This window comes from Pseudoalteromonas sp. AS84, assembly GCF_038900255.1.
Taxonomy (GTDB): Bacteria; Pseudomonadota; Gammaproteobacteria; order Enterobacterales; family Alteromonadaceae; genus Pseudoalteromonas.
The window spans coordinates 1-57,671 of the sequence record NZ_JBBMQY010000004.1; the positions used below are offsets into that span (position 1 = coordinate 1).

Below are 57,671 nucleotides of genomic sequence, written 5' to 3' on the forward strand. Positions count from 1 at the left end.
TAGCTCAGTTGGGAGAGCATCGCCCTTACAAGGCGAGGGTCACTGGTTCAAGTCCAGTATCACCCACCACATATAAATACCATCAGACAACTCTTTATATGATAACTTCTCTAGTAATAAATCCTCTTTCCTATGTTAAAAGTATTTAATAACTTTATAAAAACTCAATATATAAATCGTATGTAATTAACTTAGCCTTAAGAAAAAGAGCATCGCCACCCTTTACAAGTAATGACGAGGGTCACTGGTATCAAGCCAAGTAATCACCCACCACATATAAGCACCATCAGATAATTTATCTAATAACTCCTTTAATGATAACTTCTCTAGTAATAACTCTTTCTTCCCATATTAAATACATTTCATATTTTTATTAAAATCTAAGTTTCTATATCAAAGCACTCATCAAATATGTTATTCGGCTCAGTACTTTCGTAGTTAGATAAACGTATTAGGCAAAGTTAAGTACCTAATAAATACAGCTATCATTTAAATTCCCTTGTAAGCAGTTAAACTGTTGATTATAGTCTGTGTTAAATACAATTACGCTTAAGCCAATGCCAACTAAGATTTATTCAAAAGCCAAAATACTTATAGTCGAGGAGCAACCACTTGCCCAAAGCTACATGAAACAATCGTTAGAAAGGCTTGGCTTTCGGCAGTTGCGCTTTGCCGATCATGCAAACTCTGCAAAAGATCAGTGTTTAAGTGAAGAATTTGATCTAATAGTTTGCTCATTTAACTTAAATAAACACCAAGATGGCTACCAACTTTATGAAGAGCTACGTGTAAAACATCTTATAAAAAGCTCGACTGGCTTTATCTTCATCTCAGCAGAAACAAGTGGTTCACTAGTTCATAGTGTTCTTGAACTCCAACCTGATGACTTTTTAGTTAAACCTTTTACAGTGCAAGAGCTCAAAACACGCATTGAACGAATTTTAAAGCGTAAGCACGACTTACAAACAATGTATTCATTAATTGATGATGGTAACGATTCAAAAGCTATTAAGTTTATTGATACCGCTCTGGATAAAAAAAATAATAATTACAGTCCTATCCTACTTCGCCTAAAAGGCGATGCCCTACTTCGTTTAAAACGAGCTCAGGATGCAAAAGACTTTTTTAAGTCTGTTCTCGACATTCAAAAATTTGCTTGGGCAAAAGTAGGCTTAGTAGAGGCACTTATAGCGAATAACGAACATATTTTGGCGCAGCGAATGCTCAAAACAATGTTAGAGCGCCAAGAAACTCGTTTAGTAGCCTTGGATTTGTTGGGCCGATTAGAAATAAAGCTAAATCAGTTTGAGCTAGCACAAGAGTTTTTGAGCCAAGCCGCGGAAATTGCACCGCGAAATATCACACGTCAAAAATCGCTAAGTAATGTCTCGCTAATTAATCACGACTATGAAAAAAGCTATTTAACTCAAAAAGATATTGCCACCTTCGCAAAGCACTCCATACACGACCACCCCGATGTATATTTAAATGCAGCACGTGCAGGTATCGACTTTGCGCTAACGACTGATCAAACCGATCAAATTCAACGAATTTCTAGGCAAACTAATCAATACATTAATGATTTAAAAAAACAGTTTCCTAATAATACAAACCAAGCTCAAATTGATGTACTTAATGCACGGCTTCATTATTTAAAAGATGAGCACCAAAAAGCGAAAAAGCTAATTGAACAGCTTGATGATGACGATACTCATATCCGATCGGTTGATGGCGCACTTGATAAGGCAAAAGCATTTCATGAACTGGGGTTTCATCAAAAGGCGCAAACCTTATTTACACAAATAATTACCCACTGTGAAAGACACCCTGCAGTTAGCGACACAACCTACTTGCGTTATATTCAGCAGCAACAAAGTGAGCGACGCGATATTAAAATGGGGCCGAAAGAGCTTAATAACCATGCAGTTAATCAATTTAATAAAGGCCAATTAAATACTGCGCTAGAGGCTTTCACACAAGCGTTTAGAGTCATGCCTCGTAATCAAAGTATCGCACTTAATTTATTACAGTGCCTATTTGATTCAACCAAGCAATCAGGTAGTTCATTTAATATGGAACTTGCTAAAAGATGCTACGTCCTTCTTGATAAAGCTAAATTACAAGCAGATCAGACGCAGCGTTTAGATAAGATTTTGCACATAGCAAAAGAAATGAATTTAGATATTCAAAGCGCTAGTAAATAAAATATCAGAGCTTTTTCATTGATGCGGCATTAACGCAATAACGTAAACCCGTTGGTAATGGACCATCTGGAAAAATATGGCCTAAGTGCGAATCGCACACGTTACAAACCACCTCTATGCGCTCCATACCATGGCTTGTATCGCTTACATAGCCAATCGCTTCAATTGTCGCAGGTTGCGTAAATGACGGCCAACCAGTACCGCTATCAAACTTCTCATCAGCATCAAACAATAGATTATCACAGCAAATACACACATACTTACCAGGCTCAAGTAATGTACAACTACCCGAGCTATCTGGGCGCTCTGTTCCCTTTTTACGTGTTACGTAATATTCATCTTCTGATAATTGCATCCGCCACTGCTCGTCAGTTTTGACTACTTTTTTACTTGGGGTAGGATTGCCGTTGGTGGCAAAGTTAATAACATCATTCCACTTCAACATAATAGCCTCATTGAATAGTTGATTAACCATACTTAATAAATTTATAAAAAGTACGGTTAATTATTACGTTATTGAATACTCTAAAGATCAGCTAAAGAGTGTTGACCGTTTAAGGCTGAAATTGCCCAGCCGCAAAGCTAAATCGCCTTAGCTAAAGGTAATATTTTGCTTTTCTGAGTCGGTAAGTATTCGTTTAATAAAACTATCTAGTTCTGCTTTTTTTGCAGGTAAACTAACACTTATTTGGCGCTCGTTATTACTGTAAATTATTAGCTCGTCATCCTTTGTCGTTATGCGTTCAATACTCTCAATAAATAACCAATCTGGACCGTGCTTTTTATCAAAAAACCCCATCAAACTAAAAAGTAATAGGTGTTGGGCGTCTCGCTGAATAAAATCCTCTAACCTGTTCCTTGATTTAAATAAAGGCGTTAGCCTATAAACGCTTGAGCAAAAAACAAATACCCACAACCCAGATAGCGCTTTAAACCACATAAACTCTAAAAAATCAGTGCTAATCATTAAAATAATAAGCACTAAGCCTATTAGCGATATAGCTATCGCTATTTTTTTATTTACAGCGTCCACAACTAATCCTTTTTAAGTCGCTTTTTTTCTTCTGATGCTTTTTCTGTCGGCTCAGGCCAATCATTAAAGAAAACAGTTAAATAGCGGCTTTTCATCAAATACCACAGCACCCATAAAACAATCATCATTTGTACTGCTAAAAAAGATGAAAACCGATAATGACTATGTGCAGCTTGAATACTTAACCATGTTAAATCAACAACGGCACATAAAATAAGGGGCCAACGCATATGTCGCCATATTTTTGCTAACCTGTCGCTCGCACTGTGTGAATCTCGTGGCCTGCGTAAGCAAAATAAAATAGTCGGTATTATCGCAACGCTTCCAATTGCTATTGCGATAAAGAAATCATTTTTATTTTTAAAAAATAAAGACATTAAATCCAGTTCAGGTCTGCGGCTTAAAGCCGCTATAACCCAAATAAAATAGCCACGTAAAAGCACAATCACACTTAAATGAAATGCAATAGGCGTACGGTAACTTCCGTACTTATCCCAGTATTCTGGCCCATATCGGCTCATTATCGTTTTCCTAACCGTTATGCTTTATAAGCAACTCAATTAATTCATCTTCAGTTAGTATGTCTATGCCTAGGTCTTGTGCTTTTGTGAGTTTTGAACCTGCTTTTTCACCCGCCACTAACGCATCTGTTTTAGCCGATACGCTACCAGACACCTTAGCGCCCAATTGTTGTAATCGTGCTTTTGCATCATTGCGATTAAGTGTATTAAGCGTACCTGTAAGTACATATGTAAGCCCAGCGAGCGGTTGTTCTTCCTCAGAAGGTGCGCTCAACGCTGGCCAGTTTACGCCTTGATCTATCAGCGCATTAACAACCGCTAAATTATGCTCCTCATCGAAAAAACCACGAACATGAGCAGCTACTATTTCGCCCACGTCACTTACTTGCGTTAAACTATCAATGCTGGCATTTATTACATTTTCAAGGGTTAGAAAGTGATTAGCTAAATTTTGTGCCGTCGCTTCGCCCGCCTCACGAATACCCAGTGAATATAAAAACTTAGCAAGCGTAGTGCCTTTAGCCTCTTCAAGTGCTGTTACTAAGTTTTTAGCTGACTTAGGTCCCATACGTTCAAGCGACTCAAAATGTCCTTGCTTTAAAATAAACAAATCCGCAGGTGTTTTTATAAGTTCTCTATCTACTAGCTGATCAACAATTTTATCGCCAAGACCGTCTATATCAAGCGCTTTGCGCGAAGCAAAGTGCTTAATAGCTTGCTTTCGCTGTGCAGGACATACAAGCCCACCCGTACACCGGGCTACAGCTTCGCCTTCAACCTTTTCAACATGAGAATCACAGATTGGGCAAGTCGTCGGGAATTCAATGTCTCTGGCGTCATCAGGGCGACGCTCAAGTACAACTTGTGTTATTTGCGGGATCACGTCCCCAGCGCGGCGAATAATAACTGTATCACCTACTTTGACGCCCAAACGTGCAACTTCATCACTGTTATGAAGCGTTGCATTTGATACGGTAACGCCACCCACAAAAACAGGCTTCAAACGTGCAACCGGTGTAATGGCGCCAGTACGACCGACTTGAAAATCAACATCAAGTAATTGGGTTATTTCCTCTTGCGCCGGGAACTTATATGCAATGGCCCAACGAGGAGCACGTGCTACAAAGCCTAAACGCTCTTGTAAGGTCTTTTGATTGATTTTTATTACTACACCATCAATTTCATATTTAAGCTCACTGCGACGCGTTAAAATATCGCTGTAGTACGCAAGCGCGGCTTTTGGACCTTCAACTAATTTTGTTTCTGGGCACAAAGGTAGCCCCCAATCAGTCAGTTTTTCTAATTGCTGATAATGATCCTCAGGAATATTGCCATCAGCCACAAGCCCGGTACTGTAGGCATAAAACATGAGTGGGCGTTTAGCGGTAATTTTAGAGTCGAGTTGGCGTAAACTACCTGCCGCTGCGTTACGCGGATTAACAAATACTTTTTCACCGCGTTTTTCTGCTTCAGTATTTAGTTTGTCAAAGCCAGCGCTGTCCATAAATACTTCACCGCGCACTTCTAGCTCTTTCGGGTAATCGCCACGCAGTTTAAGTGGTACATTACGAATTGTTTTTACATTTTGAGTAATGTTTTCACCAGTAAAACCATCACCTCGTGTCGCTGCTTGTACAAGCACACCATCGCGATAAATAATTGAGACTGCCAAACCATCAAGTTTTGGCTCACAACAAAAAGTAAGCTCATCGGTACTCATTAAGCGCTCTTTAATACGGCGATTAAACGCAGTAAATTCTTCTTCACTAAAGGCGTTATCAAGTGAGAGCATGGGTACTTGGTGAGCTACTTGCTCAAACTTACTAAGTGCTGCACCACCTACTTTTTGTGTCGGTGAGTCGGCGGTTAAAAATTCAGGGTGCTCGGTTTCTAGTGCGCTTAGTTCGCGTAATAACCTATCGTATTCAGAATCAGGAATGCTGGGGGTGTCGAGCACATAATAGTTATAGTTGTGTTGCTCTAATATAGTACGAAGATGATTAACTTGCTCACTAATGCTGCTAGACATTTAAACCTCAATAAACATAAAAAAAGCCACTTTGACGATTCACCGTCCAGTGGCTTATAAAAATATAATGTGTGCGTTATTTACGCTGAAAAAGAACGGACCTGCTCAACATATTGTCTTACGCGATCTACGGTCATTTCATTTCGCTCAGCATCTAAAATTTGTGCACCAAATTCATCCGCTAACTTTTTAGCTGCGCTGTGCAACATATTAAATGCAGCTAGGCCATCGCCGTCGCACGGTAACGTCATAAATAAGCTTACCCCAGCGGTACTAAATTGTTCCATATTATCAATATCAAACGTACCTGGGTTGTACATATTTACTAATCTAAATAAAACAGGGCCTTGACCAGCAGGATCTAAGTGGCGATTAAAAAAACCTTCCTCAGAATATTTAAAACCTAAAGTATTAACTGCTGGCAATAATTTACTACCCTGCATGCTAAGCTCTTCTGGCATTTGAATATGTACGATAACAAAGTCAGACATTTGAGCTGGTGCATCTTCAGCGCTTTGCTCTTTTTCTTCTTGGTCATCCACTATTTCTAGGTCATCTTCAATCGGCACTTCTGGCACGCTTGTATCAATTTGCGGCTCATTTGCATCAAAGTTAAGCTCACCAAATTGTGGCTCATCTCGTTCGTTTTGCATTGGCTCTGTTGGCTCAGCCTCAGTACGAAACGGTTTAGATGAAGCTGATGCGCTTTCTTGTAATGGCTCAACCCGTTCGTTATCAGATACTTCTGGGCGGTCTTTTTTTCTAACAGACCACAATCCATGTATTAATAAACCACCAATGACAACTACACTGATAATGATTAAAACCCATCTTAATTGTTCGGCCATCCCCTCACCTTTTATTATTTGATATGCCTAAAACCTGTATATTAATCAAAAACTAATATACTTGTTATAAAAATTTATGCATGTGCAAGTTGCACAGCTTGCTCTATATCTACAGCAACCATTCGCGATACGCCAGGTTCTGCCATAGTAACACCTGTTAATCTACCTGCCATTTCCATCGCAATTTTATTATGACTAATATAAATAAACTGCACTGATTGTGACATTTCTTCAACCAAACGGCAAAAACGCACAACGTTGGCATCATCCAATGGTGCATCTACTTCGTCCAGCATACAGAAAGGAGCTGGATTGAGCCTGAATATAGAAAACACTAATGATAATGCGGTCAGCGCTTTTTCTCCACCACTTAACAAATGAATTGTTGAATTTTTCTTACCAGGTGGTCGTGCCATTATACTAACACCACTTTCGAGTAAATCGTCACTGGTTAATTCTAAATACGCACTACCACCACCAAAAACTTTAGGAAATAGTTCAGCGAAGTCTTCGTTAACTTGATCGAACGTCGCTTTAAAGCGTGTTTTGGTTTCAATATCAATTTTACGAATTGCACCTTCAAGGGTACTTAACGCTTTTGTTAAATCATCTAATTGATTATCAAGATAATCACTACGAGCTTTGGCTAAATCAAACTCTTCTATTGCCGCTAAGTTTACTGCACCTAATTTATTTAACTGATTAGTAAATCCGGTTAACTGATTTTGCGCCGCACTTAAATTCAATGAATCTGGTAATTCATCAAGTATTGCTTTTAAGCTTTGTTTCAATTCTTCTAATGGCTCGAGCGCAACTTGCGCTTTTATTAATAAGCTTTGCTCTTCAATTGTTAACTTTTGATGCTGCTCTTGCAAGCCCGCCAGCTCGCTTTGCGAACTTTTAAGGCTTGCCTGTTTGGTATTTAAGCTTTCTTTAGCCTGAGCTAATTCTTTTTGTAGTAATATCAGCGCCTGCTCACCTTTTTGATGTTGCGCTAAAAGCTGCGTTATTTTATCGCCCAGTTCTTGCTCTGGTATAAGCAGCTCTTCTATTTCATTAAGTAGTTCTTGCGCACCTTCAGATGCACTAATGTGCTCCTGCTCTGCATGGCTCAATTTGGTTTGGCTTAACTGCCATTCACTGCGTGCCTTTTGCTCTGAGAGCGTTGCCTTATGCGCTTGCGTTTTATATTGCTCAAGCATGCTTAATGCTTCGCTATAACTTTTATCACTTTGTGAGCGCAGGCTATTTGCAGCGTCTACCTCATCCGTTAAGTTGAGTTGCTGCTCATTTAACACTTCAAATTGCTCTGTTTGCTCATCAAGCACGGTATTTAATTGCAAAAGCACAGTAGTTAATTGCTGTTTTTGTTGCTGTAGCTTTTCTAGTTGCAGCTTAAAGTGCGCTACTTGCTGTTTAAGCATATCACTGCGAGTACCGGCTACTGCTATATTTTGCGCAAGCTCATGTATGGCTTCTTTAAGCTCGTTTTGGTCGTTAATTAACTTTACTTGCTCGGCTGTATGTTCATCACGAGTACGCGTTACTTGTTTTAGCTCATCCTCGGTATTGGTTAACTGCTGAGCTTTATCCTGCAATTGCTTATGTTTTAAAAGCAATGAGTTTTCTGCATTTCGATCAGCACTTACATGCCAGTTACGACCATATAAAGCACCGTTTTTATCCATAATGGCTGTATAAAAAGCATCGTTTAAGAGCGTTAAATCACCGCTCTCGCTATAAGCAATACGCGTTAAATGTTCTGGATAAACACCGCTTGTTATGAGTGCCGATAAGCTATTTTCAGCAATGTGCTTACCACTCATTGGCCACACACTATTATCAGCTTGCTGCTCACTTACATTTAAGTGCTCTAGCGATTTAAGTGCTTGCTCTATTAAGGGCTCAAAGCCTTCTTTAACACTTAGCTGATTAAACAAACCATGAGTACTTTCACTTTCTTCATCAAGCCCTAATGTACTTTTAAGCCCCGTTATACTGGCTTTTAACTCGTTTATTGTTTGAGTAAGCGTCGAATATTGCTTCTGTGAGTTATTAACAAGCTCATTTTGTAATTCAAGCTTAGCACTGCACTGCGTGTGCGCTGTTTGTTTAGCGGCAAGTTCTTGAGTTAATGTTTGTGTTTGCTGTTTTTGCTCTGTTAATTGTTGCTCTACATCACTACTTTGTAGATCCGTAAGCTGCGCATTTGACAGATCAATTTGCTCGTTAACGTGGCTTATTTGCTGCTGAGTTTGTTTGATGTGACTGCTATGCAGTTGTGCATTATTCTTAAGTTGTTGCTGTTGCTCACACAAAGTTTGCCAGTGTGTATTGTGGCGCAGTTTCAGTGCTAATAATTCCTCAAGCTCATGTGTTAACGTCTTAACTTGCTCTTCGCACATTAAAGCGTTTTCACTTGCTTCTTGCAGGGTTTCATTTAGTTGTTCACACACAATCTGCTGCTGCGTTTTAATCTCCGTACTATGAGTTTGGCGCTGCTGTAATTTAATTAAATTTTGTTTAAGCGTTTGAGTTTGTTGCTTTACATTTATTTGTTGTTGCTCAGCGCGGGTAAGCTCGGTGTGTATTACATGTTGCTGGTGCTGTGCATAGCTTAATTTATCTTGCTGAGCTTGTACTTGACCTTCTAAGCTTGCAAGTACATCGTCATGCCCTGAGTTAGCGGTTTTAAAAAACGAAACTTGGTCGTTCAGTTTTTTAATTTGAGTACTTTTTTCTAATTGCTGCTGGTGTAACTTTTGCCATTTTAAAACCGCAATTTGCCCTTTTAGCATGCGTTCTTGCGCTTTTAGCTCCCGGTATTTTTTTGCATCAACCGACTGCACAGCTAATTTATCTAACTGGCTTTGCAGCTCTTTACGCACATCTAACAAACGTTCAAGGTTTTCGCGGGTGCTTTTAATACGTGTTTGGGTTTCGCGGCGGCGTTCTTTGTATTTAGAAACGCCGGCGGCTTCTTCTAAAAATACGCGTAATTCTTGTGGTTTACTTTCTATTAAGCGCGAGATCATGCCTTGTTCAATAATCGCGTAACTTCGCGGACCAAGACCGGTACCTAAAAATATATCGGTAATATCGCGCTTACGACATTTACTACCGTTTAAAAAATACAGTGACTGACCGTCACGCGTTACTAGACGCTTAATGGCAACTTGGTTTCTGTCGGCAAATGTATTTGAAGGGCTACCTTTATCGTTATCAAAAACAAGCTCTACAGAGGCTTGCGATATGGCTTTTCGATTAGTTGAACCATTAAAAATAACGTCGGTCATGGCATCGCCACGCAGATTTTTAGCAGAGCTTTCACCTAGCACCCATCGCACTGCATCAATAACGTTAGATTTGCCACAGCCATTAGGGCCTACAACACACGTCATTTGATCAGGAAATGGAATTTTAGTGGGCTCTACAAACGATTTAAAGCCCGCTAATTTAATAGTGCTTAAGCGCATCTGATTGTTATTACCAATTTATTATTGTTATTTGTCATAAACAATTTAACCCATAATTTACTAATAGATTAAGCTTGTCGTTTAAAGTTATCTAAAATGATACCGGTCGCCATTGCAACATTAAGCGACTCTGCACCACCAAAAGCAGGTATGGTTATTTTGTCGCTCACTAATTTTGCACACTGCTCGCGTATTCCATGCGATTCACTGCCCATTAGTAAAACGCCTGAGCCCGTAAATTGGGTTTTATGTACGCTTTGTCCATCTAAAAAAGCACCGTAAACAGGTAACTTTAAAGAGCGTAAGTAATCAGGTAAATCTACTTGGCTTACCGATACCCTTACAAATGAGCCCATTGTGGCGCTAATTGTTTTAGGGTTGTAAGCGTCTGCGCTGTCGGTGCTAGTTACTATATGTTTAATACCGTACCAATCAGCTACTCTAATTATTGTGCCTAAGTTACCAGGGTCTGATACGCCATCAAGCGCGAGTATTAAGCCACTTGCTTTAGGTAGCTCTGCATTTGGCATATCAACAATAGCAATGGCTGCATTATTGCTAACTAGCGTGCTGGCTTTGGTGAGGGTCTCTTCATCCGCTTCAATAAAATTAGCGTGCTGATACTCACCTTGGTACGCATTTATAAATTCGTTTGTAGCAAAAATATTAACCGCATTTAATGGGCTGTTTAATAACTCAAGTACGTTTTTTTCACCCTGTACAAGGTATTGATTATATTGCTTTCGGTACTTTTTTTGGCCAAGTTGGCGAATAAGTTTGAGTTGGTTTTTTGAAATCATAGCAGCCCCATAAAATTGTCCATTAAGTATAACAGATTTCGTTATAACATCTGAACTCGAAAAGCAGCGAATAGGGTTAATTAATCTTGCTGGCACTTCTTTCAAAGGTCAGGTTAATACGAATAAACATACCTTTAATTGCTTCTAATTGGTTTGAATCATCAACGGTTGCTGCTAATTCGTTATAAAGATTATCAGACGCTTGCTTAAAGTTTTCATCAAACTTGCCTTTGGTTGCCAACATAAATGCACTAGCCAACGTGCGTTGCCACTCATTTAAATATTTGAGTGTGGTACCACCAGCAAGGTTCTCGCAAATTGAGTTTAATCGTATTGAAGCATGCCCTAAGTTTAAACCTGTTAATGCAAGGTCAGTAATGGCCCGTGTGTGTGAGCCCTGATCATAATTAGTTAAGCGTATTAATCTATCTGCCATGCGGCGGTTATACCAAATAGTAGGGGTTTGATGAGTATTTATTTCGAGTAAATCTTTGTAAGTTGCTTTAAAAACACGATGAACAAGTAACTGAACACTGGGGCCGGTAAATAACTGAAAAATCCAAAATAAAATACTCACGCCAGCAAAAATAGCGATTGCAGAGCTCAATGTATAATCAATTGAAAACGCTAGGCTCATATCCGTGCTGGGTCTAACCAAAATAGTAAATGGAATACAAAACCCTAAGCCGTATGGCAATGTTTGTTGCTCAGCTAAAAGCAGTAAACCAAGAAAATACGGACCCGCTAATACAAGTAATAATATTTCTAGTTGCCCACCACTTTGCGACAGTAAATTTAGCGCATAAAAAACAGTCACAAAAGTAGCAACAATTATACCTGCCAATAAACGTTTTATTACCACCTGCAAAATAGCTAACGGTATTCGCGCTAACATTATCGAAAAAATCACCGGTAAAATCATTATTAATAATGCAGCTGAAGACCCTGTATTAACCCAAATAAATGCGCCGATAGAAAAGACCAAAGCAGTTCTAAACCCTACTATAATGCCAGCCAATGGGTCGCGATATGTAAGCATACTAGGTGCATTTAACAATGTTTTATCGCGTTGCTCTAAAGCTCTGTAAGCCCGCAGTAAAATTGTTAAATCGTTAGCCACTTCCATGCTCACATTGAGCATGTGAGATTCAAATGGCGAATCACACACCGTATTTGCTCTATAGTCGGTTAGCTCTTTACGCAGGGCTTTAATCTGCTCGGCGCAGTAATCAAAATCGTCAGATTCTTTAATTTGTGCGAATACGTTTTTAAGTTTACTTATTAATTTGTCTAATGTAGGAGTAATAAGGTCTGAGTGGTTTCGTTGTAGGCGACCAATTATTTGAATTGAAGCCAGTAAAGAAAGTACTTTTTGCGACAATTGATTTGCCGCACGCGAGCGTCCGGGGCCTTTCGGTCCTTCGTACCTCACTGCGCTAGAGTCTTCATTTATAGACCCTAACGTTGCCATAATGCCATCTATTTGGTGATGGCGATTTTCGTGCGATCCTTTAGAATCAAGTTCCGTTACTAAATAATCTAAAGTTTGATTTATAACCGACCGTGCTTGTGCTTGCAGTAAATGTTTAACTTTTACTGGCCAAAATAAATGGCTAACAATGCCCGCACAAATCGACCCAATCACTATTTCGCTTACTCGCGCCTGAGCAATATCAAATATACTTTGACTGCTCACCATTGCCGGTGTAACCATAACTAAAAGTACGATAATAGCGGCGGTAACCCCTGCCATAGCAAATGCATAAATAAAGTTTGCTTGGCGCACCATTGCCGATAACGCAGAGTTTACCCCTAACCATAAAGCAAGTGCACTTAACGCTAAATAAGGATAAAGAATTAACTGGGTTAAAAGCAGTATGCCAAATAAACCACCTATTATGGTGCCTATTATTTGGCATATTGCTTTTTCAATAACGAGTCCGCTTTGTGGGCGTAATTGCAAAAATATAGCTGATACTAGCGCCCAATAAGGTCTATCAAGATTAAGCGACATAGCAATAGTCAGCGCCATTACCATCGCAATAACGCCCTTAACAGCAAAAATAATTGCCTGTTTTTTAGGAAAAAACAAATTCCTCAATACATCACCCAAAGCATTCTCCCTATTGAGTATTTAGATGTATTGTGGCGGTCATTCCGGCGCTAAGTTGTACATCCTCTGGCACCGAATCTAGTTTTATATCAACAGGAATTCGCTGAGATAAACGCACCCAATTAAATGTTTGCTGCACCACGGGTAAAAGTTGTGTATTACTTTGTGTGTTTGTATTTGCAATAGCTTTACCCACACTAATCACATGGCCGGTTAAAGCCTTGCCACCGCTTAACAGTGATATTTTAGCTTTTTGATTATCATGTATTAAAGGGATTTTGGTTTCTTCAAAGTAACCCGTAACGTAAAACGAGCCTGATTTTATAATGGCAAATACTGATGTGCCTTGAGCTACGTAATTACCTTGGCGTAAGTTTAAATTAATAATTTGCCCACTAACGGGGGCATACACTTTTGTTCTATCAAAGTTAAGTTGAGCTATAGCTTGATCTGTTTTTGCAAGTTCATAATTGGCTTTTGCTATTTTTGAATTAATGCGTGTTGACTCAAGCCCTTCTTCACTAATTGCTTGCTGAGTGTTTAAACCTTTTCGGCGCTCTAGTTTATGTTTTGCCAACTCCCAGGTGTATAAAGCATTTTCAGTAGTCGCTTTACTCCTATCAAGTGCCGCTTGGTAGCGTTTGTTGTCAACACTAAAAAGTAAGTCACCTTTTTTTATATTTTGACCATCTTTAATGTTTAGCCCAGTTACCCATCCCGACACATCGGGCGAAACGGTGACTATTTCAGCTCGAATACGGCCGTCTCGAGTCCAAGGAGTATGCATGTAATCAGTCCATACCCATCGTCCAGCAAATACAGCGGCTATAACAACGATTATGGTTAAAAGTATACGTAGATATTTTGTCATCTAATTTATCTTCCACTGAGTAGGTAAACGGTTAAGGCCAAATAACAAATAAATAAAGACACCTCAAACCAAGCCACCTTCCAAATACGATCGTGCCAATCTAAACGATGTAATATAAAACGTGTAATGGCTGTTAAAATAAAAGCGATAGGAAAGTAAATAATCAAAGGGCTAAACTCTACCCCGCCTAAAACAACAGCTTGCAGCATAATAAAAGTCCATACGTGTTTAAAAACGGTTAAAAGTAGAGTGCGATAAAGCAGATAACTAATTATATTAATTTTGTGCTTAATTTAAAATTAATAGCCACACAGTTTTAAGCCTACTGGTATTACTTATAGTCTTTTAATCAGCCACTTGCAAAACTGTGGTGTAATTATAAACATTGAATTTTGCACCAAATTTAGGTAAATTAACAAAAAAACAACATGGATATAATTTTAATGGAATCAATACACCCTACTCCCCCTAAAACAAACCCTCCAGTAAATGAACCCGCTAAACCAATTTTTAGCGGTAAAGTGCAATTTAGCGGTAAAGGTGGTGAGTTTTTTGGCATTTGGATTGTAAATATATTACTTAGTGTTATTACTCTCGGCATATACTCAGCGTGGGCTAAAGTACGTACACACCGATACTTCTACGGCCATACTCGTATAGATGGACATAGCTTTGACTATCTAGCAACGCCAATACAAATTTTAAAAGGCCGGATTTTAGCGGTTATTGTGTTTTTTATTTACACATTCTCTATCAGCTTTATGCCTATACTAGGCCTGTTTATTGCGATTGGTTTTATCTTTTTAATGCCATGGATTATTAACCAAGGTTTACGTTTTAATCTACGTATGACGCGCCATCGTAATGTTCGCTTTGCTTTTAAAGGCAGTTATGGCGAAGCTTTTGTTAACTTTATACTTTTACCTATTGCCAGCGTATTTACACTTTATTTATTAATGCCTTATGTTATAAAACGTATTGATAGCTATATCCATAGCAACATTAGTTACGGTGACAAACCACTTACTGTAAATCTAAAAGGCGAAACCTATTACCTAACAGCGCTTATTTGCTTTGTAGTGAGCTCTATCACTATGGTGGTATTTATGGGGATTTTAGGATTATTTGGCCTCAATTTAATAGATATTGAAAATCAACAAAATTTAGAAAACTCTGCAGCTATGGTTATGCTTCCTATATTTATGACTATTGCCTACGTGCTGATGATTGCTATTGTTTCAGCTGTATGGCACGCCGCTATTCGTAATCACATTTTTGATAACAGCCATTTTGAAGGCGTTGCTACATTTAAATCAGAGCTAAAACCAATTCCTTTCGCAGTTTTATTACTCACTAATATGTTGGCTATTGTATTTTCTTTAGGGCTTGCATACCCATGGACAAAAGTACGCACATCAAAAATGCTTGCAGATGTAACTAACGTCACTATTTATCCTGGTGCATTGAATCTGATTGATACCGAGCAGGATCAGCAATCATCATTTGCTGAAGAAGCTGCAAACGTATTCGATATTGACCTTTCTTTAACTTAAGAGCTCACCATGCATGTAAAGGGACATTTTTTTCCCAAAGCATCGAGTAATTATCAGGTGTGTGTGGCAACTATTAGCGACACACACATTGAAATTATTGACGATGAATATGTTATTGCTCGCCACGCAATCACAAGTCTTAACTTAAGTTCGGGAATGGCTGGACTTGCTGACGAACTAGACTTCGAAGATGGCAGTCGTTTTATTCCACTTGATGTAAATTACAGATGGCCATTTAAAGAAAATAACCATCACGTAATGGAACGCCTCGAAAAAAGTAAATGGACCATTTTAGCCGCTGTCATATTTACACCATTGTTTATGTGGTTAGTGCTTTATAAAGCCGTACCGGCCATTGCTGTTTACAGTGTTGATACCCTGCCACGTAATGTTGTAGAGCAAATGGGTGAGCAGAGCTTTACATTAATTAAAAAGATTGCGCTTGACCCAAGTGAGCTGCCCGCAGAGCAGCAAGCTAAAGTACAAGCGCATTTCAAAAGTATGCTTAAGGCGTTATCGCTTGATCAATCGGTTTATAGATTATCATTTTATAAGTCAGACAGCTTTGGCGCTAATGCATTTGCACTGCCCCATGGTCGTATCGTGGTCACCGATGAGTTAGCTAATCTACTTGCCGATAAACCCAATGCGCTAAAAGCGGTATTGCTACACGAAATGGGCCATGTAGTGCATCAACATAGCGTACGTATTACAGCACAATCTGCCGCAAGTACGATTGTATTAGCGGTTGTATTTGGTGATTTAGAGGGTGTTGCAGAGGTTGCGCTAGGTACCGGTGCATCGTTTGCTCAGCAAGGGTTTTCACGTGATATGGAACGCGAAGCCGACAGCTTTGCACTTACCCAATTAGAATCATTGGGGTATTCGAGCAATGACTTTGCTGATGCAATAGAAGCCCTGCAAGAAAGCCATACCAGCGAAAACGAACACCTAGAAAAAGTGAATAACTTATTAGAATATTTATCTAGCCATCCAAGTGCACAAGAGCGTATTGACAATGCTAGGAAATAATCGTGGTTATATTCAACTTGCTCGCTACATAGTGAGTTTAAGTTGGATATACCACGGTTTTTTCCCAAAGCTTTATCACGTAGCGCCACTTGAAAAGTTAATGACGGGCAGTGCTGGTTTTTCAGCAGAAGTGTCTGACTTAATTACACGCTCGGCGGGTGTTGGCGAAATTATATTTGGACTGTGTTTATTTGTGTTTTATAAAAATAAACATCTAGTCACTTTAAATATATTAGCGCTTATTGGGCTTTTATTCGCTGTAGTTGTTATGCAGCCACAATTACTTATTGAAGCATTTAACCCTGTAACCACCAACTTGCCGCTTATTGGGCTAAGCTTTATTTGGTTAAAAGAGATTAAGCTGTTGAATAATCGATATCTCTAAATAAAAAAGGGTGTGCAAATGCATACCCTTTTTTGTAGTACTTAATTTGTAAAATTAGTACTTATTTTTATGCGTCCACAAATGCAATAATTCACTGGCAATTGTTGCTGCGGCAATGGCGGTAAGCTCGCTTTGGTCATACGAAGGTGATACCTCTACCACATCCATACCCACCATATTTATACCTTTTAGCGCACGCAGTACTTTAAGTACTTTATCTGATGTTAAACCACCACACACAGGAGTGCCTGTACCAGGCGCAAACGCAGGGTCTAAACAATCTATATCAAACGTTAAGTAAACAGGTAGGTCACCTACTCGTTCAAGTATTTGCGCTGCAATATCATTTGCATGTAAATCGTTGGCTTGCATTGCATCAATCACAGCAAATTCATGTTTGCTTTGATCAAAGTCGGTACGAATACCTATTTGGATACTGTGCTCAACATCTATAAGCCCTTCCATTGGTGCATGATAAAACATAGTGCCATGATCAAATCGCGATCCATTGCTGTAGGTATCGGTGTGCGCATCAAAATGCACTAACGCCATTTTGCCATGTATTTTTGCATGAGCACGTAATAGCGGAAGCGTCACAAAGTGATCCCCCCCTAAACCTAATAGCGTTTTACCTTGACGAAGTATTTGCTCAGCAGCCATTTCTAATTGCGCAGTAAAATACTCAGGGTCGCCAACAGGGTAAGTAAAGTCCCCTGCATCGGCCACTTTTAAGCGCTCAAACAACGGAAATGTCCACGGGTATTTAGTGTCTTCCCATGCTAAATGAACCGATGCACGACGAATTGCATCAGGACCTAAGCGCGCACCTGGACGGCCCGATGTCGCTAAATCAAATGGTAAGCCTAAAACCACTACGTCTGCATCAATTGCATTAATGTTTTGCACCATAGGACGACGTAAAAACGTCATCCCATTTGAGTACAATGAGTGATCTGCGTGACCAAACAAAGTTGACATTACTTATAACTCTTCTAAATAAGTGTAGCCGTCAAGGCCGCTTTGCAACTCGTCTAAAACGCTTTGCTGTTCGTGTTTTTCAATTTTAGTGCTTACTAACTGCTCGTATGATTGCTGAAAACTTTCAACATCTAAATGTACATAGCGCATCATATCGGCAACAGTGTCACCTTGGTTTATTTCGGTAATACTTGCAACGCCTTGCTCATCCATATTAACAATGGCGCTGTGCGTATCGCCAAACAAGTTATGCATATCACCTAAAATTTCTTGATAAGCACCCACCAAGAAAAAGCCCATTAAATAAGGCTTGTCAGCACTAAACTCTGGCACTGGTAGTGTGCTTTCAATACCTTGTCCATCTACGTAATGCTCAAGTGCACCGTCTGAGTCACAGGTTATATCAAGTAATACAGCACGTTTTTTTGGTGCTTCAGTTAAGCCACTTAATGGCAATACCGGAAACACTTGATCAATGCCCCATGCGTCTGGAAGCGATTGAAATAACGAGAAGTTTACAAAAAACTTATCGGCTAAACGTACGTTTAACTCGTCAATAATAGGACGATGAAAACGGTTTTTATTATCCATGTGCTTGTTAAGTTCATAACAAATACGAATATTAATTTGCTCAGCCCATGCACGTTGCGATAAATCAAGTAAACCTAGTGCAAATTGGTTATGCGCTTCAGCTAAATCACCTTGGCTGTCGTGATAAATCTCAATTAATGCACGGTCATCCGTTAAATCAGTTAACTGTACAAACGATGCCCACATGTTTTTTAATAACAGGGGTGCATCTGCTGCTGGCGCTACTAACTCTTCTGGCGTGTAACTTTCAGTACCAATAACATTAGAAATAAGCACAGCATGATGCGCCGTAAGCGCACGACCTGACTCAGAAATAATAGTCGGCATTGGTTGCTCATATTGCTTACATGTATCACCAATGGTGTACACAATGTTATTTGCGTACTCAGCTAAGCTGTAATTCATAGAGTTATGCGATTGGCTACGTGTGCCGTCGTAATCAACAGCTAAGCCACCACCTACATCAAGGCAATCAATTTCTGCGCCTAATTTGCGTAACTCACAGTAAAAACGCGCAGCTTCGCTTACACCTAAACGTACGTCACGAATGTTCGCCATTTGCGACCCTAAGTGAAAATGTACTAGCTGTAATAAATCAAGTTGGCCTGCGTCTTTTAAACGATTAACTACATGCAAAACTTGCGATGCAGATAAACCAAATTTTGATTTTTCGCCGCCACTCGCTTGCCATTTACCTTTACCTTGCGACGCTAAACGTACGCGAATACCAATGCGCGGTTTTACGTTAAGCTCTTTTGCTTGGCTAAGCACCATATCTAGCTCAGAAAGCTTTTCAAGTACGATATACACTTTATGACCTAGCTTTTCGCCAATAAGTGCTAAACGTACGTATTCTTTATCTTTGTAGCCATTACATACAATTACGGCGCTGGTTTTTTCAGCCAATGCTAATACTGTAAGTAGTTCAGGCTTGCTGCCGGCTTCTAAACCAAGTTGCTTTTTTTCTACTTGTGCTTGGCTTGCTACTATTTCTTCAACCACTTCACGTTGTTGGTTTACTTTTATTGGGTAAACTAATAGGTAGTCTTTAGGGTAACCATAGTTTTCAATCGCAGTATTAAATGCGCCGCATAAGCTGTGTACACGATGGTGTAAAATTTGCGGAAAACGAACTAAAGCAGGTAAGCTTAAGCCTTTATCTTGTAGTTGCTTTGCGATATCTGTTAATGCAATGGTTTGCTCTGGGGCATGAGCCTTGGGCGCAACATACACATCACCTTGATCATTTATACCAAAAAAACCTTGGCTCCAATGACGAACATTGTAGCTCGTACGAGCTTGTTCTAGTGATGTTGTTTCTTTCATTTATCTTTCTCTTTTATTTGATGAATGCCAATAGTGAGTATCGGCTGATTGCGCGCATTAAAAGAAAAATAGGGATTCAAGTCCAACAAGTATTTTTACTCGTAACGAGTAATTTTTAAGATTACAAATACCCATTTTATTACACAGCCAACGAGCCCTTAATTAATAAGGCTTAGCTGCTAATTAACTTTATAATTTAGCAGTATATAGTGGACTATGCAGGTGAGTTTCACTTCCAGAACTATATAAGTTTTTGTTTAATTGATTACTACTTTGGTTATTGAGTCTGCTTTTGAAGATGTAGATCCAAGTTTGCGCCATGCTTCGTACTTTTCACTTTTGAGCCATGTAATACCTATGTACTCTTCCCAATTAACAAAATCGAGAGTTTTATAGCGCTCATCTGCGCAGCCACCAGCGCCAAATGCAACTCTGCAAAGCGTTAATGTAAGATACGTGCCATCGTATTTAAGGCGTTTATTGCTTTGGTTTTCTGGGCAACTAGACAATAACCGAGTTGGTATATTTAAAACAATGCTTGCTGTTTTTATACTGCCTTCACTAGCAACTCGAGTGATGGACGAGCAACCTTGTAAATAAAATTCATTGTTATTAATAACAACATCAGGCGTTAATGGCTCCCACCAAGGCGTAGGTAGCGAGGTAGTAACATTGGTTTTTAAAGGATTTTTGCTACAAGCAGCTATCAAAACAAGGCAGCCAAAGAGTAAAAAAAGTGATTTGTAAATATTCATAATTGCCTTCCTATCTCTGCAGTTTAATTTATTTGAGTATAGGATATTTTAACAAAAGGAAATTGGACGAGATTAAACACTTTTAGGTGCAAAAATAATAATGGCCATACCAAGTAAAGCAACAGCTCCACCAATAACATCCCACATAGTGAGCTTTACGCCATCAACAACCCATAACCACAATAGCGCAACGCAAATATATACGCCGCCATAAGCTGCATATACACGACCAGCTGCATCAGGGTGAAGAGATAATAGCCAAGCAAATAAACCTAAACTTAAAGCCGCAGGAATTAAAAGTAATATACTTTTATCCTCTTTAAGCCAAAGATAAGGAAGGTAACAGCCAATAATTTCGGCAAGAGCGGTTATGACAAATAGCGCGATAGTTTTTACTTCAAACATAACGTTCTCACGTAATTTAATTAGCTAAGTAACATACAAATGTTGTTACTTAGCTATTTTACTTATTCAGCTAATGCCATTGCGGCAAGCTTCATTGTACTCTCAAACGATTTAGTACCCGCTATAAACAAACCATTGTGACAGAATACGGCATCATCAATACCTGTTTCATCTACAAACGCTTCATCAGATAAGCCTGACCACGCTTTAGGAAGCGATTTTCTATCCTCAAACGATCCTGGCTCAACTGGCACAGTCTGTAATATCCATTGCCCAGAATGCGATGGGTAAACCATGTATAGTGCATCGCTTGATAAAATATGCACTGTTTTTTTCCACGGAGTGTATTTTTCAAGCACTATAACTCTGGCATCTTCTGCACTTTCAATTGCTTTGGCAACAATCTCTTTTGCATTTACACTTCCGTGAGCTGATGCGATAAAACGAATGAGCATGCGAGCTGCAAATTCAACAGCTTCATCAAAGCAGGTATCAAAGTTACTTTCTTCTTCCCATGTAGGATTAAACATTGAGATTGTTTGGCTCAAGCTTATTCCTTTTGACACACCTTCAACATGACCACAATCAATAGCGTCAATTGTTGAAACTAAGCCCGAATCAACTCTATCAGCAACGGCTTGGTTATCATCACACAGCGCTAAGCCATATTTTTTCCACACTAAGCCAAATGATGAAAAAGGAATGCCATTTTCTCGTTCGCCTGCACCACCACGTTGATGATGATCGAAGCGATTAGTTTCGGGGTCGTATTCGCCACCTACATCAATTACAAAGTCGGCACCCTCTATAAGCGCTTTATCGCGAGTACGTACCAGTTTAAACGTTGGCAAAACATGTTTAAGTACCGCAATACTAAAAACGTCATCTGCATGAAAATTACCATTGTGGGTTACTACTGTTATTTCGCTCATTTGTTTATTGCTACTTTTAGAAAAGATAAAAATTCTCGCTTTGTAAGTTAGTCACTAATTATCGAGGCAGATTTTATACGAAGACAGATGTGAAAAACAGTGAAGTATTTTTTGCATCACTATAAAAGACTTTCTTAAAGTGATTAGCGTGGTTATCTCGTTTATTGCAAAACAATAATAAGTAGCTTCTTAAAACTACTCTAAATTAAAATAAAACGAATAATCATGGACCTGATATTTACGACATATTGAGGTTTAACATGTCGTAGCGTTAATAAGCTTATTGGCTAAGCCCTAACTCCATAAATACACTTTGTGGATTATCTATATATGAGCCAAAACTGCTACAGCGTTTAAAGCCTAAATTTTCATATAAATTGATTGATTTTATTTGTTTTGGACCTGTTTCTAAACGTATTAACGGGATCTGCTTCTCGCCAGCTTGATGTAATAAAATCTGCATAATACGTCTTGATAGCCCTTTACCACGATGACTTGGTTTTACGTATAAACGTCTTATTTCGCCATAAGGCTGAGTATCAAATTTCTCTACGATCGCACCACAGGCAATAATACCTTCATCAGTTTTTAAACCAATAGCATACACATTAGGTAAGGTTAATTCGTTTAGCTCCAGAGACTGCGCTGTAGCAACAGGATATAAAGAATTTATAAGTCGGTCTATATCGTCAAATACATTTACTACATCGGGATCATTAGGGTTCAAATCAACTAACTGCATAAAGCTTCCATTCATTGTTATAAGTTTATTAAGCTTTAAATAATATATTCAAGCGGGCATAGCTTAGCATTATTTAACCAAAAAATCTTTAGTCCTTATTTAGCATATAGTTTGGGAAATTTTAACAGCTAGAAAATGCAAAATGTCCTTGTATATAGAGATTTTCTATTTGGTTATTACCAATTAGCTTAATTAAATGATCTATTTTGAGGTAAGAAAGTCGTGTCGATAACAAGGCAGAATTTTTAACATAGTTACCGCCAGATTTAATCCCTCTAAACGATTAAGTATTATTGCGGATTGCTATTAGCCCTATGCCATTTTAAATAACGTTCTTTATCCATAGGCTTTGCAACTAAGTAGCCTTGCATAGTATCAATATTCATTTTTGTAAGTAAGTCATACTGCTCTATTGTTTCTACGCCTTCTGCAACGACCACTAAGTTTAAGCTTTTACCTAAACTGATAATTGTTTGTGCGATATTAAAGCCAATCTCATTATCTAAAATCTTATCAACAAAGCTCTTATCTATTTTTAATTCTTTAACAGGAAACGCACTTAAGTAAGCTAAGCAGGAATACCCTGTTCCAAAGTCGTCAATCGAAAATAAAAAGTCAGCAGCAATGAGCTCTTTCATTTGCCTAATTGTATAATCTATATCGCTAGAGAGCATTGACTCAGTTATTTCTAACTTAATTTGTGATGCTCGAATATCAAATTTATTAATAATGTTGAACAACTCACCTTTTAAATTTGATGAATTGAACTGACTTTGACTAATATTAATTGAAACACTAAACGAGTTGTCAATTACAGCGTTTGCTTTAAGTTCATTAATTAAAATACATATATCATGCAAAACAATATTTTGTAGTTTTTGAATAAGACCGTATTGCTCAGCTATAGGTATAAATTCGTTTGCCGCTATCAGCCCTCTTTGAGGATGGTTCCACCTAATGAGTGCTTCAGCACCAACAACGTTACCTTGCGTATTTACTTGTGGCTGAAAGTAAGCACAAAACTCATTAGACGCAATTGCCCTCACTATATCGGTTTCTAGTTCTGCTTGCTTTTCGAGTAGTGTTTGCAAGGCTGGATCGTAAAAGCTACTGCTATTCCCCCCCTTATTTTTAGAATGATACATAGCTGTATCTGCAAATTTTAATATATTTCCAGCCTGTGCATTTACGCTATCAATTAGGCAAATACCTATGCTACAACTTACTTGGAATGCAAGGTTTCCCAATTCGAATTTATCATGAAAAGCCCTTTGAATTTCTTGAGCAACTGATTTACATTCTAGGATTGCTTGCTTTGTGTCTTGCCCTATGTGTTTAAGTAAAATAATAAATTCATCACCACCCGCTCTGGCTAGTGTATCTGAGTCTTTTATTATTGCACTTAGCCTTTTTGATAGCTCCACAAGTACTTCATCCCCTGCACTGTGCCCAAGTGAATCATTAATACGCTTGAAGTTATCTAGGTCTAAAAATAATAACGCCCCTATATTTTTATTGCACTTGATACTCTCTACACACGCGCTTAATCTGTCACTAAGCATTCTTCTATTTGGAAGTTTAGTTAATGGATCGTAAAAGGCGAGTTTGTGAACTTCTTGCTCAGCTTTTTTCTTTATTGAAATATCTCTGGCCATCCATATTACATGTCTTTTTGTAGGGCTATTGGGATTGTAATGATCTAAAACCGCAGCCCGTCCCTCAAAAACTATATTTCCTTTTAGTACATCTAATTCGTACTCAAAAATTTGCATCTCGTTAGTCGAAAGTGTTTTTTCAATAACGTCAATTATCATCTGCGCATCTTTTTGAGGAAGCAGGTCTTTAACATTTTGACCAATAAGATCCGTCGACGAATCAAGCAGCAACTCATTAGAGGTACCATAAACATCGGTATATGTGCCATCTTCACTTAAAATGAGGATGAGATCGGGCATTACTTTGGTGAAGGCTTTAAATTTTTCATTACTGTGCTGTAAATTAACGACAAGCTGTTTTGCCTTCTCAAATTCGTTATTTTTCTCAAGAGCGATACTTGAAAAGTGTACAAAAAAATCTATTAATTCTAAATCTTGTTCTGATGGGGTTTTAGGTGTGCTGTGATAAATAGCAAAGGTGCCTAACAAATCAGCTTGAGTCGAAAAAATAGGTGTTGACCAACATGACCTAAGATCAAACTTTAGCGCTAAATCTTTAAAGTCCTCCCACAGCGGTGAGGTTTCAATATTTTCTACAATTGTGCGCGACTTCGAGAATGCGGCAGTACCACATGAGCCGACTTTTGGCCCTATGTAAATACCATTAAGCAAATCACAGTACTCTGGATGAATATTAGGGGCTGCGCAATGAAAGAGCTGCTGGCCTTTAATTGATAAAATGGAACACCTTGCAGACTCATCATCAATAATCTGCTCTATTGATAAACAAATTTCAGTAAGCACCTCATTTAAGGGTACCCCTAATGCAATTTTAGATAAAATGCCTTGCTGGTGAGATAATAACTTTTTTAACCGATCCGTACCCATTTCCACTCACTCGCATTATTTATACATATTGATACAACAAAAAGTCTCATGCAGATGCTTTTTTCTATGTAGTAAAGTTCAGTATAGTCATGATTAGTAAGTTTATTCTTTTATTAATAAAAAACTAACCTGATCTACATTGATTAATCATAATTGCATATTACTAAACACCTATAGGTACTATATAACCAAAACCGCAACATTAAAGCTAACACTTTGTTACTTAAAAATACTGTTCAAAATTATTAAGCTATTTATACTGTAGCTAGTGATAAATATTTTTTGAGGTTACAGTGCAGATCACACAAGGTATGGAATATTTTTTTTCGGGGTTTAAATTAATTAGCCAAAAAGGGTTAAAGCGTTTTGTACTTATCCCACTTTTAATTAATGTTTTACTATTTGGTAGCTCGTTGTTTTTCTTATTTGGATGGCTAAGTGATAGCTTTAGCTACATTAATAATATGCTGCCAGAGTGGTTAAGCTGGCTTGAATGGCTAATGTGGCCAATTGCAGTATTAGTCGTATTATTTAGCTACAGCATGCTCTTTACTGTAATCACTAATTTTATTGCAGCCCCCTTTAATGCTTTATTAAGTGAAAAAGTTGAGCTCTATTTAACGGGTCAAAAAATTAATGATGACGGTTTTTCCGAATTAGTTAAAGATGTACCTAGAATGCTTGCCCGTGAGTGGACAAAGCTGTGCTATTACCTTCCTCGCGCTATTGGCTTTTTTATACTTCTTTGGATTTTACCTGTCATAGGTCAAATACTATGGGTTTTATTTACCTGCTGGATGTATGCGGTGCAGTATGAAGACTATGCATTTGATAACCATAAAATTGGCTTTAAGCAGATGAAAGACGATTTAAAATCTAAGCAAGGTTTATCATATGGGTTTGGTTTTGCCGTTATGTTATTAACCGCTATACCCTTTGTAAACTTAATAGTTATGCCTGTAGCTGTGTGTGGTGCAACACGTTTGTGGGTCGATAATTATCGGTCAAAATACCGCAGTTAATTAATAGGTTGCTGACTTTTCAATATTCAAAGGTCACCGCACCCGAGATAAAAAAGCACCTAAGGTGCTTTTTTTAATCTATTTTTAAAGCAATAAACTCAAGCGATGCACGCCTTGGTAATGCAACGCTTTGTTTATCTACTTCTTCGAAGTTTTTAATCAAAATACTAAAGCGCTGATTGTTAAAATTAACGGCTGTAACTTCACCTATTTTTATACTGTGGTTTTGCTGCTGGTTAAACAGCGTTAGTGTTCGCCCGTTTATACGCTCTACGAATAAGTAAGGTGTTTGATCTGGCATCTTTAAACGGATAACATTGATTTTACTTAACTCATGTACCGCCACCCAATTTTGACTCTGCATTAACGTATTATAACTACTAATGCCTTCAGGCTGATAAACAACATCTTGGCTTATCACGCATGTCTTACAGCCCTCTACTGATTCAACTCGCCAGTCAATAGCTGTATTTTTATAATATAAATTGTCATTTTTTAGTAACCATTCACGTGCATTGTTAGTATCGCTACATGCTATTAGTAAGCTTAAAAAACTACTACAAACAATAAACTTAATACTTAACCCTAGTTTCATATTAATGCTCTTTAATTGCTTTTAACTCAGCAATAATTGCACTACTTGGTTGCGCTTCTTTTATATAACTGGGCAGCGTTTCAATATACGTAGGCGAGCTTTGTAAATTACTTTGTAAATTATACACCTTACTATTATTGGTATTTGGCACGCCAAATCGATTACCTGCACTTTGCATATAAAACTGCAAATTAAGCATATTCCACTCATCTACATCACTAAGTATTGAGATTGTATTATCTTGGTTAGTATCAAAGCTGGTTAAGCTTTCAGTGTTAATTGCATTACAGTTAAAATCAACAGGTAGTGAGCCATTTCGATTTAACCCCTGTGCTTCAAGTATTGTGCTCTCATTTAAATCTGCTGAACTACCACTTGAATAATCAATAATAAAATCATCTGTAGAGCCTAAATGACTATTAGTATTTGGTGTAATATCACAACTAACATTGCCTGGATAAAAGCGCTCATAATAACGATCGCCTTCGTTATTACCTATTGTTGATAAACCCGCTAATTGATATAAATAATTCATAGAGCTTAAATGATTAGGCTTAAAGTTAACCTCTTCATCTCCACCATGGTATAAGCCTAAGTTATGGCCTAGCTCATGAAAGATAGTTGATGCTTGATAATTATAAGTTACATTGGTTGCTGTTTGCGTATCCAAAGTTAAGCCCCACCCCCCCATAGTTACCATTAAATCATTACCGCTGATCTCAGCAATACCCGACCCACTAATACTGCCATCTTCATTTCCACTACTTGCCATTAATAAGTAATGAAAAATGGGTCTGCGGGTTATATCGGTATATTCCATTTTATAAGTAAATAAATTAGGGCTACTTAAATCGTACTCAAACGGAGTATAGCTATTAAAAGGGACAACATTTCCGCCACCTAAATCAAAGTTTTCCGGCGCAATATCGCTATTTTGATCAAATAAATCACCTACATCAAAATGAACGGTGTAGCCTTTATTTGCAAATACACTAACAATTTTTTCAAGTGCAGTTCGATGAGGCGTTATTCCAACATCACTACTATCCATATAATCTATTTCAATAAATATATCTTTTTGTGAAGTACGCGCCCCCCATTCATACAGAGGCAGCCCAGCAAATGTTGATCCCTCTACCTCTGCGCAATCTGGAATACCGTCTTTATCATCATCTATTGAGCAAGTTATATCGTTAGGCCCTGCCGGAGTGTTGAATACTGAGTAGTTCCAGTCTGTATTTTGGTTGGTATCGGTTGCACCGAGCGTACGCTTTAAGCTGGCGCCCTGCTCTGGCAGTATTTGTGCAGCATTTTCACCTTGCCACTGCGAGGCTGATACTGGCTCTTGGGTTGAATTTCCAAACTTAACAAAATCGATAGTTTGTGTACTCGCACTATTAAGTAATTCTGCAAAACCATTTATGTACCAATAAGGCCTAATTTGATCATTCGCGTTACCAACAAGTACAAGCTTTGTATTATTTAATGACGCACTTGCTAAAAAGTCATCACCAAAGCGACTTTGTAAAATAATGTAGGCGCCATTTAAAAGCTCTTTATCAGGCAGCGCAAATACTTGCTCTTCACTCAGCGTACTATCAGACATATTAATACTGCGAGCTTTAAGAGAGTAGTCTTGTAAATTTACTGTTGCACCGGTGCCATTATAAAGTTCAACCCAAGGTAAGTCGTTACTAAATTGCACAGATGAAAGCTCTGTTATTTTTATATTTTGGCTAGAAGTTGTAAACGAGGTGGCAGTTTGCGCCAAAATAGTTGTGCTATCAAAATTAGCTAAATCAGCTGTAACACGAATAATATATTGAGTGTCTTCATCAAAGCTTGCGCTTAAATTTACAGTATGAAAATAAGTACTTGTGTCGCTGGTAGTACCCAACAAACTTTCAATAGTTAAAGCCAAGCAAGTAGTAAAGTTATCTGCTGACACTTGTATGCTTCCAGTACAAGTACCATTACTAGAATTAACGGCTAAAGTACTCACAAGCATAATATCTGAAAATGTAATGCTAACAGGGCTATCTACAAATACTGGTTCATTACTATTTTGTGGTGTTACATTACTAATCGTAGCGGGCGTTGAATCAATAACGGTAATACTTAGTACAAATTCGGTTGTGTCTTTGGTATCAGTCGCCGTTAACGTATAGCTTTGTGGAGTGATACTATTTACAGGAGGTGTGTAACTAAAACGTAAGGCTTGGGCATCAATAACACTAATTTGCGCACCATTTAAATCATCACCAAAGTCAATCTGTACGCTATCGTTATCAGCATCGCTAACAACTAAACTAAATTCAGTGGCTTGATTATATTGCACGCTAATACTTACATCATCTGCAGTTGGTGGATTGTTTGGTGCTAATATCACAACTGTTTTTTGAGCGTTATTTGTTGCGTTATCGTCATCTGTTACAGTTACTACAAAGGTAACATTGGTGTTTTGTGCAACAGTAGGCGCGTTAAAGCTAATACTTGTTTCTGCTTGAATAAGTTCAACTACAGGGCCACTTATTTGCTGCCAAGTTATGCTGTTAATACTCCCGTCACTATCTTGTGCATCTGCAACTAAGGTTACACTAACGCCTTTTTCAGCTTCTTCAGGGCCTGTAACAATAACTGTTGGCGCGCTATTTACTTGATTAATTAAAACCGTTTTACTCGCTTGAGCGCTTTTACCGGCATTGTCAGTTACGGTTACGCTAAAACCTAACGTTGTATTTTCAGATACATTAGGGGCAGTAAAACTAAGGACTCCATCTGCTTGTGTAAACTCAACATTGTCCCCAGCAGACTGAATCCAATTAATATTACTTATTGTTCCATCTGTATCTTGAGCGTTAGCAACCAAACTAACCTGTGCGTTAGCAAGTGCACTACTTGGGCCTGTAATATTAACTGTAGGAGCATTATTTTGAGAAGTGATAATGCCTGAAAATACTTGTTGTGCAGTAGCACCTGAATTATCACTAACAGTAACTGAAAAACTAAAGGTCGTGTCAGTGGTTACACTCGGTGCAGTGGCGGTAAGCGTGTTACCGTTAGAGGTGAACGTAAACTCAGGGCCGCTAAGTTGTTGCCATTGATAGCTGGCTATTTGTCCGTCACTATCACTTGCAAGCGCAGTAATAGTAAATGATTGGTTAGAAGCAATAACGTTACTACTAACAGAGAGCGTAACACTGGGCGCAGCGTTATCAGAGGGCGTAGTTGAATCACTACCTTCTCCGCCGCCGCCACAACCTGTGATTAAAAGTGATAAAAAAAGTAAACTTAGCCATTTATTAATATTGTTTTTTACCACTTTTAGCCTCTACATATTAACTATACAAATTTTGTGGCACCTTAGTAACGTTTAAATGAACGGTTATTTCCTCACGATCATGATACAGATGTTTAGCTTGTAACTCGTAATTAATACCTTGTTTCTCAAGCTCTTTTCTTATGATCGAAAGACATTCATAAACACTATCAAAGCGTTTTTTCATAGGGAGTTTTAAGTTAAATATAAACTCTTTTGCGTATGCATTTACTGCCCAGTCAATCATTAGCGTAGTCACTTTGGTTGGTTTTTCCACCATATCGCACACTAACCAAGTAATATTTCTTTTTTCTGGACGATATTTAAAACCATCGGCTCTAAAATGTTTAACTTGCCCAGTTTGCATTAAATCGTCATTCATTGGACCGTTATCAATCGCGCTTACAAACATACCACGGCGTACAAGCTGATAAGTCCAACCACCCGGGCATGCACCTAAATCAACACTGCGCATACCTGCTGCCACACGTGATTCACGTTGCTGTTCAGGAATAAATACATTAAACGCTTCATCGAGTTTTAACGTTGAACGACTCGGTGCATCGCTTGGCATACGAAGGCGTAAAATACCCATGAAAAATGGAGAATTATTAAAGCTATACGAGTAACCCACATAAGCCGTATTGTTTGTTAAAAACATGACATGCATTACTGGGCGGTTTGCTTTTGGCTCACGCAGTACTGTATTTTGTTTTTCGAGGGCTTTTTTAAGCGGCGTTGAGATTTTTTTACAGAACGTTAAAAGCTCTTTGCCTTCATTGGTATCTGGCGTTTCAACGCGCAGCTCTGAGCACAATGTAAAATCTTTAGCAGCTTCAACTACTGCACTTACACGGTCCTCTACTGGCATGTTTTCAAGCAATGTACCGGCAAACCATTGGCGTGCGAACACCATATTTTTAAAATCGACTTTTTTGATTATTTCGTCGCTGTGATGCGCTTCAAAACATTCGTAAACAACATAACCTGTATTTGGCTTTGCTTTTACATACCCTGCAAAACCCTGCTCTGCAGCATGAAACGTTATTTCAGCAGCGGCATCGTTTTCAAAACCACTACGACAATAAATCACAACACTAGACATATTAACCCTTAAACTCTTTAAAACTTAAATCGTGCAACTTGCACTAAAATAACAATCCAACCAATAATAAAGCACAATCCACCAAGCGGTGTTATCGGCCCTAGCCACTTCATATCTGTTAGAGCGAGTAAATATAAACTGCCACTAAAAAGTAGTGTGCCAGTTATGAAAAAGCCACCAGCCCAACTCAGATTTATGCCCCATTTAATTAAAATAGCCACCGCAATAAGTGCAAGGCCATGCACCATTTGATACTCAGCAGCTGTTTTAAAAACCCCCAATGAATACTCCGATAAACGGCTTTTTAAACCATGGGCAGCAAATGCACCTAACATAACCGAGAGCATACAAAAAACACTGCCGGTCATTAAAAATAATTTAATCATTTAACCCCCTAATCGAGTTTTAACACATCTCAACTTGTTGCTTAATAAATTCAACGGCACTTAACGCTGCTGTTTCTCTATTTTGCAGTTCAGTTACACCACTTTTTTTACGTGGTTTTAATGAATGATCGCCATCAGGCAGCCATGTGATTAAAGGCTGTTTTGGCATTTCCATAGTAAGCAGTTCTTCACGTGTACCAAATGTATCTCGCTCGCCCTGTAATACTAAAAAAGGGCAAACAATATCAGCAAAATGATCGGTGCGTAACTTTTCTGGCTTACCCGGCGGATGAAATGGATAACCAAATGCAATAACACCCGAAAGTTTTTGCTCGGTGCTGCACGCAAGCATTGATGCCATACGTCCGCCCATCGATTTACCGCCTATAAATAACGGTAAATCTGGCTGCGCCTTCGTTAGCACTTGCTCATAATAAATAAGTAGTTTTGGTGCTCGCTCAGGAGGCCTACGTTTATTGGTTTGTTTGGCAACTTGCATATATTCAAAATCAAATAAACCAACATCAACACCTTGCTCGCTTATTAATTTTGCCATGTGTTGCATAAAGTCAGAATCGCTACCGGCACCTGCACCATGCGCAAATATAAACTGTGCAATTGCAGGTTGTGCGGTGCTTTTAAACCATTCAATCATTATTAATACTCATGTTCTTGCTCATGCTCTACTAAGCTCAGCATCCACTCTTTAAACGAAACTATTTTACCAAGCTCTGTTTGCGATTCGCGAAGCACTAAGTAATATGCATTTTTACTTTCTAGACTGTGATTAAACGGAATAACCAAACGCCCTGCATCTATGTCGGGTTTAGCTAATACACTATTACCAATTGCCACACCTTGCCCATGTACTGCAGCTTGTAACACCATTGATGAGTGACTAAAAATAGGCCCTTGATTTACCTGGATGTTACGCACACCTGCAGTTTTCATCCACGTTTTCCAGTTTTTACGTGTGGTGTCATGCAATAAGGTGTGATGCGCTAAATCACTTGGTTGGTCAAGCGGCTTTGGCCCACTTAATAACATAGGGCTACAAAGTGGTACTAAATATTCAGTATGAAGTTTGTACGCTTGTACGCCATTCCAATGACCTCTTCCATAGTAAATAGCAATATCTACGTCATCAGTCAGTGAGTTTTCATCTTGATCTTGCGCTTTTATTCGCACATCTATCTCAGGGTGCAACTCATTAAACAAACTCAAACGAGGCACTAACCACTGAATAGCAAAGCTTGGCGTTAGGCTTACTGTTAATGAGCCTTTTGCACCACGGGCTAATAGCTTTTCAGTGGCATCAATAAGCTGAGTAAAAATCTCTTTTATATCTAAAAAATAGCCTTGGCCTTCTTCAGTTAATAATAATGAGCGGTTTTTACGTAAAAACAACTTTAAACCTAAATGCTCTTCAAGTGTTTTTATTTGATGACTTACTGCCGCCTGCGTTACATAAAGCTCTTCTGCTGCCTTAGTAAAACTTAAATGACGCGCAGCCGCTTCAAAGGCCTTTAATGCGTTTAGTGGAGGTACCCGTCTTGACATAATAACCAAGCTTAGAATTAGTTTTTCTTATGCGTGAGATTATATACATCATATAAGTTTGTGTATATTAAAGGCATAAAAAAAGCGACCTGAGTCGCTTTTTAATAAACATCATGCTTAATTATAAATCGCTTGCACTTGTATCAAGTGGAGCAAAGCTTTTAATTAAATCATCAACCGCTTTCATTTGCGTTAAGTACCCCTCTAACTTACTAAGCGCTAGCGCACATGGGCCATCACATTTAGCTTCGTTAGGGTTTGGATGCGCCTCAATAAATAAACCTGCAATACCTAGCGCCATACCGCTGCGTGCAAGCTCTGCTGCTTGTGCACGACGACCATCAGCAGAATCAGCTCGGCCACCAGGGCGCTGAAGTGCATGTGTTGCATCAAAAATAACAGGCGCCATTGCTTTCATGTCATCCATACCCAGCATATCAACCACTAGGTTGTTATAACCAAAGCTAGAGCCACGCTCACAAAGTGCGATGTTATTATTACCCGCTTCATTAAATTTAGTAATGATATGGCGCATTTCATGTGGCGCTAAAAACTGTGGTTTTTTCACGTTAATAATTGCACCTGTTTTAGCCATCGCCACAACTAAATCTGTTTGACGTGCTAAAAAAGCGGGTAACTGAATTACATCAACAACTTCAGCAACAGGCGCTGCTTGATGCGGTTCATGTACATCAGTAATAAGTGGAATTTTAAACGTGTTTTTAATCTCTTCAAATATTTTTAAACCTTCTTCCATACCTGGACCACGGTACGAATTGATTGAAGAACGGTTAGCCTTATCAAATGACGCTTTAAATACATAAGGAATATTTAATTTAGTCGTTACTTCTACGTAATGCTCTGCAACACGCATAGCTAAATCGCGAGATTCTAATACGTTAATACCACCAAACAATACAAACGGTTTGTTGTTTGCTAGCTCAATTTCATTAATTTTAATAATTTGGTCTTTCATTTAAATTCCTTACGGTGCAACTGCTTGCATCATTAATCCACAAATATAAGCCATATAAGTACCCACACCATAGCCAAGTACAGCTAGCAGAACGCCAACTGGCGCTAATGACGGGTGAAACGCTGATGCTACAACAGGTGCAGACGCTGCGCCGCCCACATTAGCCTGAGAGCCTACGGCCATATAAAATAACGGAGCTTTAATAAGTTTAGCCACGAGTAACATTATACTTGCATGCACTAACATCCAAATTGCGCCAACTAAAAATAACCCAGGGTTATTGAAGATAGCGGTTACGTTCATGTGCAAACCAATTGATGCGACTAAAATATATAAAAAACTAGAGGCTACCTTTGAAGCGCCAAACGCTTCTATTTGTCTAACTTTAGTAAACGATAAGCCTATACCAATCGTTGTCGATATAACTATTAGCCAAAAGAACTTACTGTTTAAGCTATATTCTTTTGCCCATTCATAAGTAGTGCCAAAGTACGGACCTAAAAAGTCAGCACAAAAATGTGCTAAACCTGTTATACCAAATGCAATTGCAAGCAGCGTCATATAATCGTTAAGAGTAGGAATGCGTGCATGTTCTGCGTGATAGGCTTCAACCCGTTTTTTCAGATCTTCAATTGCGCTCGTGTCGGCACCCGTAGCTGCATCAATCTTTTTGTGGTTTGCTGCCATTAGCAATAAAACAGCCATCCAAATATTCGCGACTATTACATCGACTGTAATCATTACAGAAAATATATCACCGCCAACTTCAAACATTTCTTTCATTGATGCTTGGTTAGCACCACCGCCGATCCAGCTACCCGCAACGGTTGTCATACCGCGCCATACGGCATCAGGTCCATGCCCGCCAACAATACTTGGATCAAATGCACTCACTACTAAAATAGCTAATGGCCCACCGATAACAATACCTAATGTCCCCACTAAAAACATAATGAGCGCTTTAGGACCTAAATTAATAATCGCTTTTAAATCAATACTAATGGTGAGCAGTATTAAACAAGCAGGCAGTAAGTAGCGTGAAGCCACATAATAAATATTGGATTTGTTACCATCTACAATACCAAATGTATTTAATAACGAAGGTAAAAAGTAACACAGTAGTAAAGCTGGTACATATTTATAAAATCGTTTTAAAGCTGGACGTTCACTGTTTGAGGTTTTAAAAATAAACCCCAAAATAACAGCAAGTAAACCAAGCACAACGGCATCATTTGTAATTAATGCGCTTTGAGTTTCAACCATAATTATTCCTATTCTTAATGGTGCGTTTTATTATTATCTTCTAGTTCTTCTATCTGGTGTTGAATTATCTCTATTGCAGGATCGTCCGGACACTCATCGACAAAAAACTGTAAATCATCACGTGCCATTTTAGGGCAACCGAGCTGATTTAATAAGTAACCTCTGTCGCGTCTCTCATACGGGTCGTCGCCTATTAGCTCCATTAGCATCTCTACACAGGTCAAAGCATGACCAAATTTGTTTTCGCTAATGAAAGACCATTTTTGTTGAGCTAAAAATAACTTATATACTTCGTCATCAAAAATGAGCTCTAGAGGCTCTTGTTCTTGGCCATCATCTTCATCTGCGTTTTCAGGGATGATATACCAGCTTTGTTGTCCACTGCTTGGCTCTATTATGTAGCCTTCTTCATCACTAATCGCCACATGTACACCAACATCACCCTGCGTAAGACTAAGATTTGCGTCAAAGTTAGCTTGTTGTAAAAAATGACAAAGTATAATTGCCAGCGTGGTAGGTGAGCCACTGCGCATAGAAAGCGTATAACTTAATGTATTTAATTTATATTCAGGCACTTTTAAGCCTGAGGCACTAAATAGCCAATCGCTGTAAAACATATCTAATAATTTTTCGAGACGATCGTGCTCATCACTCACTTTTAGACACAGCGCTGAGATTTGCTGTTCAAAGTCAGTTAAAGTCTCATAACATGGTGTTAAATCTATCTGAGGGTCCCATTTTGATTCTGCTTTAATACAGCGGTAAATTGCTGGAGGTGTAAATTCATCGTAAGCATCATCAAGATAAGATTCATCGTGTTCGTCAAACCCGAGGGTAGTCATTAATACTGCAACATTTTAGAAAACGAAGGCGTAGTTTACCTAACTTTAAAGCTATATACCAATATAGAGGAGTTTTTGAATATTTTCTGAAAGGGAGTCTTATTTGAGCTTTATAAAATAATTATAAAGCTCAAATAGTCAGGTATTACTTAAAGCAAAAAAGCTGATTTAGACGTCGCTAAATAACCTATCGCTAAAATAACAGCGGTATTAACCAAAATGTAAGCAATTTTAGCCGTCATTTTAGTTTGTCTGGCGCTTTTAGCCCCAATACCAATATATATAACCACTAAAACTATTTTTTCCAATAGCCAATATTGTTCAAATGGGTTTATTTTAGCCATAAATATAAGCGTAAGTGCAGACACTAATAACAAAGTATCTATACTGTGACTGCCAATCATTACCACTTTATTTTTTGCTATATTGCCACTACCCATTCGCGAAAAAGCGCGAACATAAAATAAAATTACACTCAACATCGCAATTGCCATGTGTGAATGCTTTACTGCTAAATAATCCATATGCCCCTGTACTTCTGTTTTATAAAAATTTAATCAGGAAAACGGCTAAGAACCGCTTCTAACTCATCAAGCTTCTCGTTAAATACTTCAACCAATTTTGGTTCAAAATGAGTACCTTTTTGAGCGTTAATTTCATCAACTACATTTTGCAAAGTCCAAGGCTCTTTATAGCATCGTTTATGGCGAAGTGCATCGTATACATCAGCAAGTGCGACTATACGACCAAATACATTGATTGCATTACCGCTTAAACCTTCTGGGTAACCAGAACCATCCCATTTTTCATGATGTTCTTTAGCGATAATTGCACCTGTACTCACAATTTCATGAGGCGAGTCTTTTAAAATAGTGTAGCCTTTACCAGTGTGGGTTTTCATCACTTCCCATTCTTGGGCGTCTAACTTTGCTGGTTTATTTAATACCGCATCAGGAATGCCCACTTTACCTACATCATGAAGAGGCGACGCCAATCTTATTAAATCAGCATCATGCTTAGATAAACCATAACCCTGAGCTAAAATATGACAAATATGCGCTACACGCTTAACATGATTGCCTGTCTCGGTTGATCGTTGCTCTACCGCTTCACTTAACCTATAAACAAGCTCTTGTTGCGTTGCTTCTATTTCAGACTGGAGCTGTACATTTTCAAACGCAAGTTGCACGTTTTGAGAAAAAATCTTGATTAAATGACGCTGGGTATCTGTCAAATCCTTTGGGATCCCCGATATAAACAGCATCGAATTATGATTGTACTCACTGCTACAATACGCAAATAAGTAATTATCTTTATAAATAATACTTTTTTCATTAAGCGCCTGATGGCACGCACTTAACTGTTCAGCTTGTAATACCTCATCGAGCTCTTTACCTTCACTTTTTTCAAAATCACCGGTACCCGAGCAAACAATTAGCTTTTTATTATTTTGTGCTTCAGGGTTTTGTGCAACTAAAGTAGTTGCATACATAGCTTGATCAGCAATACCCAATAAAGATGTTAATTGCTGCATAACGCCTTCAATAAAGTGCTCTATTGAATGCGCAGAAAAAATATCACGAGACGCTATAATTATCTTCTCAAGCCCTTCGCGTGACTGCTCTATTGAAATAATATCGCGGTACGAGCGAAGACTTGACATAATGACTGTAAATAATTTTTGAGCCGTTAGCTCCGTTTTCGATTTGTAATCGTTAATATCATAATTAATAATTACTTGTCGTTCAGGGGCTTGACCAGGTTGACCTGTCCTTAAAATAATTCGAATATGATTATTTTTAGCTTCTTCACGAATAAACTTAGCAACTTGCAAACCAGCGTCGTCGGTTTCCATTACAACATCAAGTAACACAATTGCGGCATCCGGATGCTCTTTTATAAGCTCTTTGGCTTCAGCTCCCGAATAAGCACTGATAAATTCTAAACGTTTATTTTGAAACTCAAAATCACTCAACGCTAGTTTTGTAACAGCATGAACTTCAGGTTCGTCATCAACGATTAAGACTTTCCAGGTACCAAGTTCAATCTCATTGATTGGTTCTTCTGGCTCATCTGAAAATAAAAAATCACCCATCATAGTCGAAATTCCTTCATGGCATTATTTAACGCACTAGTAAGCAATTATTATTCTTTAGGGCCACTGTGCAAACGTTACACGGTCATTATTACCAAAGTCTTTCACTGTTTTAATATCAACAAATGCCATTTTTTTGAAAAAATGACGAACAGCTTCACCTTGCTCAAAACCGTGTTCTATTAAAAGATAGCCACTAGATAACAAATAGTCACGTGATTGTGTAATTATTTGTTTAATATCAGACATTCCGCAATCATCAGCCACTAATGCCGACAAAGGCTCAAAGCGCACATCGCCCTGATTTAAATGTATATCACTGCTTTCAATATAAGGTGGGTTAGTGACAATTAGGTTGAATTTTTCACCGTGCAACTCACTAAACCAGTTGCTTTGCTTAACGTGTACGTTGTTAATCGCCAATCGCTGCTGGTTACGTGTAGCAAGTGCAACAGCATCGCTTACTCTATCTACTGCAGTAATTTGCCAATTAGGCATTTCACTACCCAGTGCCAACGCAATTGCACCAGTACCGGTGCCTAAATCAAGCACTTTAGCTGTAGCAGGTACAGCCATTTCAAGTGCTTGTCCTACTAACGTTTCGGTATCTGGTCGAGGTATTAAGGTTGTTGCGTTAACTTCAAGCGATAAACTCCAAAACTCACGCTGCCCCGTAATATGTGCAACAGGTTCACCATTTAAACGCCTTTGGCAAAATGTATTAAATTGCTGTTGTTGCTCAGCGTTAAGTTCATGCTCTGGCCAAGTGAAAAGGTAACTGTGAGGTTTTTGAAGAATATGTAAAAGTAAAACTTGTGCATCTAATTTAGCACTTTCGCTGCTAGGTGCTAATAAATTAGCGCCTGCAGCAATAGCTTGTTCAAGAGTTTGGCTCACGACTACTCGTCGCCCATAGCCGCTAATAAGTCAGCTTGATGCTCTTGCATTAATGGGTCAATAACACAGCCTAAATCACCCGCTACCACTTCATTTAAACGATAAAGTGTTAAGTTGATGCGGTGATCGGTAATACGACCTTGTGGGTAATTATAAGTACGGATACGCTCAGACCGGTCGCCACTACCTACTAAATCACGTCGCTCAGATGCTTCTGCCGCATGGCGTTTCTCATCTTCAGCTTGTTGCAAGCGTGCTGCAAGTACCGACATCGCTTTAGCGCGGTTTTTATGCTGTGAACGCTGATCCTGACACTCAACCACAACACCGGTAGGTATATGTGTAAGTCGAATAGCAGAATCTGTTTTATTAACGTGCTGACCACCTGCGCCCGATGCACGAAATGTATCAACTTTTAAATCTGCTGTGTTAATTTGTATCGCTTCGGCTTCTGGTACTTCCGCCATTACCGCAACAGTACATGCAGAGGTATGAACTCGCCCTTGTGACTCGGTTTCTGGCACACGTTGTACGCGGTGTACACCTGATTCAAACTTTAATTGACCGTAAACGCCTTCGCCACTAATATTTGCAATAACTTCTTTGTAACCACCGTGCTCACCTTCATTGGTGCTCACAACTTCTACTTTCCATTTTTTAGTTTCTGCATAACGACTGTACATACGGAATAAATCGCCAGCAAAAATAGCCGCTTCATCACCGCCTGTTCCAGCACGTACTTCAACAAATACGTTGTTATTATCTCGTGGATCTTTTGGCAACATTAATACTTGAATTTGCTCTTCAATTACCAAAATTTGCGCTTTAGCTTCTTTATATTCTTCTTGCGCCATTTCACGCATTTCAGGGTCAGAATCTTTAAGCATTTCTTCTGCACTGGCTAAATCATCTTGCGTTTCTTTGTAAGTTAAAAACGTTTTTACAATCTCTTCAAGCTCAGAATATTCTTTTGAAAGCCCACGAAAACGATTTTGATCACTAATGACCGACGGGTCGCTTAGCAGCGCTTGTACTTCTTCGTAACGCTCTACTAAGGTTTCTAATTTATTATAAACAGACTCTTTCATTTAACGGTTATTCCTGATCAATACCTAACATTTTTTTCAACTGGTTTAGCTGCGCCACTTCACCTTTTTTCGCTGCGTCTTGTATTGCACGGGTAGGCGCGTGCATTAAGCGATTGGTTAATTTATTGGCGAGCTCTAATATAATTTTTTCTGCATCTTTACCTGTATTAAGCTGACTAACAGCACGCTCTACAAGTTCTGACTTAATTGTTTGTACATCATTTCGATAATGGCGGATTAAATCTACCGAATCGAGTGAGCGCATCCACATTGCAAATTCTTTGGTGCGTTCAGTAATAATTATTTGCGCTTGCTGTGCAGCTTGCTCACGCGCTGCCATATTCTCGCTTACAATGGTTTGTAAGTCATCAACGGAATATAAATAGGCAGCATCTAGCTCACCTACTTGGCTTTCTATGTCGCGCGGAACCGCAATATCTATAAATAGCATGGGCTTGTGACGGCGCTGCTTAAGCGCTTGCTCAACCACCCCTTTACCAATAATAGGCAAAGTACTGGCGGTAGAACTAATCACTATATCGGCTTTATGTAAACGCTCTGGCAATTGCGCTAAAGCAATTACATCCGCCGACACTTCGTCAGCTAAGCTTCGAGCTCGCTCAATAGTTCGGTTCGCAACGGTAATGTTTTGTGGCTCATTTTGATATAAATGCTTGGCCACCAGTTCAATAGTTTCACCCGCACCAATTAATAAAACGTTTGTTTTATCAAGCTTGCCGTAAATATGTTTTGCTAAATTAACAGCTGCAAATGCAACCGATACAGCACTTGCGCCAATATTTGTTTCGGTTCTAACTTGTTTAGCCACAGAAAATATTTTTTGAAACAATCTATCAAAAGTAACACCTACAGCATCGTGGGTTTTAGCGCTAAAAAACGATTGTTTTATTTGCCCTAAAATTTGCGGCTCCCCTAACACCAAAGAATCCAACCCACACGCTACGCGCATTAAGTGGTTAATAGCGTCATTACCTTCGTGACAATAAATATTATTACTCAGTTCATGTTCATCCAAACCATGGAAACTGGCAAGCCAAGTCAACAGTGTTTGGGAATTTTGCTGAGCGAGGCTACAATAGATCTCGGTTCGATTGCAGGTAGATACAATAACCGCTTCATTAAAGTCGGCATGGCCGCTTAATTGTTGCAACGCCTCTGAAATTTGCTCAGGCGAAAAAGCCACTTTTTCACGTAATTCTACGGATGCGGTTTTGTGATTTATACCTAGTGCTATTATGGTCATATTTGCCAAATATTGCTGAGCCCTACTTCAAAGGCGGTAATTTTACCAAAAATCAGCGGAATATGGAAAGTAAGGAACAACATTTGATTCGACAATATTTGATTTTATTCATGTTTTTTTTGTTTTTAGGTGGCTGTGCTCATCAAATTGATACAAAAACAACACTTTATGATGATTGGAAACCACGTTTAGCTGCTCAAAAAACTTGGCAGGTCGAGGGTAAACTCGCGTTTATTAGTCCACAAGAGCGTCAATCTGCAAACTTAAATTGGCAGCAAACAACAAATTCCAATAATTTAATACTAACTACCTTTATTGGTACACGTATTTTGTCACTTAAACAAACAGCAAATGGTGCTGAATTAGAGTTTGACGGCGATGAGTACTTTGATACTAATGCTGCAGAGCTTTTAAAGCGTTTAACGGGTTTTACACTCCCGGTTGATAACGCCGACAATTGGCTTAAAGGCACCATTGACGATCAAAGCTTAGTCGTTGATGAGCTAGGCCGTGCAAAGCAAGTGTTATGGTTTGATAACACAGGTAAAAAATGGCAAATAGATTACGGCACTTATATACAAAACGCAGGCTATTGGTTACCAACCAAACTAACGTTAAAGCATCAACAAATAAAAATAAAAATTCAACTCTACGATTGGCAATTTAAATAAATATGAATAACAAAACCTCTTTTTCACTGATTGCTCCGGCAAAACTCAATTTATTTTTACATATTAATGCTCGCCGAGAAGATGGCTATCATGAACTCGAAACCTTATTTACTTTTTTAAATTTTGGTGATGAGCTTTATTTTGAACTAACAACGAATGGCAGTATTTCTGTCGGTGGTGATACTAAAGACATACCCCTAAATGATAATCTCATCTATAAAGCGGCTTTATTATTACAAACACACAGTAAAACCTCTTTGGGTGTAAAAATAAATTTAATTAAACGCTTACCGATGGGCGGAGGTGTTGGAGGTGGCTCATCCGACGCTGCAAGTACTTTATTAGCCCTAAATAAATTATGGAAATTAGAACTAAATTTAAAAACCCTAGCCCAATTAGGACTTAAATTAGGCGCTGATGTTCCGGTGTTCATACAAGGGCAAAGCGCCATAGCGCAAGGTATTGGCGAGAAATTACACCAAGTAAAACTTGAACAAAAATGGTACTGCGTTGTACACCCTAACCAACATGTAAGTACCGCAAAAATATTTACACACCCCGATTTAAAACGCGACACACCAAAAATAATAGGCGATTGGAAACACCATACTTTAACCAACGATTGTGAGCCTTTAGTTAAAAAGCTTTGCCCCGAGGTTGAAAAAACCCTCCAGTGGTTGCTAAAATACGCACCGTCGAAGATGACCGGGACAGGTTCATGTTGTTTTGTCGAATTTGCTAGTCAAGTTCAAGCACAAGATGTACTTGAAAATCTCCCCCATAATTGGCAGGGTTTTGTGGCTTCAAGCGCAAATGTCTCACCTGCTCATACGGAGTTAACCGCCATATTCGATCAATGAAGTAACGTACAAGTAATCATAAGTTAACCCGCAGTGGTATTTATCATTGCCCGTTAGTCCAAATATTCAGTGCCTGAGGAACCCTACCGTGCCTGACATGAAGCTCTTCGCTGGTAACGCAACACCTGAGTTAGCTCAAAAAGTTGCAAAACGTTTATATATTGAATTAGGCGATGCTGTTGTTGGCCGTTTTAGCGACGGTGAGATCAGTGTTCAAATAAATGAAAATGTTCGTGGCTCGGACGTTTTTATATTGCAATCAACCTGTGCCCCTACAAACGATAACCTAATGGAACTTATCGTTATGGTTGATGCTCTACGTCGTGCGTCTGCAGGTCGTATTACTGCCGTCATTCCTTATTTTGGTTATGCGCGCCAAGACCGTCGTGTACGCTCTGCCCGTGTTCCAATTACCGCTAAAGTTGTTGCCGATTTCTTATCAAGTGTGGGTGTTGACCGTGTTCTTACGGTTGATTTACACGCTGAACAAATCCAAGGCTTCTTTGATGTACCAGTAGACAACGTATTTGGCAGCCCTGTATTACTTGAAGATATGAAAGAACGCGACTTTGAAGACGTCGTTGTTGTATCTCCAGATATTGGTGGTGTTGTACGCGCACGTGCAATTGCAAAACTACTAAACGATACCGATTTAGCAATCATTGACAAACGCCGCCCTCAAGCAAACGTTTCTCAAGTAATGCACATTATTGGTGACGTGGAAGGTCGAGATTGTATTATCGTAGATGATATGATTGATACCGGTGGTACGTTATGTAAAGCCGCAGAAGCACTTAAAGAACATGGCGCTAAGCGCGTATTTGCATACGCAACGCACCCTATTCTTTCGGGTAAAGCAGCAGAAAACTTACGTGACTCGATGATTGACGAAGTAATTGTAACTGACTCGATTCCGCTATCTGACGAGCTTAAAGCCCTTGATAAAATTAAGGTACTTACGCTTGCTGACATGTTAGCAGAGACTATTCGTCGTATTAGTAACGAAGAATCTATCTCAGCGATGTTTGAACACTAAAATTAAACATTCCTGAGTATAAAAGCGCCTTTTGGCGCTTTTTTTGTAAGCGATGTTTATTTTGTCTGGGCGTGGTGGTATGATAGCGCGCCTTTTGGCTAGGGACCTTGGTCGCAAAGGCCCTACACATTTTAATAACTGGAGACATCATGTCTAACAAAACTTATACATATAACGCTGAACTTCGCGTAGAAACTGGTACTGGTGCGAGCCGCCGCCTACGTCGCGAAGACAAAGTTCCTGCAATCCTTTACGGAGCTGACAAAGAAGCTTTATCTCTTACTTTTGCTCATAAAGATATGATCAAAGCACAAGAAGACGAAGGTTTTTACACGCATATCCTTACGCTTAACGTAGATGGCGAAGCTGTTGAAGTAATCTTAAAAGATATCCAACGTCACCCATTCAAGCCTAAGCTTACTCACCTTGATTTCCAACGTGTAGATGCTACTCATAAATTTCAAACTAAAGTTCCTCTTCACTTCATCGGTGAAGATATTGTAACTAAAGCTGGCGCAACTGTTGTTCACCAGTTAACTGAAGTTGAAATTACGTGTCTTCCAAAAGCACTTCCAGAATTCATTGAAGTAGATGTTTCTAAGTTTGTTGTTGGCGATTCTGTTCATATTTCTGACCTTACTTTCCCTAAAGGCGTTAGCTCTGTAGATTTAGGTAAAGGCGAAGGCCATGATCAGTCTATCCTGACTATCAAAGCAAACAAAGCAGCTCCAGTTGAAGACGACGCTGCAGCAGCAGAATAATTTTTAAGGTCTCGCAACCTTGAATTCTATTCAAATGCTTGTGGGCCTGGCTAATCCAGGCCCCGAATACGCAAACACACGCCACAATGCAGGTGCTTGGTTCATCGAGCAAATCGCTGCACGCTACAACTGCACCCTAAAATACGATCCTAAATATCACGGCCTTACAGGCAAAGTGATCATTCAAGGCCAAGAATTCAAATTATTGATCCCCACTACTTACATGAATTTAAGTGGTAAAGCGGTCGGTAGTTTAGCTAATTTTTTCAAAATCCCTGTCGAGGACATTTTAGTTGCCCATGACGAATTGGATTTAGACCCAGGCGTTGCCAAGTTAAAAAAAGGCGGCGGGCATGGCGGTCATAATGGTTTAAAAGACATTATTGCAAAAATGGCAAATCAAAAAGACTTTATGCGCTTGCGCATTGGTGTAGGTCATCCGGGGCATCGTGAAATGGTTACTGGTTGGGTGCTTGGAAAAGCGGCCAAAGCAGACCAAGAAAAAATGGATGCTGCTGTTGATGAAGCAGTTCGTTGCATGGAAATACTTGCAAAAGATGGTGTGTTAAAAGCACAAAACAGACTACATTCGTTTAAACCCTAGTAACTTGGGTCCAAGTACACCGTTTAAACGAATTCTAAACAAGGTATCTTACTATGGGTTTTAAATGTGGCATCGTTGGCTTGCCTAACGTTGGTAAATCAACGCTTTTCAATGCACTAACTAAAGCGGGTATTGAAGCCGCTAACTTTCCTTTTTGTACCATTGAGCCTAATACAGGTGTGGTACCTGTGCCAGATCCTCGTCTAGACGAACTTGCTAAAATTGTTAATCCTCAACGAGTTCTTACCACCAGTATGGAATTTGTAGACATTGCAGGCTTAGTAAAAGGCGCATCTAAAGGTGAAGGCCTTGGTAACCAGTTTTTAGCTAACATTCGTGAAACCGATGCAATTGGCCACGTAGTTCGCTGTTTTGAAGATGAAAACATCATCCACGTAGCAGGCACTATTGACCCTGCTGACGATATTGACGTAATCAACACTGAGTTAGTACTTGCTGATATGGATAGCGCTGAAAAAGCCCTATTCCGTAATTCAAAAAAAGCAAAAGGTGGCGATAAAGACGCTAAAGAGCAAAATGCTGTACTTGAAAAAGTAAAAGTGCATCTTGACGAAGGCTTAACTTTACGTGGTCTAGCACTAACTAAAGAAGAAAAAGCAGCAATCAGCTCTATTAACTTCTTAACGATTAAACCAACAATGTATATTGCAAACGTTGCAGAAGATGGTTTTGAAAATAACCCATACCTTGACCGCGTACGCGCTATTGCCGCAGCTGAAGATGCGATTGTTGTTCCTGTATGTGCCGCTATCGAGTCTGAGCTTTCAGAACTAGATGACGAAGACAAGCTAGAGTTTATGGCTGATCTTGGTCTAGAAGAGCCAGGTCTTAACCTTGTTATTCGCGGTGGTTATGAATTACTACAATTACAAACTTATTTCACAGCTGGCGTAAAAGAAGTACGCGCATGGACAATCCCTGTAGGTGCAACAGCACCACAAGCAGCGGGTAAAATCCATACCGACTTCGAGCGTGGCTTTATCCGTGCGCAAACTATTGCTTTTGACGACTTTGTTGCCTTTAAAGGTGAGAGTGGCGCAAAAGAAGCAGGTAAGATGCGTCAAGAAGGTAAAGAGTACATTGTTAAAGATGGCGATGTAATGAACTTCTTGTTCAACGTATAAGTACAAATTAAACCAATTTCACTTGGTAATAATTTTTAAAGGCTCGTTTTTACGAGCCTTTTTTGTATTTAAGCATTATAAAAATAATAATTAGCCTCAACTAGTCTATCTTTGTAATATCGCTTAATTAAAGAAGTACAGGGTTAATTAAGATTCCGCGCCTTAAAGGCAGCTAAAAAAACAGCATTTTTATTAAATTTTAGCCTGTTAGCTTAATTTTCCTGCAAACAAACACAGTTAAGTGTTTTTTTGCAAAAAAGGTGTTGACGAATTTGGGTCATATCAGCATAATACGCCCCGCACTCAGCGATGAAGTGCTAACAAAAAAAGATGGCTAAGTAGCTCAGCTGGTTAGAGCACATCACTCATAATGATGGGGTCACAGGTTCAAATCCCGTCTTAGCCACCATTATTTTTTTGTTGCTCAATGAAGAGTTTAAAATAACTACCTTGTGTGCGGGAGTGGCGGAATTGGTAGACGCGCTGGATTTAGGTTCCAGTATCTTAGGATGTGAGAGTTCAAGTCTCTCCTTCCGCACCATAATTCTTGATAAGAATTAAAACTATCAATTGTTATTGTTGGGATATCGCCAAGCGGTAAGGCACCAGGTTTTGATCCTGGCATTCCCAGGTTCAAATCCTGGTATCCCAGCCAACAATGGCTAAGTAGCTCAGCTGGTTAGAGCACATCACTCATAATGATGGGGTCACAGGTTCAAATCCCGTCTTAGCCACCATTTCTTCTTTTAGAAATGGCTCTGCAAGAGTTAAATTGCAGCTCAATGAAGAGTTTAAAATAACTACCTGTACTTTATTGTACAAACGATGCGGGAGTGGCGGAATTGGTAGACGCGCTGGATTTAGGTTCCAGTAACTTCGGTTGTGAGAGTTCAAGTCTCTCTTTCCGCACCATTTCTTGATAAGAAATAAAATTATCATTAATTCTTTGTTGGGATATCGCCAAGCGGTAAGGCACCAGGTTTTGATCCTGGCATTCCCAGGTTCAAATCCTGGTATCCCAGCCAACTTCTTCTACCAAGGAAAGTTGGATAAAAGAATTGCTCTAGCTTAGAGTTTAAATTAGCAAATTGTTGATGCGGGAGTGGCGGAATTGGTAGACGCGCTGGATTTAGGTTCCAGTAACTTCGGTTGTGAGAGTTCAAGTCTCTCTTTCCGCACCATGTTCTTATAAGAACTAAAATTATAAATAATTCTTTGTTGGGATATCGCCAAGCGGTAAGGCACCAGGTTTTGATCCTGGCATTCCCAGGTTCAAATCCTGGTATCCCAGCCAACTTCTTCTACCAAGGAAAGTTGGATAAAAGAATCGCTCTAGCTTAGAGTCTAAATTAGCAAATTAGTGATGCGGGAGTGGCGGAATTGGTAGACGCGCTGGATTTAGGTTCCAGTAACTTAGGTTGTGAGAGTTCAAGTCTCTCCTTCCGCACCATGTTCTTATTAAGAACTAAAATTAATATCAAATTTATAGTTGGGATATCGCCAAGCGGTAAGGCACCAGGTTTTGATCCTGGCATTCCCAGGTTCAAATCCTGGTATCCCAGCCAATTTGACTCCCCTGTCTAAAAATTCTCAAAACTCATTAAGTTCAACTTACTTTCTCTGCATTTAAATAAACACTTATAAACTCATCTATTGTTATTGGTTTACTATATAAATACCCTTGTAAATAATCACAGTTAAGATTCAACAACGCCTGTTCTACTTCTTTAGTTTCTATTCCCTCAGCAACTACATCGCAATTTAATCGACCCGCTAAAAACAATGTAGATTCTACAATGGCGTAATCAGGCGAGTTAGTAAGCATATCTTTGACAAACGACTGATCAATTTTTATTTGATTAATTGGCAGCTCTCTTAATAACGACAGCGACGAGAAGCCAGTACCAAAGTCATCAACACTAAATTTAAACCCGCGCATACTCAACTGTTGCATCATTTTTCTAGCAGCCGGTATATTTGTCATCATTGCACCTTCAGTAATTTCAAAAATTAACGAGTCGCTTAATGTAGGGTCGGTTGCGAGTAAACTAATTATAAAATCGTAAAACTCGCTGCTTTCAATATCTTTCGTCGATAAGTTGACATGTATGGTACCGGTGAAACCAAATAGTTTTAGTTTTCTAATGTGATTAACGGCTTCTTGTACAACCCATTTCGATAAAGGAAAAATAAGCCCTGTACGCTCAGCTACGGTTATAAACTTTTCAGGACTAATAAAGCTACCATCATCTTGCGGCCATCGGATAAGCGCTTCTAGGCCATGTAATTGCAGATCTTTAGAGTCCATTATGGGTTGTAAATAAAGCTCAAACTCATCTTTATGTAATGCCACTTTAATTTTGGCTGATAAATCAAAAAAGTCCTCAGCTCGTTTACCTATTGCAGATGAGTAATTTACCAAAGGTTGAAATGTTTTTTTAGCTTCATGCAGTGCCAAGTCAGCTTTTTTTAATAGCTGATCGGGCAATCGGCTATCATCAGGAAAACGGCTTACGCCTATACTTAATTGTATTTTAACCATTTGCTCATTCGTACAAAACGGACTTTTGACGGCAGAGTTTATAATGTTTACACAATAATTCATGCTTTCATCTGTATCGGTATGCAGTAAAAATGCGAACTCATCACCTCCAATCCGATATAACTTAGCAATTCCGCATAATTCTTTATTTAGTTTATTGGCAAATGCAGCCAAGAGTTGGTCACCACACTGATGGCCAAACGCATCATTAATTTGTTTAAAGTTATTTAAGTCGATATAAAATAGTGAAAATGGGGAAGGATATTCAACTTGTTTACTCAGAGATTTAAAAAACTTATCGCGGTTAGGTAGAGTTGTTAAGTTATCGTGCTCAGTTTGATATTTTTGATACTGCGTTGCTTGCTCTATTTTAAGAATACTTTTTAAGCTCAGTTTAATAACTAAAAAAACAAACCCACCACCGCCAAGCAACAACATAGCCACCATATTCATAACGACGGGTGCAATATCGTGATTTGAAAAATAATAAAGTACCCACCAATACCCTATAATAAAAAAAATGATAGCGCATAGCAGTACACTCCATGCTCTTTGCGATGTTTTTTTACAAACTTTAACGGTTGTTTTCAAGCTAGCAACAAGCAGTAGCGCACCTAAAATAATTATTACTGTAAAAAAATTATCCACACACAAGCTCTTTAAAGTTATTAAACTGCGATTTAGTGATGTAACACCAGTTAAATTAAAACCGTGTTCAATATAGCCGAGTCACTATTTGCTGACTTAAAAACAGGCATAAAAAAAGGCTCATAAATGAGCCTTTTAAATATCTACTTTAAATTTAGCCTAAATCACCGCTAATTGCGTATTTTAAAACCCAGTTTTTTATTGGCCCCGTATTATTAGCCATTTTTAAAAACTGGCTACGTGCCCATTTAAGTGGCGTAATTTGATTTGAAAACCCAAAGTAACACGCGTCCATCATGCTCATCATTAATAAATTAGCCCTGCGGCGAGCTCGTTCGTATTCTTTAAGTTTCAGAGGGCAACCTATATCTCCTGCTTCGTTTAAAACTTCAGCAAGTGCCACTAAGTCCTGAAAACCTAAATTAACGCCCTGCCCTGCAAGCGGGTTAATTGTATGCGCTGCATCGCCCACTAAAACCAAACGCCCTTGCGAATAGCTATTTGCATGTTGGCGAGTTAGCGGAAATATCGCATGGGTTTGTACTTCAAAGTCTCCAGCAAGTTCTGGGAATTTATTCAGTATGTGTGTTTTTAACTGAGTTGGGTTTAGCCCTTTAAATGCTTGTAGTGTATTTGCATTGTCGTACCAAATTAAATTAGCGTACGGTGCCTGCATTGGTAAAAATGCTAATGGCCCGGTTGGTGTAAACTGTTGCCATGTTTTAATTTGTTGCGGGGCATCGAGTTTAATTAATACCCCCATGCAATGCTGTTGGTACTGCCATCCCGTAATACCAATATTAGCTTTATCACGCAATTGCGATTGCCCGCCATCGGCGGCAATTACTAAATCAGCCGTATAGGTTTGATCACCATACACAAGCGTAATTAAATCATTCGTTTGCTCTACTTTAGTTACCGGTAATGATTGCTCAATAACCTCAATCTTATAATGCTCAAATTGCTGCCACAAACTTGCTTGTATTAAACTATTTTCAATCAAGTGACCTAAATGTGTCGTGTTTATGTCGGCGCAATCAAATAATAAATTGTCACCACCGCGCTCAAAAGCCTCTAATTGTTGATAAGGTGCTATGCGGTTTTGCCTTAAAAGAGGCATTGCGCCTAATTCATCAAGTAAATTTTCTGAAAAACGATTAATGGCAGACACTCTAATATCCACCTTATCGCTACTAAGAATGTGCGATGGGTCTATTAGGTGTTTTTCAATTATGCGCACGCCAAAGCCTTGTTGAGCCAGCTTTATCGCCATAGCCGCGCCAACCATGCCTCCGCCAACTACTATCACATTATTTTTAGTCATGTTTTTCATCATTTTATTATTACTTGAGTCTGTTTTGATTGTATCAAAATTAATTTGTTTTATACCAGAGGATATCCCTAACAGCTGATTAAACTCGCCCTGTATTGATTTGAGATCACAAACATGAAAACTATACTTGGATCTGGGCGGGTATCCAGCTAAAATACGCCTCCTTTAAGTGAGCATGCTTGCTCCTTAATCCTGTTTCTAGCACATTTTTGTGCCACTATCGAATTGAACACGAGGCAATATTTCAATGAGCAAAAAGCTGCATATTAAAACCTGGGGTTGTCAGATGAACGAATACGACTCTCAGAAAATGGCTGAACTTTTAGATGCCACCAACGGCTACCAGCTAACTGATGATGCAACAGATGCCGACGTAATCTTACTCAACACCTGTTCAATTCGTGAAAAAGCACAAGAAAAAGTATTTCACCAGTTAGGTCGTTGGAAGTTGTTAAAAGACGACAAGCCAGATTTAATAATTGGTGTAGGTGGTTGTGTTGCCTCACAAGAAGGCGACTCTATTCGCCAACGTGCACCATTTGTAGATGTTATTTTTGGCCCGCAAACACTACACCGTTTACCAGAAATGATTAAACAAGTGCAAGGCGATAAAGGCTCATCGGTTGTTGATATTTCATTCCCAGAGATTGAAAAGTTTGACCGCCTGCCAGAGCCAAAAGCGGATGGCCCATCTGCGTTTGTATCAATTATGGAAGGCTGTTCTAAATACTGTACTTTTTGTGTTGTACCGTATACTCGCGGCGAAGAAGTTAGCCGCCCAGTAGATGACGTATTACTAGAAATTGCACAACTTGCTGAGCAAAACGTACGTGAAGTAAACCTACTAGGCCAAAACGTAAACGCATACCGCGGCGACACGCACGATGGCGAAATATGTTATTTTTCAGATTTAATTCGTCTTATTGCTGCTATTGATGGTATTGACCGTATTCGTTACACCACATCGCACCCGGTAGAATTTACGCCAGACATCATTGACGTTTACGCTGATGTACCAGAGCTTGTAGATCACTTACACCTACCAGTACAAAGTGGTTCAGACCGTATATTAAACCTAATGAAACGTGGCCATACGGCAATTGAATACAAATCGACAATTCGTAAGTTACGCAAAATTCGCCCTAACTTAAGCATGTCGTCAGATTTCATTATTGGTTTCCCAGGCGAAAGTAAAGAAGACTTTGAAGCAACCATGAAGCTTATTAGCGACATTGGTTTTGATATGAGCTTTAGCTTTATTTACAGTGCACGCCCAGGTACGCCAGCGGCAGATTTACCAGATGACGTAACAGAGCAAGAGAAAAAAGAGCGCTTATACTTACTACAAAACCGTATTACACAAATGGCGCAGCAAATTAGCCGTCAAATGTTCGATACAGAGCAACGTATACTTGTTGAAGGTCCTTCTAAAAAGAACCCAATGGAATTACGTGGCCGTACCGAAAATAACCGTGTAGTAAATTTTGTTGGCCCGCACACAGTGATCGGACAGTTTGTTGACGTACGTATTACCGAAGCACTACCTAACTCTTTACGTGGTGACTTAATTCGTACAGAATCAGAAATGAACTTACGACGTGAAATAGCTCCTTCAGCTATTTTAACTAAAGCTGCAGCTGCAGAGCCAAAACCAGACACTGTTAACGAAATTGGCGTAGCTACTTTCGTTCCTTAGTCAAAATTATTAGCGCCAGTTAACGCTGGCGCAGTACTATAGGAAGCAATTTTGAGTAATCAGTTAAAAACATTAGAGATTTATTTAGAACCTGCCGATAACAAACGCCTTTCTTCTTTATGTGGCCCGTTTGACGAAAACATCAAACAAATTGAGCGCCACCTGGCTGTTGAAATAATTCACCGTGACAACTTTTTTAAAGTAACCGGTAAACTACACAACTGCGCCGGCGCTGTAGAAATCTTAAAAAACCTTTATGTTGATACTCAGCCAGTTCGTGGTGTTTTAGGCGAAATAGAACCCGATGCCGTTCATTTAGCTATTACCGAATCAAAAGCCCTAGAGCAAGATGCATCAAGCAGCGCTTACGGCAAAGAAATGGTGATTAAAACGCGCCGTGGTGTTATTAAACCACGTAACGATAACCAAGGTGTTTATGTGGCTAATATTTTAAACCACGACATTACCTTTGGTATTGGCCCTGCTGGTACTGGTAAAACCTACCTTGCAGTTGCTGCCGCCGTTGACGCCCTTGAGCGCCAAGAAATACGCCGTATATTATTAACGCGTCCTGCTGTAGAAGCGGGCGAAAAGCTTGGCTTTTTACCCGGTGATTTAAGTCAAAAAATAGACCCGTACCTACGTCCTCTTTACGACGCTCTTTTTGAAATGCTAGGTTTTGAAAAAGTAGAAAAACTCATCGAAAAAAATATCATTGAAGTCGCCCCGCTTGCTTACATGCGCGGACGTACTTTAAACGATGCCTTTATTATTTTAGATGAAAGCCAAAATACCACCGCCGAGCAAATGAAAATGTTTTTAACCCGTATAGGGTTTAACTCAAAAGCGGTTATTACAGGCGATATAACACAGGTCGATTTACCTCGTGGAACACGTTCAGGCCTTCGCCATGCAATGGAAGTACTTGATGGCGTAAACGAAATTAGCTTTAACTACTTTAAAGCCCAAGACGTAGTACGCCACCCTGTTGTAGCACGCATAGTTGAAGCCTACGAGCGAAACGACGAAAGCGAGCGACTAAAGCGCATTGAAAAGCAAAATGCAAAAGACGCACTTGCTGCTATTCAACAGCCTACTACTAAAGAGTAATACTTTGACAACCGAACTTGATTTACAAATAGCCTGTGAGTTTGACAACCTCCCAAGCGAAGAGCAATTTGCACTGTGGGCCGACAAAGCCCTTAGCCAATACCGTGACGAGTCTGAGCTCAGTATCGTTATTAGCGACGAAGCGCAATCGCAACAACTTAATAACGACTATCGCGGTAAAAATAAACCGACCAACGTACTGTCGTTCGAATTTGAAGCACCACCAGGAATAGATATTCCCTTGGTTGGTGATTTAATTATTTGCCCAGCTATTGTATTAGCTGAAGCAATTGAGCAAGAGAAGTCATTTCATGACCACTTTGCCCACATGGTTATTCACGGATGCTTGCATTTGCTTGGATTTGACCATATAAAGAGTGACGATGCTTTAGAGATGGAAAGCATCGAAAAGCAATTACTTGCAGAGCTAAACATAGCAGACCCATACCGGGACGATATTTAAATTAACGGAGCAATTAGACGCAATGAGCGACGGTAACTCGCAATCTAGCCAGGGTTCTTCTGGCAAAACGTGGTTGGGCAGAATAGCCCAAATGTTGCAAGGGGAACCCCAGAATAGAGAAGAGCTGGTCGAAGTTATTGCCGATGCGCAAGAACGAGACGTAATCGATCCTGAAACAAAAGAGATGATAGAAGGTGTGCTTGGCGTGTCTGAGCTTAAAGTGCGAGACATAATGGTTCCGCGCTCACAAATGATCACTCTTGAGATCGACAGCCCGCTTGAAGAGCTAATTCCAATGATGGTTGACTCAACTCACTCACGTTTTCCAGTGGTGATTGAAGACAAAGACCATGTAGAAGGTTTTTTACTCGCTAAAGATTTATTGCCACTGATCTTAAATAAAGACGAGCATTTACCATCAATACGCGATTATTTACGCCCAGCAATGGTAGTACCTGAGAGCAAACGTGTTGATACATTGCTAAACGAATTCCGTCAGCAACGCTACCATATGGCTGTTGTTATTGACGAATACGGCGGCGTATCGGGCTTAGTAACGATTGAAGATATTCTTGAAATAATTGTTGGCGAAATCGAAGATGAGCACGACGAAGAAGAAGAACATCAAGATATTCGTCGACTTGCTAAACATGTTCACGTAGTGCAAGCACTCACACCTGTAGATGACTTTAACGAGCATTTTAAAACAGGCTACAGCACAGACGAAGCCGATACTATTGGCGGAACTGTACTGCACGCATTTGGCCATATGCCAAGCCGTGGTGAAACGATTGACATAGAAGGTTACCAATTTAAAGTAACCAACGCCGATAATCGTCGTATTTTGCAACTGCAAGTCACCGTTCCTAAGGCTGATGATAACGACAGTGAAGAAACTGCTAACTAGACTTACCCTATTAGCAAAAGATAAAAAAGCATGGCTCGCACTCGTTGCGGGCCTTGTTTTAACTTTTGGCTATGCTCCCTTTGAAATTTGGCCCATCGTATTTGTTAGCCTTGGTGCCATAATTTTTTGCGTTAATCCCAATAATACCGGTAAAGCACACGCAAAAGCCGCCGCTAAATATGGCTTTATATTTGGCCTAGGCTGGTTTGGTGCAGGTATAAGCTGGGTACATGTTTCTATTGCCACCTTTGGCGGTATGCCGCTTATAGCGTCGCTCTCGTTAATGGCTTTTTTGTGCTCATACTTAGCGTTATTTCCCGCACTTGCCTTTTGGGCAACTACACGCTTTGCCACTGGTCCTAAAAGCTTTGGCGCATTACTAATTGCCTGCTTTGCAGTTAGTGAGTATTTACGTGGCACCGTACTTACCGGTTTCCCGTGGTTAAGTTTTGGCTACACGCAAACCGACGGACCTTTAAGGCTGCTTGCCCCTTATATTGGCGAGTTTGGCTTAACCCTCGTGTGTATCGCTATTGGCTTTGCACTGTATAGACTTACCCAAAAAGATTTTAAAACCTCGGCGGTTACGGCTACAACTGTTGCGCTTATTTTTACAGGTGCAAACACCACAGGCAGTATTCATTACACAGATAAAAACATGTCAGTATTACTCGTACAAGGCAACATACAGCAACATCTGCGCTTTGAGCCAAGCGAGTTTTGGACCACAATGAGCAAATACCAAGACATGACACGCCCACATTGGGATGCCGACTTAATAGTATGGCCCGAAGCCGCAGTGCCTGAAATAGAAATGCTTGCTGATTCCTATCTAGCCAATTTAGACAGTGCAGCCTCGTTTAATAAAACCGCCCTTGTAACCGGTATTGTTGACTATCAGCGAGACACCAAAAACATATTCAATACACTTATCGTGGTTGGTAATAAAGAACGCAGCGACGAGCATGGGCATTATCATTACCTTGATAAAAACCGCTATCAAAAACACCAGCTATTACCTATTGGCGAATTTGTGCCGTTTCAAGATTTTTTGCGCCCTATTGCCCCATTATTCGATTTACCTATGTCATCGTTTACCCGTGGCGACAAAGTGCAAAACAACTTACGGGCCAATGGCTATAACTTACTCCCTGCTATTTGCTACGAAATTGTTTTTTCCGACTTAGTGCGCGGTAATTACAAAAGCGATTCCGACCTACTCTTTACGGTAAGTAACGATGCCTGGTTTGGCGACTCCATTGGGCCTTTGCAACATATGCAAATAGCCCGTATGCGCGCGCTCGAACTACAACGCCCTCTAGTGCGTGTTACTAACAATGGTGTAAGCGCCGTATACGACCCTATAAGCCACGCACAACAAACCATGCCACAGTTTGAAGCTACAACATTGAAAGCTAACATTAAGCTCATAAAAGGCGACAGCGTGTACAGCCAATATGGAAATATGTTTGTGTGGGGATTTGTGTTGTTGATGGGGGTTGTTGGATTTGGGGTTAGGTTGAGAAAGTGAATTAAAATTAATAGCTGTCGGTGGACAGCTATTTAAAAAAGGTGTTTATTGTTGGGTTTCGCTTCGCTCTACCCAACCTACGCAAATTTACTTTTTAATCCAGCCTATGCTAAAAATATAACGGGCTTTGTTCTATTTTTAATACTTGGTGTTGCTCAATATCAGGTCTAAAACGTTAAACTCGACTGTAATTTATAATTGGGTTTTCACAAATAAACTCACCACCTTTAACGGCATACCTCAATACAATATTGAGATTGAGCCTAAAATGCCGACCGACTTTAACTTTATCGGTATACGACTTTATTTCACTTACTTGGGGGAGTTTAATTAAGTATCAAATTTAAATGGGGTTAACATACAGCATAGTAACATTTTATCGTAACCCGACTATTGGAGTCCTCAATAACTTTTTAGCCATAAATACTCGTTATGCTTTTTGCTTTCTATAGGGGTAGTTTACAACAACTATCAAAACCACTTAAACTTTAGCTTTGCTGAGTGTACTCTGCTCACCTGTGGCCTCAGTAGATTACAATGAATATCAATATAGCTACTTTTATTTGGTTCTATAAAAATGTCATCGCTTTTACCTAAACAATTACCAACAAACTTTCCGTTTTCATCAAATGTAGATGCTATAACACCACCTGCATATATGCTTTCATTGGTGATATTTTTTAACTCGGCAGTTATTCTTACTCGCCCATTTTCTTTAAAAATATCAGAAAGGGTAAGTTTATAATCACTATTTAAGTCGTCGGTACCCTCCAATGCTTTATTTGATACCTGCTCTTTAAATCCACTATCAACTT

At 39.2% G+C, this 57,671-nt stretch carries 50 protein-coding genes, 10 tRNA genes and 1 pseudogene (1 of these 61 running past the window's edge); 26 read left to right on the forward strand and 35 right to left on the reverse strand.

Going from position 1 to position 57,671, the window contains the following annotated elements:
- Positions 1–557: 557 nt before the first annotated feature.
- The gene (locus tag WNY79_RS05675; protein WP_342875357.1) at positions 558–2,204 is read left to right on the forward strand and encodes a response regulator; all 1,647 of its coding nucleotides are present in this window, start codon (positions 558–560) and stop codon (positions 2,202–2,204) included.
- Between the two features lie 4 nt (positions 2,205–2,208).
- Here the strand turns inward: WNY79_RS05675 and msrB are convergent, their stop codons facing one another.
- From msrB to WNY79_RS05725, 10 genes are all read right to left on the reverse strand, one after another.
- Positions 2,209–2,649 (reverse strand): peptide-methionine (R)-S-oxide reductase MsrB, encoded by a 441-nt coding sequence (msrB, locus tag WNY79_RS05680; protein ID WP_024600689.1) that lies wholly within the window; start codon positions 2,647–2,649, stop codon positions 2,209–2,211.
- Between the two features lie 147 nt (positions 2,650–2,796).
- Complete coding sequence (locus WNY79_RS05685; RefSeq protein WP_342875358.1) at positions 2,797–3,237, reverse strand: hypothetical protein; 441 nt, start codon at positions 3,235–3,237, stop codon at positions 2,797–2,799.
- A gap of 2 nt (positions 3,238–3,239) precedes the next feature.
- The gene (locus tag WNY79_RS05690) at positions 3,240–3,758 is read right to left on the reverse strand and encodes a DUF2919 domain-containing protein (protein WP_076924847.1); all 519 of its coding nucleotides are present in this window, start codon (positions 3,756–3,758) and stop codon (positions 3,240–3,242) included.
- 10 nt (positions 3,759–3,768) lie between these two features.
- A complete protein-coding gene (gene ligA, locus WNY79_RS05695; RefSeq protein WP_170072197.1) occupies positions 3,769–5,787 on the reverse strand; it encodes an NAD-dependent DNA ligase LigA in 2,019 nt (672 codons plus the stop codon).
- Between the two features lie 80 nt (positions 5,788–5,867).
- Complete coding sequence (gene zipA, locus WNY79_RS05700; protein WP_197185887.1) at positions 5,868–6,635, reverse strand: cell division protein ZipA; 768 nt, start codon at positions 6,633–6,635, stop codon at positions 5,868–5,870.
- A gap of 74 nt (positions 6,636–6,709) precedes the next feature.
- Positions 6,710–10,111, reverse strand: a complete 3,402-nt coding sequence (locus WNY79_RS05705) for an AAA family ATPase (protein WP_342875359.1) — start codon at positions 10,109–10,111, stop codon at positions 6,710–6,712.
- A gap of 68 nt (positions 10,112–10,179) precedes the next feature.
- Complete coding sequence (locus tag WNY79_RS05710; protein ID WP_024600683.1) at positions 10,180–10,911, reverse strand: RNA methyltransferase; 732 nt, start codon at positions 10,909–10,911, stop codon at positions 10,180–10,182.
- A gap of 76 nt (positions 10,912–10,987) precedes the next feature.
- On the reverse strand, positions 10,988–13,024 hold the full coding sequence (locus WNY79_RS05715) for an FUSC family protein (RefSeq protein ID WP_342875360.1): 2,037 nt from the start codon (positions 13,022–13,024) through the stop codon (positions 10,988–10,990).
- 10 nt (positions 13,025–13,034) lie between these two features.
- A complete protein-coding gene (locus WNY79_RS05720) occupies positions 13,035–13,895 on the reverse strand; it encodes an HlyD family secretion protein (RefSeq protein WP_342875361.1) in 861 nt (286 codons plus the stop codon).
- Positions 13,896–13,900: 5 nt separating this feature from the next.
- Positions 13,901–14,104, reverse strand: coding sequence for a DUF1656 domain-containing protein (locus WNY79_RS05725; RefSeq protein WP_024600681.1), 204 nt, complete (start codon positions 14,102–14,104; stop codon positions 13,901–13,903).
- A gap of 234 nt (positions 14,105–14,338) precedes the next feature.
- On the opposite strand from WNY79_RS05725, the gene WNY79_RS05730 reads away from it, so the two are divergent.
- Genes WNY79_RS05730 through WNY79_RS05740 form a run of 3 tightly spaced genes read left to right on the forward strand, consistent with a single transcriptional unit; the run spans position 14,339 to position 16,865 of the window.
- Positions 14,339–15,448 carry a YjgN family protein gene (locus WNY79_RS05730; RefSeq protein WP_342875362.1) on the forward strand — a complete coding sequence of 370 codons (1,110 nt, stop codon included), beginning with the start codon at positions 14,339–14,341 and terminating at the stop codon, positions 15,446–15,448.
- A 9-nt stretch (positions 15,449–15,457) separates the two neighbouring features.
- Positions 15,458–16,480 carry a M48 family metallopeptidase gene (locus WNY79_RS05735; RefSeq protein ID WP_076924843.1) on the forward strand — a complete coding sequence of 341 codons (1,023 nt, stop codon included), beginning with the start codon at positions 15,458–15,460 and terminating at the stop codon, positions 16,478–16,480.
- Positions 16,467–16,865: a DoxX-like family protein gene (locus WNY79_RS05740; protein ID WP_197185883.1), complete on the forward strand. Its 399-nt coding sequence runs from the start codon at positions 16,467–16,469 to the stop codon at positions 16,863–16,865. Before WNY79_RS05735 ends, WNY79_RS05740 begins: the two co-directional genes overlap by 14 nt.
- Positions 16,866–16,919: 54 nt before the next feature.
- On the opposite strand, the gene speB is transcribed toward WNY79_RS05740, so the two are convergent.
- The 7 genes from speB to WNY79_RS05775 all read right to left on the reverse strand — a co-directional run bounded on the left by speB (position 16,920) and on the right by WNY79_RS05775 (position 25,137).
- Positions 16,920–17,843 carry an agmatinase gene (gene speB / locus WNY79_RS05745; RefSeq protein WP_007583987.1) on the reverse strand — a complete coding sequence of 308 codons (924 nt, stop codon included), beginning with the start codon at positions 17,841–17,843 and terminating at the stop codon, positions 16,920–16,922.
- 3 nt (positions 17,844–17,846) lie between these two features.
- Complete coding sequence (gene speA, locus WNY79_RS05750) at positions 17,847–19,760, reverse strand: biosynthetic arginine decarboxylase (RefSeq protein WP_076924841.1); 1,914 nt, start codon at positions 19,758–19,760, stop codon at positions 17,847–17,849.
- A 257-nt stretch (positions 19,761–20,017) separates the two neighbouring features.
- The gene (locus WNY79_RS05755; RefSeq protein ID WP_342875363.1) at positions 20,018–20,515 is read right to left on the reverse strand and encodes a hypothetical protein; all 498 of its coding nucleotides are present in this window, start codon (positions 20,513–20,515) and stop codon (positions 20,018–20,020) included.
- 72 nt (positions 20,516–20,587) lie between these two features.
- Positions 20,588–20,920, reverse strand: coding sequence for a YnfA family protein (locus WNY79_RS05760; protein ID WP_197185880.1), 333 nt, complete (start codon positions 20,918–20,920; stop codon positions 20,588–20,590).
- A gap of 62 nt (positions 20,921–20,982) precedes the next feature.
- The gene (locus WNY79_RS05765; RefSeq protein WP_076924838.1) at positions 20,983–21,852 is read right to left on the reverse strand and encodes an MYG1 family protein; all 870 of its coding nucleotides are present in this window, start codon (positions 21,850–21,852) and stop codon (positions 20,983–20,985) included.
- A 280-nt stretch (positions 21,853–22,132) separates the two neighbouring features.
- Positions 22,133–22,594 (reverse strand): GNAT family N-acetyltransferase, encoded by a 462-nt coding sequence (locus WNY79_RS05770; RefSeq protein ID WP_076924837.1) that lies wholly within the window; start codon positions 22,592–22,594, stop codon positions 22,133–22,135.
- A 290-nt stretch (positions 22,595–22,884) separates the two neighbouring features.
- Positions 22,885–25,137 carry an EAL domain-containing protein gene (locus WNY79_RS05775; protein ID WP_342875364.1) on the reverse strand — a complete coding sequence of 751 codons (2,253 nt, stop codon included), beginning with the start codon at positions 25,135–25,137 and terminating at the stop codon, positions 22,885–22,887.
- Positions 25,138–25,430: 293 nt separating this feature from the next.
- Between WNY79_RS05775 and cysZ the strand changes: the two genes are divergently transcribed.
- Positions 25,431–26,159 carry a sulfate transporter CysZ gene (gene cysZ, locus WNY79_RS05780; protein WP_342875365.1) on the forward strand — a complete coding sequence of 243 codons (729 nt, stop codon included), beginning with the start codon at positions 25,431–25,433 and terminating at the stop codon, positions 26,157–26,159.
- Between the two features lie 73 nt (positions 26,160–26,232).
- Here cysZ and WNY79_RS05785 read toward each other — a convergent pair whose 3' ends face one another.
- The 14 genes from WNY79_RS05785 to hemA form a co-directional block, all read right to left on the reverse strand.
- A complete protein-coding gene (locus WNY79_RS05785) occupies positions 26,233–26,754 on the reverse strand; it encodes a hypothetical protein (RefSeq protein ID WP_342875366.1) in 522 nt (173 codons plus the stop codon).
- Between the two features lies 1 nt (position 26,755).
- A complete protein-coding gene (locus WNY79_RS05790) occupies positions 26,756–30,076 on the reverse strand; it encodes a hypothetical protein (RefSeq protein ID WP_342875367.1) in 3,321 nt (1,106 codons plus the stop codon).
- Positions 30,077–30,092: 16 nt separating this feature from the next.
- Positions 30,093–31,178, reverse strand: a complete 1,086-nt coding sequence (gene rlmM, locus WNY79_RS05795; RefSeq protein WP_342875368.1) for a 23S rRNA (cytidine(2498)-2'-O)-methyltransferase RlmM — start codon at positions 31,176–31,178, stop codon at positions 30,093–30,095.
- Between the two features lie 17 nt (positions 31,179–31,195).
- Complete coding sequence (locus WNY79_RS05800) at positions 31,196–31,564, reverse strand: DUF423 domain-containing protein (RefSeq protein WP_170072177.1); 369 nt, start codon at positions 31,562–31,564, stop codon at positions 31,196–31,198.
- Between the two features lie 19 nt (positions 31,565–31,583).
- On the reverse strand, positions 31,584–32,219 hold the full coding sequence (locus tag WNY79_RS05805; RefSeq protein ID WP_342875369.1) for an alpha/beta family hydrolase: 636 nt from the start codon (positions 32,217–32,219) through the stop codon (positions 31,584–31,586).
- Positions 32,220–32,221: 2 nt separating this feature from the next.
- A complete protein-coding gene (locus WNY79_RS05810; protein WP_024600664.1) occupies positions 32,222–33,124 on the reverse strand; it encodes a transcriptional regulator GcvA in 903 nt (300 codons plus the stop codon).
- A gap of 121 nt (positions 33,125–33,245) precedes the next feature.
- A complete protein-coding gene (gene kdsA / locus WNY79_RS05815) occupies positions 33,246–34,100 on the reverse strand; it encodes a 3-deoxy-8-phosphooctulonate synthase (RefSeq protein ID WP_024600663.1) in 855 nt (284 codons plus the stop codon).
- A 9-nt stretch (positions 34,101–34,109) separates the two neighbouring features.
- Positions 34,110–35,363, reverse strand: a complete 1,254-nt coding sequence (locus WNY79_RS05820) for a DUF819 family protein (protein ID WP_290193219.1) — start codon at positions 35,361–35,363, stop codon at positions 34,110–34,112.
- Positions 35,364–35,377: 14 nt separating this feature from the next.
- Positions 35,378–36,205, reverse strand: coding sequence for a tetratricopeptide repeat protein (locus tag WNY79_RS05825; protein ID WP_170072173.1), 828 nt, complete (start codon positions 36,203–36,205; stop codon positions 35,378–35,380).
- Between the two features lie 149 nt (positions 36,206–36,354).
- Complete coding sequence (locus WNY79_RS05830; RefSeq protein WP_024597766.1) at positions 36,355–36,729, reverse strand: SirB2 family protein; 375 nt, start codon at positions 36,727–36,729, stop codon at positions 36,355–36,357.
- Positions 36,730–36,758: 29 nt separating this feature from the next.
- Entirely contained in the window at positions 36,759–38,303 is a 1,545-nt protein-coding gene (locus WNY79_RS05835; protein ID WP_342875370.1) for a DUF3369 domain-containing protein, read from the reverse strand.
- Positions 38,304–38,357: 54 nt separating this feature from the next.
- Positions 38,358–39,197: a peptide chain release factor N(5)-glutamine methyltransferase gene (gene prmC, locus WNY79_RS05840; protein ID WP_342875371.1), complete on the reverse strand. Its 840-nt coding sequence runs from the start codon at positions 39,195–39,197 to the stop codon at positions 38,358–38,360.
- A 2-nt stretch (positions 39,198–39,199) separates the two neighbouring features.
- Positions 39,200–40,285 (reverse strand): peptide chain release factor 1, encoded by a 1,086-nt coding sequence (gene prfA / locus WNY79_RS05845; protein WP_342875372.1) that lies wholly within the window; start codon positions 40,283–40,285, stop codon positions 39,200–39,202.
- Positions 40,286–40,292: 7 nt separating this feature from the next.
- Positions 40,293–41,549 carry a glutamyl-tRNA reductase gene (hemA, locus tag WNY79_RS05850; RefSeq protein ID WP_342875373.1) on the reverse strand — a complete coding sequence of 419 codons (1,257 nt, stop codon included), beginning with the start codon at positions 41,547–41,549 and terminating at the stop codon, positions 40,293–40,295.
- A gap of 83 nt (positions 41,550–41,632) precedes the next feature.
- Between hemA and lolB the strand changes: the two genes are divergently transcribed.
- From lolB to WNY79_RS05930, 16 genes are all read left to right on the forward strand, one after another.
- Entirely contained in the window at positions 41,633–42,220 is a 588-nt protein-coding gene (gene lolB / locus WNY79_RS05855) for a lipoprotein insertase outer membrane protein LolB (RefSeq protein WP_024598309.1), read from the forward strand.
- A gap of 2 nt (positions 42,221–42,222) precedes the next feature.
- Positions 42,223–43,080 carry a 4-(cytidine 5'-diphospho)-2-C-methyl-D-erythritol kinase gene (ispE, locus tag WNY79_RS05860; protein ID WP_342875374.1) on the forward strand — a complete coding sequence of 286 codons (858 nt, stop codon included), beginning with the start codon at positions 42,223–42,225 and terminating at the stop codon, positions 43,078–43,080.
- Between the two features lie 88 nt (positions 43,081–43,168).
- Positions 43,169–44,116, forward strand: a complete 948-nt coding sequence (locus tag WNY79_RS05865) for a ribose-phosphate pyrophosphokinase (protein WP_007583957.1) — start codon at positions 43,169–43,171, stop codon at positions 44,114–44,116.
- A 149-nt stretch (positions 44,117–44,265) separates the two neighbouring features.
- Entirely contained in the window at positions 44,266–44,877 is a 612-nt protein-coding gene (locus WNY79_RS05870) for a 50S ribosomal protein L25/general stress protein Ctc (RefSeq protein ID WP_008171830.1), read from the forward strand.
- Positions 44,878–44,896: 19 nt separating this feature from the next.
- A complete protein-coding gene (gene pth, locus WNY79_RS05875) occupies positions 44,897–45,481 on the forward strand; it encodes an aminoacyl-tRNA hydrolase (RefSeq protein WP_007583954.1) in 585 nt (194 codons plus the stop codon).
- Positions 45,482–45,534: 53 nt separating this feature from the next.
- The gene (ychF, locus tag WNY79_RS05880) at positions 45,535–46,626 is read left to right on the forward strand and encodes a redox-regulated ATPase YchF (protein ID WP_007583951.1); all 1,092 of its coding nucleotides are present in this window, start codon (positions 45,535–45,537) and stop codon (positions 46,624–46,626) included.
- 332 nt (positions 46,627–46,958) lie between these two features.
- A tRNA-Met gene (locus tag WNY79_RS05885) sits at positions 46,959–47,035 on the forward strand.
- A 47-nt stretch (positions 47,036–47,082) separates the two neighbouring features.
- Positions 47,083–47,167: transfer RNA gene (locus WNY79_RS05890), tRNA-Leu, on the forward strand.
- A 39-nt stretch (positions 47,168–47,206) separates the two neighbouring features.
- Positions 47,207–47,281, forward strand: a tRNA-Gln gene (locus tag WNY79_RS05895).
- 5 nt (positions 47,282–47,286) lie between these two features.
- Positions 47,287–47,363, forward strand: a tRNA-Met gene (locus WNY79_RS05900).
- 90 nt (positions 47,364–47,453) lie between these two features.
- Positions 47,454–47,538, forward strand: a tRNA-Leu gene (locus WNY79_RS05905).
- Between the two features lie 38 nt (positions 47,539–47,576).
- A tRNA-Gln gene (locus WNY79_RS05910) sits at positions 47,577–47,651 on the forward strand.
- Between the two features lie 71 nt (positions 47,652–47,722).
- Positions 47,723–47,807: transfer RNA gene (locus tag WNY79_RS05915), tRNA-Leu, on the forward strand.
- Between the two features lie 38 nt (positions 47,808–47,845).
- Positions 47,846–47,920: transfer RNA gene (locus tag WNY79_RS05920), tRNA-Gln, on the forward strand.
- A 71-nt stretch (positions 47,921–47,991) separates the two neighbouring features.
- A tRNA-Leu gene (locus WNY79_RS05925) sits at positions 47,992–48,076 on the forward strand.
- 40 nt (positions 48,077–48,116) lie between these two features.
- Positions 48,117–48,191 (forward strand) — tRNA-Gln (locus WNY79_RS05930).
- A 41-nt stretch (positions 48,192–48,232) separates the two neighbouring features.
- Here the strand turns inward: WNY79_RS05930 and WNY79_RS05935 are convergent.
- Together WNY79_RS05935 and WNY79_RS05940 are read right to left on the reverse strand one after the other, a co-directional pair.
- Positions 48,233–49,816, reverse strand: coding sequence for a bifunctional diguanylate cyclase/phosphodiesterase (locus WNY79_RS05935; protein WP_197185873.1), 1,584 nt, complete (start codon positions 49,814–49,816; stop codon positions 48,233–48,235).
- 154 nt (positions 49,817–49,970) lie between these two features.
- The gene (locus WNY79_RS05940; protein ID WP_342875375.1) at positions 49,971–51,152 is read right to left on the reverse strand and encodes an FAD-dependent monooxygenase; all 1,182 of its coding nucleotides are present in this window, start codon (positions 51,150–51,152) and stop codon (positions 49,971–49,973) included.
- A 244-nt stretch (positions 51,153–51,396) separates the two neighbouring features.
- On the opposite strand from WNY79_RS05940, the gene miaB reads away from it, so the two are divergent.
- The 5 genes from miaB to lnt are packed head-to-tail and all read left to right on the forward strand — an operon-like array spanning position 51,397 to position 56,856.
- Positions 51,397–52,845, forward strand: coding sequence for a tRNA (N6-isopentenyl adenosine(37)-C2)-methylthiotransferase MiaB (miaB, locus tag WNY79_RS05945; RefSeq protein ID WP_024598305.1), 1,449 nt, complete (start codon positions 51,397–51,399; stop codon positions 52,843–52,845).
- A 51-nt stretch (positions 52,846–52,896) separates the two neighbouring features.
- A complete protein-coding gene (locus WNY79_RS05950; RefSeq protein ID WP_342875376.1) occupies positions 52,897–53,955 on the forward strand; it encodes a PhoH family protein in 1,059 nt (352 codons plus the stop codon).
- Positions 53,956–53,959: 4 nt separating this feature from the next.
- Positions 53,960–54,418 (forward strand): rRNA maturation RNase YbeY, encoded by a 459-nt coding sequence (gene ybeY, locus WNY79_RS05955; protein ID WP_002958542.1) that lies wholly within the window; start codon positions 53,960–53,962, stop codon positions 54,416–54,418.
- A 22-nt stretch (positions 54,419–54,440) separates the two neighbouring features.
- Complete coding sequence (gene corC / locus WNY79_RS05960; RefSeq protein WP_007585597.1) at positions 54,441–55,325, forward strand: CNNM family magnesium/cobalt transport protein CorC; 885 nt, start codon at positions 54,441–54,443, stop codon at positions 55,323–55,325.
- Positions 55,306–56,856, forward strand: a complete 1,551-nt coding sequence (gene lnt, locus WNY79_RS05965; RefSeq protein WP_342875377.1) for an apolipoprotein N-acyltransferase — start codon at positions 55,306–55,308, stop codon at positions 56,854–56,856. Before corC ends, lnt begins: the two co-directional genes overlap by 20 nt.
- Positions 56,857–56,943: 87 nt before the next feature.
- On the opposite strand, the pseudogene WNY79_RS05970 reads toward lnt, so the two are convergent.
- Together WNY79_RS05970 and WNY79_RS05975 are read right to left on the reverse strand one after the other, a co-directional pair.
- Positions 56,944–57,231, reverse strand: a pseudogene (locus WNY79_RS05970) (2OG-Fe(II) oxygenase).
- A gap of 96 nt (positions 57,232–57,327) precedes the next feature.
- Positions 57,328–57,671: the 3' portion of an ATPase gene (locus WNY79_RS05975; protein WP_342875378.1), read on the reverse strand. Its footprint extends 106 nt past the window's final position; 344 of the gene's 450 nt are visible here — the last part of the coding sequence; its start codon lies off the right edge, out of view — the gene reads right to left on this strand; the stop codon is at positions 57,328–57,330.

What these genes read in the sequence shown, in the direction of transcription:
- WNY79_RS05675 (WP_342875357.1), top strand. Translation starts at nt 558, where the DNA reads ATGCCAACTAAGATTTATTCAAAAGCCAAAATACTTATAGTCGAGGAG.
- msrB (WP_024600689.1), bottom strand. Translation starts at nt 2,649, where the DNA reads ATGTTGAAGTGGAATGATGTTATTAACTTTGCCACCAACGGCAATCCT.
- WNY79_RS05690 (WP_076924847.1), bottom strand. Translation starts at nt 3,758, where the DNA reads ATGAGCCGATATGGGCCAGAATACTGGGATAAGTACGGAAGTTACCGT.
- ligA (WP_170072197.1), bottom strand. Translation starts at nt 5,787, where the DNA reads ATGTCTAGCAGCATTAGTGAGCAAGTTAATCATCTTCGTACTATATTA.
- zipA (WP_197185887.1), bottom strand. Translation starts at nt 6,635, where the DNA reads ATGGCCGAACAATTAAGATGGGTTTTAATCATTATCAGTGTAGTTGTC.
- WNY79_RS05705 (WP_342875359.1), bottom strand. Translation starts at nt 10,111, where the DNA reads ATGCGCTTAAGCACTATTAAATTAGCGGGCTTTAAATCGTTTGTAGAG.
- WNY79_RS05710 (WP_024600683.1), bottom strand. Translation starts at nt 10,911, where the DNA reads ATGATTTCAAAAAACCAACTCAAACTTATTCGCCAACTTGGCCAAAAA.
- WNY79_RS05720 (WP_342875361.1), bottom strand. Translation starts at nt 13,895, where the DNA reads ATGACAAAATATCTACGTATACTTTTAACCATAATCGTTGTTATAGCC.
- WNY79_RS05725 (WP_024600681.1), bottom strand. Translation starts at nt 14,104, where the DNA reads ATGCTGCAAGCTGTTGTTTTAGGCGGGGTAGAGTTTAGCCCTTTGATT.
- WNY79_RS05730 (WP_342875362.1), top strand. Translation starts at nt 14,339, where the DNA reads ATGGAATCAATACACCCTACTCCCCCTAAAACAAACCCTCCAGTAAAT.
- WNY79_RS05735 (WP_076924843.1), top strand. Translation starts at nt 15,458, where the DNA reads ATGCATGTAAAGGGACATTTTTTTCCCAAAGCATCGAGTAATTATCAG.
- WNY79_RS05740 (WP_197185883.1), top strand. Translation starts at nt 16,467, where the DNA reads ATGCTAGGAAATAATCGTGGTTATATTCAACTTGCTCGCTACATAGTG.
- speB (WP_007583987.1), bottom strand. Translation starts at nt 17,843, where the DNA reads ATGTCAACTTTGTTTGGTCACGCAGATCACTCATTGTACTCAAATGGG.
- speA (WP_076924841.1), bottom strand. Translation starts at nt 19,760, where the DNA reads ATGAAAGAAACAACATCACTAGAACAAGCTCGTACGAGCTACAATGTT.
- WNY79_RS05755 (WP_342875363.1), bottom strand. Translation starts at nt 20,515, where the DNA reads ATGAATATTTACAAATCACTTTTTTTACTCTTTGGCTGCCTTGTTTTG.
- WNY79_RS05760 (WP_197185880.1), bottom strand. Translation starts at nt 20,920, where the DNA reads ATGTTTGAAGTAAAAACTATCGCGCTATTTGTCATAACCGCTCTTGCC.
- WNY79_RS05765 (WP_076924838.1), bottom strand. Translation starts at nt 21,852, where the DNA reads ATGAGCGAAATAACAGTAGTAACCCACAATGGTAATTTTCATGCAGAT.
- WNY79_RS05770 (WP_076924837.1), bottom strand. Translation starts at nt 22,594, where the DNA reads ATGCAGTTAGTTGATTTGAACCCTAATGATCCCGATGTAGTAAATGTA.
- WNY79_RS05775 (WP_342875364.1), bottom strand. Translation starts at nt 25,137, where the DNA reads ATGGGTACGGATCGGTTAAAAAAGTTATTATCTCACCAGCAAGGCATT.
- WNY79_RS05785 (WP_342875366.1), bottom strand. Translation starts at nt 26,754, where the DNA reads ATGAAACTAGGGTTAAGTATTAAGTTTATTGTTTGTAGTAGTTTTTTA.
- rlmM (WP_342875368.1), bottom strand. Translation starts at nt 31,178, where the DNA reads ATGTCTAGTGTTGTGATTTATTGTCGTAGTGGTTTTGAAAACGATGCC.
- WNY79_RS05800 (WP_170072177.1), bottom strand. Translation starts at nt 31,564, where the DNA reads ATGATTAAATTATTTTTAATGACCGGCAGTGTTTTTTGTATGCTCTCG.
- WNY79_RS05805 (WP_342875369.1), bottom strand. Translation starts at nt 32,219, where the DNA reads ATGATTGAATGGTTTAAAAGCACCGCACAACCTGCAATTGCACAGTTT.
- WNY79_RS05810 (WP_024600664.1), bottom strand. Translation starts at nt 33,124, where the DNA reads ATGTCAAGACGGGTACCTCCACTAAACGCATTAAAGGCCTTTGAAGCG.
- kdsA (WP_024600663.1), bottom strand. Translation starts at nt 34,100, where the DNA reads ATGAAAGACCAAATTATTAAAATTAATGAAATTGAGCTAGCAAACAAC.
- WNY79_RS05820 (WP_290193219.1), bottom strand. Translation starts at nt 35,363, where the DNA reads ATGGTTGAAACTCAAAGCGCATTAATTACAAATGATGCCGTTGTGCTT.
- WNY79_RS05825 (WP_170072173.1), bottom strand. Translation starts at nt 36,205, where the DNA reads ATGACTACCCTCGGGTTTGACGAACACGATGAATCTTATCTTGATGAT.
- WNY79_RS05830 (WP_024597766.1), bottom strand. Translation starts at nt 36,729, where the DNA reads ATGGATTATTTAGCAGTAAAGCATTCACACATGGCAATTGCGATGTTG.
- WNY79_RS05835 (WP_342875370.1), bottom strand. Translation starts at nt 38,303, where the DNA reads ATGATGGGTGATTTTTTATTTTCAGATGAGCCAGAAGAACCAATCAAT.
- prfA (WP_342875372.1), bottom strand. Translation starts at nt 40,285, where the DNA reads ATGAAAGAGTCTGTTTATAATAAATTAGAAACCTTAGTAGAGCGTTAC.
- hemA (WP_342875373.1), bottom strand. Translation starts at nt 41,549, where the DNA reads ATGACCATAATAGCACTAGGTATAAATCACAAAACCGCATCCGTAGAA.
- ispE (WP_342875374.1), top strand. Translation starts at nt 42,223, where the DNA reads ATGAATAACAAAACCTCTTTTTCACTGATTGCTCCGGCAAAACTCAAT.
- WNY79_RS05870 (WP_008171830.1), top strand. Translation starts at nt 44,266, where the DNA reads ATGTCTAACAAAACTTATACATATAACGCTGAACTTCGCGTAGAAACT.
- ychF (WP_007583951.1), top strand. Translation starts at nt 45,535, where the DNA reads ATGGGTTTTAAATGTGGCATCGTTGGCTTGCCTAACGTTGGTAAATCA.
- WNY79_RS05940 (WP_342875375.1), bottom strand. Translation starts at nt 51,152, where the DNA reads ATGATGAAAAACATGACTAAAAATAATGTGATAGTAGTTGGCGGAGGC.
- miaB (WP_024598305.1), top strand. Translation starts at nt 51,397, where the DNA reads ATGAGCAAAAAGCTGCATATTAAAACCTGGGGTTGTCAGATGAACGAA.
- corC (WP_007585597.1), top strand. Translation starts at nt 54,441, where the DNA reads ATGAGCGACGGTAACTCGCAATCTAGCCAGGGTTCTTCTGGCAAAACG.